Raw genomic sequence first — 57,671 nt, forward strand, 5'->3', positions numbered from 1 at the left:
CGACCCAGCCGCGGCCACGGAATGGCGCCCGGCATCGCTCGCGGCAACCGGCGTGGGAATCGCTGTGACTCAATCGTGAGTCACAGCGATTCCCACGCTGGTCGGGATGTGTCAGGCCGCGACGTAGCCGTTGAACACGTGGACCCCGTCGGCGGCGCCGTCCGCGTTCGCCCGGTTCGTGTTGAAGTACAGCTTGCCGTCGCTGATTCCCACGCCTTCGATCTCGAAGAACGTGTATGCCGAGGACGTGATCCGGAAGGAGAGGTCAGCGGCCGCGGGTGCCGTTCCCGTCGTCGTCGGCGACACGTTCCGATAGACGAGCACGATGCTGCGGTTTTCCTTGGTCAGCGGGTAGTAGAGAACCTTCTTGGGTGCGTCGTAGAAGAAACCCTGGTTGGTGAAGGTCCCCAGGTCCGGCACCACCGCGCCGTTGACGAGAGCGCCGTCGACCTGGAGGGTGAACGCGTTCGTCAGCTCGATGGTCCCGGAGGAGGCGCGCAGCGGGAGGCTGCCGTTGTAGATCGTCCGGCCGCTCTTGAACATGAACCCGATGGTGGTGCTGGTGACCGAGGCCCGGTTGATCCCGGACGGTGCCACCGGGGCCCCGTTGAGACGCAGCTGGTACGACCCGGCGTGGTAGTAGGTGGTGCCGTCGTAGCGGAGCCTCACCAGCTGCGGGCCGTTCGCCTTCATCGTCACGATGAACATGTGGTGCTGCGCGTCGATGTCGACGATCGTCATGTCGTTGCCGTGCCCGAGCCAGGGGTTGGTCGTCCCGCCGTTCGTGCCGTTCGTCATCAGCACGCGCGCACCGGTGGTCTTGTGGATGCGGTAGATGACGGAGGTGTCGTCGTAATTGGTGCGGTTCTTGATCGAGTAGAGGTAGGTGGATCCGGCTGCGAAGCCCTGGGCACCTGTGCAGCAGCTCGTGTTGGGCGTGCTGGCGATGGTGGTGTACGTGTTGTAGTAGGCAGCCTGAGCTGGGCTTCCAGACAGGACCAGTGAACCGAGAACCAGTGTGACCAGGACTGTCAGTCGTTTACCGAACTGCATGTCGTCCTCCCCGAATCTCGACGACCCGAGGCCGGATGCCTCGGAGATCATCGAGTGCAGGCTATTCCGTCAGTTCCTGACCACCAGTTTCGGGTTGGCCGTCAGGTAGGCGTCGGCCCGGCCGGCGCGCAACTCGGTGATGAACTTCCGGCCGACCGAGGTGAGCTGTTCGCCCCGGTAACCGCTGCCCCGGCCGACTCCGCTGCCGGGGAGCGCCACCAGGGTCATCGCCTCGGGGCGGAGCCGGCTCAGCGCGAATCCGAAGTCGACGATGTCGGAGCCGCTGCCGCTGGTGAAGGTCAGCGCGTCGCCGAGCGCGCGGACGACCTGGCGTACCCGTTCGGGACTCCGGGCCAGGTCCTGGCTGAGGATCTTCGTCAGCATCGCCTTGATGAGCTGCTGCTGGTGCCGCTGCCGGGTGTACGCGCCACCGGTGGTGTAGCGCTGCCGGGCATAGTCCAGCGCCTGCCAGCCGGTCAGCGTACGGCGGCCCTTCTCGTAGACCATCTGCGGCCCGACGTAACCGCCGCCGCGCAGCGCGCGATGCGTGCCGTCCGGTTCCCGGTGCTGCGAGACCACCCGCTGGTCCACATAGAGGTCCACTCCGCCGAGGGCGTCGACCAGCTCGTCGAAGCCGCCGAAGGTGAGTACCGCACCCGCGTCGAAGCGTTTGATCCCGGTGTACGCGCTCACCGTCGCGGAGAGCAGTTGGAAGCCCTGCGCGGTGCTCGGGCGCTTGTTCTTGCCGGGTACCCGACTGCCGTAGCTCATCGCGTGGGTCAGCTTGGTGCGGTCGCCGGGGAAGTTCGCCTTGGGAAAGCGCGGGATGTCGACCACCAGGTCGCGGGGGAGCGCGAACAGGTACGCCCGGTCGAGTTCCTTCGTGACGTGCAGGACCAGTACCGCGTCGGCGTGCGGCTCCCAGTCCGGCTTGCTGACCCGGGTGTCGACGCCGACCAGCAGCAGGTTGAGCGGTCCGGTGATGTCGGCACCGGGCTCCGGGGTCGGGCTCGGTGTGGGTGACGGCGCGACCGGGGTCGGTGCCGGAGAAGTGGGCCGGGCCTGCGGGGCCGGATCGGAGCCGCTGCCCCAGAAGCGGTTGGCCGCGTAGGCCGTACCGGCCAGCAGCACCGCGACCGCGACGATCGCGCCGAGCCAGACGGTCCGGCGGCGTCTCGGCCGGCCGCCGTCGCCGGGCGCCGGCCCGTCGTCGTTTCCGGGTACGCCGGTAGCGCTTCCCCCGTGATCTGCCACGCGTCCACTTCCCCTCGGCCGTGCGGTCTGCCAGGACCGGCCGTAACCCATAAGACGCCTCGTCGGCCCGCCGACGTTGCACCGCAGGAGCGCGGCAGCAGGAAATGATGGCGCAGATCCCGCCTGGTGCGATAGCTACCGCTCGGTAATGATGCTCAACATGGGGCAATCCGCCGGCACCGAGCCCACCGACAGCACCGAACCACCCGTCAACCCCGCCCCCGCCTCCGCACCCGACGTCGACGTCGGCGTCGTCGTCATCGGTTCGGGCTTCGGCGGTAGTGTGGCGGCGCTGCGCCTGGTCGAGAAGGGTTACTCGGTCCTCGTCCTGGAGGCCGGGCGGCGGTTCGCCGACCACGAGTTGCCGGAGACCTCCTGGCGGATCCGCCGTTTCCTCTGGGCGCCCGCGCTGCGTTGCTACGGCATCCAACGGATCACCCTGCTCCGCTCCGCCGGTCGTGCCGTCTCCGGCGAACGCGGCGGCGGTACGGCGCCGGCGAAGGTGCTGGTGCTCTCCGGTGCCGGCGTCGGCGGCGGCTCCCTGGTCTACGCGAACACGCTCTACGAGCCGCTGCCCGCGTTCTACGCGGATCCACAGTGGCGGGAGATCACCGACTGGCAGGGTGAACTCGCCCCCCACTACGACCAGGCGAAACGGATGCTCGGCGTCACGACGTACCCGAGGGAGACGGCGGCGGACCGGGCCATGCGCGCGGTGGCCGACCGGATGGGGGTCGGGCACACCTTCCACACCACCCCGGTCGGGGTCTACCTGGGCCGGCCGGGGGAGCGGGTCACCGACCCCTACTTCGGCGGGGTCGGGCCGGAGCGGACCGGCTGCCTGCACTGCGGCGCCTGCATGACCGGCTGCCGGCACGGCGCGAAGAACAGCCTGGTCAAGAACTACCTCTGGCTGGCCGAGCGGCTCGGTGCCGAAGTCCGGCCGCTGACCACGGTGACCTCGGTCCGGCCGGCGCCGTCGGGCACCGGCTACGAGATCGAGACGGTACGCACCGGAGCCTGGCCACTGCGGCACCGCCAACGGATCCGGGCCGGTCAGGTGGTCTTCGCGGCCGGCGCGTTGCAGACCCAGCGGCTGCTGCACCGGATGCGCGCCACCGGGGCACTGCCGCACCTCTCGCCCCGGCTCGGCGCGCTGACCCGGACCAACTCGGAGGCGATCCTCGGCGCCACGGTGCCGGTACGGGCCGCCCGCCGCGCCGGCCTGGACTTCACCGACGGGGTGGCGATCACCAGCTCCTTCCATCCGGACCCGGCGACGCACGTCGAGCCGGTCCGGTACGGCCACGGTGCCAACCTGATGGGGCTGCTCCAGTCGGCACTGGTCGACGGCGGTCCGCGCCGCGTCCGGCGCTGGCTCGGCATCCTGGCCCGGCGCCCCCTGACCTACCTGCCGCTGCTCTCGGTCCGGGACTGGTCCCGGCGCACCGTGATCGCGCTGGTCATGCAGTCGCTGGACAACTCGCTGACCGTGTACTGGCGCCGTGGCCGGCTCGGGCGGCACCGGCTGGCGACCGCGCCCGGCCACGGCGCCGGCAACCCGACCTGGATCCCGGCCGGCAACCGGGCCGTCCGGCTGCTCGCCGAACAGCTCGGCGGCATCCCCGGCGGGTCGGTCACCGAGCCGTTCGACATGCCGGTCACCGCGCACCTGCTCGGCGGGGCGGTGATCGGGGCCACCGCCGCCGAGGGAGTGGTCGACGCGTACCACCGGGTCTTCGGGCACCCGGGACTGCACGTGGTGGACGGGGCGGCGGTCTCGGCGAACCTCGGGGTGAACCCGTCGCTGACCATCGCCGCCCAGGCGGAACGGGCGATCTCGCTCTGGCCCAACCGGGGCGCCCCGGACCCCCGCCCGCCGCTCGGTGCGGCGTACGCCAGGGTCCCGCCGGTACCGCCGCGCCGCCCGGCGGTACCGCCCGACGCCCCGGCCGCGCTCCGCTGGGTGTAAGGAAGGGCCCCTTCTTATCGCTTTCTGTATAGAAAGGGCCCCCTCCTAACGCCTGCTCGTCGGCGGGGCGCTGTGCGGCGGCGGTGGGTTCCCGGGTACCGGCCGAGGCTGGGTAGGCTTCGTACACATGAACACGCCGCGCCCGGTCCTCGTGGTGGACTTCGGAGCCCAGTACGCCCAGCTCATCGCCCGCCGCGTCCGGGAGGCCCGGGTCTACTCGGAGATCGTCCCGCACTCGATGCCGGTCTCGGAGATGCTGGCCAGGGATCCGGCCGCGATCATCCTCTCCGGCGGCCCGGCCAGCGTCTACGCGCCGGGCGCCCCGCAGGTCGACCCGAAGCTCTTCGACAGCGGCGTGCCGGTCTTCGGCATCTGCTACGGCTTCCAGGCGATGGCCCGGGCCCTCGGCGGCACGGTGGCGCACACCGGCGGCCGGGAGTACGGCGGCACCGCCCTGCGGGCCCGGTCCGACGCGACCGCCCTGCTCCGGGACCTTCCGGCCGAGCTGTCCGTCTGGATGAGCCACGGTGACTGTGTGACGGAGGCGCCCGACGGGTTCACCGTGACCGCCGAGTCGCCCGGTGCGCCGGTGGCGGCCTTCGAGGATCTCGTCGGTCGCCGGGTCGGTACCCAGTTCCACCCGGAGGTCGGGCACACCGAGCACGGCCAGCGGATGCTGGAGCGCTTCCTCTACGACGTGGCGGGGATCGAGCCGACCTGGACCCCGGAGAACATCATCTCCGACCAGATCGCCGAGATCCGCGCCCGGGTCGGCGACAAGGAGGTCATCTGCGGCCTCTCCGGCGGGGTCGACTCGGCGGTCGCCGCCGCGCTGGTTCACCAGGCCGTCGGCGACCAGCTCACCTGCGTCTTCGTCGACCACGGACTGCTGCGGGCCGGCGAGGCCGAGCAGGTGGAGTCCGACTACGTCGCGGCGACCGGGATCAAGCTCAAGGTGGTCGACGCGGCCGACCGGTTCCTCGACGCGCTGGCCGGGGTGACCGACCCGGAGCAGAAGCGCAAGATCATCGGTCGGGAGTTCATCCGGGTCTTCGAGGCGGCGGCCCGGGAGGTGGCCGCCAGCGGGGACGTCGAGTTCCTGGTGCAGGGCACCCTCTACCCCGACGTGGTCGAGTCCGGCGGCGGCACCGGCACGGCCAACATCAAGTCGCATCACAACGTCGGCGGCCTGCCGGAGGATCTGAAGTTCTCGCTGGTGGAGCCGCTGCGCACGCTCTTCAAGGACGAGGTACGCCAGCTCGGCCTGGCGCTGGGGCTGCCCGAGGCGATGGTCTGGCGGCACCCGTTCCCCGGCCCCGGCCTGGCGATCCGGATCATCGGGGCGGTGGACCGGCAGCGGCTCGACCTGCTCCGGGCGGCCGATCTGATCGCCCGGGAGGAACTCACCGCCGCCGGTCTCGACCGGGACGTCTGGCAGTTCCCGGTGGTGCTGCTCGCCGACGTACGCAGCGTGGGGGTGCAGGGTGACGGACGCAGTTACGGGCACCCGGTGGTGCTCCGGCCGGTGTCGAGTTCCGACGCCATGACGGCGGACTGGTCCCGCCTGCCGTACGACGTGATCGCCCGGATCTCCACCCGGATCACCAACGAGGTCGCCGAGGTCAACCGGGTGGTGCTCGACGTGACGAGCAAGCCGCCGGGCACCATCGAGTGGGAGTGACCCCGGTCCGCGCCGGTTAGCGCGGGTCCGGCGGCGTACCGCCGAACGCCTCCGTCGGCCCGTCCGCGCCGCCCGAACCAGCCGTACCCTGCCCGGCCGGTGCCGACGGCTCGACCGGCTGGGTCTGCTGGACCGCGGGCGCCGGTGCGGCGGCCGGAGCACCGGTCGGTGCGGCCGGAGCCGGCGGGGTGGCCGGCGGACCGGCCGGAGGGGTCGGGGTGGCCGGCCGCGTGCCGGGCGCCCAGCTCGGTGGCCAGACCGGGCCGGTGCCGGGCGGGTGCGGCCAGGCGGGAGCGTTGGCCGGCTCCTCCGGCATCAGGAACCAGAGCACCGGGTAGGCCAGCAGGCCGAGCCCGCCGGTGAAGACCGCGACGGCGGCGAAGACCACCCTGACCAGGGTGGGGTCGACGTTGAAGTAGCGGCCGAGTCCGCTGGCCACACCGGCGATCATCCGGTCGGTGGTCGGTCGACGGAGCTGCTTGTACGGGGGCTGGCTGAGCGGTATCTGCGTCATGGTTCCACGGTCCGCCCCGACGGCCGGCGCGTCCTCGGTGACCGCCCGGATAGTGACCCTGACCCTCCCCTGACCGGTGCCACCAGCATCCCGACAGTGGGGTCAACTGTCAGGAATCCGACTCTTTTCGTGGTCGGGTCGGACGATCAAGGGAGAATTTGGTCCTGTGACCCCCGCGCTGGAACCGATCCGCAAGATCGCCGCATACGCGATTTGCACCGATTCAACCGATCGGGTGCTTCTGGTCCGGGCCTCCTCCCGGTCCGGAACGCCCGGTGTCTGGTCGCTGCCCGGCGGTGCCGTCGACCACGGTGAGGACCCGAACCACACCGTGGTACGCGAGACCGCCGCCGAGACCGGCCTCTCCGTCTCCGTCGTCGGGCTGCGGGACGTCCTCGCCGACATGAGATCGCTGCCGCACCGGGGTGTCACGATCCACACCGACCGCCTGCTCTACCAGGTCTCGGTGCGCGGCGGCACGCTCTGTGACCGGATCGGCCAGCCGACCGACCTCGCCCGCTGGCACAGCCTGGCGGAGGCGGAGAAACTGCTGCTGCGGCCCTTCACCGCGCGTGCCCTCGGCCTGCCCAGCGGGCCGATCGACCTGCGGCCGGAGGAGGCGCCGGAGTTCCCCTCCTTCCACGCCGTACCCGGGCCGGACGGGCTGCACCGGGCCCAGCGCTTCGCGGCGTACGCGGTCGCCACCGACCCGGACGGCCGGGTGCTGCTGACCCGGGTCGCGGACGGCTATCCCGGGGCGGGCTGTTGGCACCTGCCCGGCGGTGGCACCGACTACGGCGAGCAGCCCGGCGCCGCCCTGATCCGGGAACTCGTCGAGGAGACCGGGCAGCGCGGCCGGCTGGTCGAGCTGATCGGGGTGGCGAGCCACCGGGACGCCGCCTCGCTCGGGCCCGAGGGCTACCCGATCGACTGGCACGGGGTACGCGCCTTCTACCGGGTGGTCGTCGACTCGCCCGCCCCGCCGACCGTCGGTGACGTCGGCGGCTCCACCTCAGAGGCCCGCTGGTTCGGCCGGGAGGAGCTGGAGGCGCTGCCGGTGGACCGGCTGACCGAGGTGACCGCCGAGGCCGTCCAGGCGGCCCGGCTGGGCTGACCGGCCGACGAACGGGCGGGGTGGTCGAGCCGGGCGTGATCAACCTGGCGCCCCTGGTGCCCGACCCGGCTGTCGAACCCGCGCCCGACTCCGTTTCCCGACCCACCGGTGCCGGCCGCCGGCCCGGACCGGCATGATCGGTGCGGGCGCGGGGGAAGGGGCGGCGTGGTGCGACGGCGACGGCGGATCGGGGCGTACGGGCTGTGTCGGGACGGCGAGCGCGTGCTGCTCGTCCGGGCCTCCGCGGCCTTGCCCTTCCCCGGTGTCTGGCAGGTGCCCGGGGGCGGCGTCGAGCACGGGGAGCATCCGAGGGCGGCGGTGCACCGCGAGTTCGTCGAGGAGACCGGGCTGACCGTCGCGGTGACCGGGCTGCGGGTGGTGCTCGCCGACGTGATCCGGCTGGCCGAGGCGGACGGGCTGGTGGCCGAGCACACCGACCGGATCGTCTACGACGTCGTGCCGACCGGCGGCGAGCTGCGCGCCGAGGCGGAGGGCGGCACCGACGAGGTCGCCTGGATCGCCCGGGACGACCTGGCCGGGCTGGCCCTGATGCCGTTCACCGCCGAGCTGCTCGGCCGTGCGGCGGACCCGCTGCCCGAGCCCGTCGGGGCCGCGCCGGAGCCGGCCGCGTCCGCGCCGGGCGGGGCCGCACGCCCGGAACCGTTCGACCGGTTCCAGCGCTTCGCGGCGTACGGGCTGGCCACCGATCCCGCCGGCCGGATCCTGCTGACCCGGATCGCGACCGGGTTCCCCGGCGCGGGCCGCTGGCACCTGCCCGGCGGGGGTACCGACCACGGCGAGCAGCCGGCCAGCGCGCTACTGCGGGAACTGGTCGAGGAGACCGGGCAGCTCGGCCGGGTGACCGGGCTGCTGCACGTGTCGCACCGGCACAACACCGCCGAGTTCGGCCCCGAGGGGCGCCCGCTGGACTGGCACGGGGTCCGGGTGATCTACCGGGTCGAGGTCGACGCGCCCACCGAGGCGAGGGTCACCGAGGCGGCGGGAGGCTCGACCGAGACGGCCCGCTGGTTCTCCCGGGACGAGGTGGCGCAGCTGCCGCGTACCGAGGTGGTGGACGCGGCACTGTCGCTGGGGTAGCCCGCATCCGGACGCTGGTCACCGGCCTTTCGGGTGGCCGGCGGGGCGGGCCGGGAACGCGGAAATCTCTCCCGAAACGATGACTGTGACTGGTTCGGCTAGAGTTGCAGGCGGCCCGACAGTGTGTGCCACCCCCGGGGGTAGCGCCCCGGATGGGAGGTCTGAGTGCTTTGGGTGTTTTGGGATAAATACCCCTCAGACAGCTATCGCCAATCCATCCGGTCTGTGCGATGGTGTAGGCCGCAATTGGTTGCCGGCCAAGGAGTCCCGGCGCCCGATGGCGCTTGGGCGGGTGCCGCCACGGTGGCGGACAAGTTGATCCGGTGATGGAGGAAACGTGCCGAGAGCCCCATGGCGTCGGCGTCGTACGTCGGACAGCCCGCGCCCGGCAGGGCGTCGCTGGGCGGGGCGGCTGCGCCGCAGCGGTACGTTCGCCCGGCAGGTGTTGCTGGTCCGGGTGGGACGCCGGGATCACGACCTGGGCGACGCCAGCCCCGGTGTCCTCGTGCGGCCCGACCGCTTCTACCCCGAGGACTCCACCCGGCTCGACCCGTACGACGTCGGCCCGCTGACCGCCGCCGAGATCGAGGCGGTCGTGCCGGTGAGTCCGGCCGTCGGCCCGGCCGACCCGGTCGACGCAACCGGACCGGGGATGGCGATCCCGCTGCTGCCCGGCGAGCGGAGCATGCTGCGCCGGATCAAGTTCGCCGTGGTCAACGCCTGCACCCTGGCCAGCCTGACCCTCGGGCTGCTCGCCATCTTCCAGGCGATGCAGGGCGACGTGCGGGTGGCGGCGTACTGCCTGATCGCCTGCGTGGCGTTCGACGGCCTCGACGGGGCGCTGGCCCGCAAGATGGGCGTGGCCAGCCCGTTCGGTGCCCAGATGGACTCGCTGGCCGACATGTGCTCGTTCGGCCTGGCCGCCCCGGTGGTGGTCTACGCCTCGCTGGTGGGCTCGGTCTCGACCGCCGCCGCAGCGGTGGCCTGCGCACTCGTCGCGGCCTGCGCGGCGATCCGGCTCGCCCGGTTCAACGTCTCGCCCAAGGACGGGCGGTTCTTCTGCGGCGTGCCGACCACGATGGCCGCGGCGGTGCTCGCCCTGGCGGTGCTGATCGGGCTTCCGGTCTCCGGCGAGGTGCAGGTGGCCGGGGTGGGGCTGCTCGCCTTCGCCATGGTCTCCAGCTTCCCGTACGCCAAGCTGGCCCGCCTGATCAAGCTGCCGCCGTGGCTCTGGCTGGCCCCGGTGATCGGCGCCCTGGTCGACATCCGGCTCACCTTCGCGATCCTGGTGGTCGGTTACCTGGTCAGCGGTCCGCTGCTCTGGTGGCGCCAGCGCCGCACCGCCTGACGGTCACGGCGGCGGGGCGTCATCCGCTCCCGCCCGCCGCGCCGGATCCGCCCGGGAAGGCCCGGAATTATCCGCGCACTACGGTCGTGGGGGGGGGGGGGGCGGGGGGGGGGGGGCCCCCCCGGGGGGGGCCCCCCCGCCCCCCCCGCCCGGGGCCGTATCCCGCCTGGCATCGGGGGCGACCCCCCCAAACGGGGGGTCCGCCCCCCCACGACTTTCCGCGTGACATGCGGCCGGTCCGTCCCGGGGCCGGGTGGGGCGGCGGCCCTACCGGAGGTCAGCGCCAGCGGGCGATCACGGAGGATCCGCCGACAACCCGTTCGCCCGGGCCGACCACCGGTTCGGCCGCGTCGGCCGGCAGGTAGACGTCGGTGCGTGAACCGAACCGGATCAGGCCGAACCGTTCGCCGCGGGCCAGCAGTGCGCCGATCGGTGCCCGCTGCACGATCCGCCGGGCGATCAGGCCGGTCCGCTGGGCCACCACCACCGTGCCGTGCTCGGTGTCGAGCACCGTGTACGCGGCCACGTTGTGCTCCGCGTCCGGTTTCATCGCCGCCGCGAAGCCACCGTCGGCGACGAAGTAGTCGACCACCTTGCCGGCCACCGGTGAGCGGTTGACGTGTACGTCGAGTACGGAGAGGAAGACCGCGATCCGGAGGAACTCGCCGTCCCCGAAGCGCTCGTCCCGGAGCCGCTGTACGGAGAGCACCTGGCCGTCGGCGGCGGCGACCACGGCGGACTCGTCGTCCGGGATGTCCCGCTCCGGGTCCCGGAAGAACGCGGCCACCGGGCCGGCGGCGAGCGCGGGCAGCAGCCAGAGCCGGGACTTCGGCCGGGTGACCCGGGTGAGCGCGGCCAGCCCGAGCGCGATGCCGGCCGCCGCGACCCCGTTGGAGTCGATGTGCATCCCACGGGTCAGCGGAATGCTCGACGTACGGTGCGCCGGCGCCAACCGGGTCGCCACCGATACCTCGGCCGGGGTGAACCGGAGCCGGTGCGCCCGGACCGGAGGCTGGTTGACCAGGACGAGGTCGCTGCCGACGCCGAACAGCGCGCTCTGCCGTTCGAGTTCGCCGACCGCGCCCGGTGCCCGGCCGGGCAGGGCGGGCACCAGCACGCTGAGTACGCCGCCGTCGGTCAGATATTTCGTGAGTCCGTCCAGTGCGCTCCGGGTCTCCTCGGCGCTGCCGGTCAGCGGCTCCGCGGCGATCACCACGTCCGCCGCGTCCGCGTCGGCAAGCGAGTCGGCGACCCGGACCCGTTGCGCGGTCCACTGCCCGAGGGCGGCGACGTGCTCCCGGAGCTGTTCGGCGCCGAGCGCGTCCGCCGGCACCACGGTGAGTACGTCGCCGGGGAGCAGCGCGTCGACCGCCGCCGCCAGTACGGACGAGTCGGTGGTGACCCCGACCAGCAGGGTGGTCTTCGGGCCGTGGTGCCGGGCCATCTCGGTGGTGAGGACGCGGGCGGCGCGCTCGCCGACGCGGACCGGGCGGCCTGGGCCGGTGGCGCGTACGGCGGGGGACTGGGTCATCTCGGGCGGGCTCCTCGCGAGTTCAGGACGGGCGGCTGCCGATAGCGGCGCAGGCTACGCGGTGCGGCGGTTTCCCGGCCGCTGGCACGTGACCGGCCGGCGGAGGCGCGAACCTCCGCCGGCCAGTTTAGGCACGGCCTGACCGAGTCGCACTGATCGTGCCGGCCGCTCGTCGCGTCACGCGGGTCGTTCGTCGGGCCGGTCCGCCGCCGTTCCGGGCGGGTCGGCCGGCGTCGGAAGTACCTCGGTGTCGCGGTCGGAGGGGTCGCCGCCGGATCGGGGAGGGGATCCGGTCTTCGGCTCGGGGAACAGTTCGGCGGTGGGGTGCTCGGACGGTTCTCCGGCCGGCCGGTCGAACTCCGCCGTCCGATCGGCCGGCCCGGCCGTGACCCGATCGTCCCGGTCGAACTGGTGGGTCGGGTCCGGGTCCAACTGGTGGGTCGGGACCGGGTCGAGCCGGTCGGCCGGGTTCGACTCGAAGCGGTCCCCCGGGTCGCGGTCGAAGAGCGTCCCGAGGGGCGCGTCGGTCGGTCCGGGGTCGGCGACGTCGGTCGGCGTGGCCGGGGGACCGGGCTCGGGTGCGGCCGGTGTCGCCGACGGCTGCCGCCCGGACCGGTTGGCCCGGAGCGCGCCGATCAGGCCCAGCGCGCCGACCCCGATCAGGCCGGCGGCCACCAGCCAGCCGATGGCCGGGAGTGTGACGTGGGTGAGCTGCGCGAACAGCCACCAGGCGGTAACGCCGAGAAAGATCACGGCGAACGTCAGCGACACCCCGTCGGTACGGTGCGCCTTCATCGAGTCACCTCCGCGGTGGCGGCGTCGACCGAGAGGTTGAGCAGCAGCTTCCCGCCGCCGGGTCCGTCCTCACCGAGGTCGGTCACCTCCCGTTGGCTGCCGTCGAAGTTGCTGTACCTGCGGTCCAGGACCAGGGCGTCGCCCGCGTTCACGTCGAGCCGTACGGTCACGTCGACGGTGGGCGGCAGGATCACCTTCACCTCGCCGAGGTCGACGTCCACGCTCACCCGGGCGTCCCGGTTCGTGAAGTCGATCCGGGTCAGGTCGAGCGTGGCGTTGCCCAGCCGGGTCTCGTAGCGGTCGGCCATGACCTCGTAGCTGGCCGGGGCCCAGAGCACGTCATCCTCGGCCCGCAGCCGGGTGTAGGACTCGGCGACCGTGGAGATGCCGAGGGCGCTCGCCGCGACCAGTCCGAGGGCGATCAACCAGCGGGCCCGGCCGAACCAGGCCCCGACCAGCAGCCCGAGGGCGATGGTCAGCAGGACGGCGGCGAAGTAGGTGGACGGCATGACCCGGATCGCGTCGGTCAGGTCCAGGATCGCGACCACGCCGATCGCCACGAAGATCATCGAGAAGGTGGCGGCACCCAGCGCGGACCGCTCACGTGGCCGCTTCGGTTGCTTGACCTTCGGCGGTGGCGGCGGCGGTGGGGTCGGAGCCGGCCGTGCGGCGTACGGGCCGTGCGGCGCGAACGGTGCCCGGTAACCCCCCGGTACGGGCGGTACGGGCGGTACGCCCGGGTGCGGCCCGGTCGGTACGGCCCCCGGTGGCGGGGTCGTCGGCCAGGCCGGAGCCGGCGGGGCCGGGGCGGCCATCGCGGGCCCGCCGGAGTAGCCGGGAGCGGCGGTCGGCTGCGGTGCCGGCGGGTACCAGGCAGGCTGGCCGGGTGCGGCCTGCGGCGGCACCGGCTGGCCGGGACCGGGCGGCGGATAGCCGGCTGGCGGCGGTGGAGCCGCACCCGGTTGCCAGTACGGTCCGGTGCGGTTCCGGTCGCGGTTGAGCAGCAGCGCGCCCCCGATCAGGACGGCCGCGCCGAGCAGTACCGCCCGGTAGGTGTCGGTCACGATGAAGCCGAACATCACCGCGGCGACGATGCCGAGCACCAGCACGGTGACCGGGGACATGCTCGACCGGCCCCGGCCCAGCATCGACTCGACCGGCGAGGCGGTGTCGCCCTCGGACGGGATGATCAGCCAGGCGGCGAGGTACACCAGCAGGCCGATCCCGCCGAAGAAGCCGAGCACGGCGAGGAGGACCCGCCAGAGGATCGGGTCGCTGTTGGTGGCCCGGCCGATCGCGGCGCAGACCCCGGCCAGGTAGCGGCCCTCGCTCGGCCGGACCAGGCCGTACCGGTAGGTGAACCCGAACTCCGGCGGCGGCCCACCGGCCCCGGGGGGCGGTGGGCCGGGTGGCGGGGTCGCGCCGGGTGGCGGAGGCCAGCCCGTACCCGGTGGCGGTGCCGGCTCGGTGCGTTCCGGGCCGGCGGTGGCCGGGTCGGGGGGGCCGGAGGCCTCCGGGGCCGGGGCAGGGCTGTCCGCTCGGTCGGGGTCGCCCACCGGACCGGGCGTTCCACGGGCGGCGGCAGCGTCGTCGGTCATGTTCCGATCCTCCGCCGTCGCAGGTGCGGCCGGCCTCAGGCGACAACCCTGAGCCCACCCTGAGATATCCGGTACGTGAAGTCCGGGGAGTCCCCATGGCTGCTGGGCCGGTGGACGTGTGACGATCGGAGCGTCGGTGGAACGGGACGTGCCGCGGCAGGTCCGCCGCAGGTCACCCCGCCGCCCGAGACGACGAGGAGTCCGAAGATCCGCGCCACGACCGAGCCGCCCCGCCTCTACCGGGCCCGCGACCACCGGATGGTCGCCGGCGTGGCTGCCGGGATCGCCCTGCACCTGGGCATCCGGGCGGTGTGGGTACGCGTGGCGTTCCTCCTGTTGCTCGGATTCAGTGGGCTCGGCCTGCTGCTCTACGCGGCGTTCTGGGCGGTGGTGCCGCCGCTGCCCGGTGGTACCCCGCCCCGGCGCAACGTCTTCCAACTGCTGCCGTTCGTGGCGATCGGCCTCGCCGTGATCCTGATCGAGGTCCTCGCCTTCAAGTCCGACGGGGTGGCCGGCACGGCCGGCTGGCTGGTCTCGATCATCGCGGTCGGCGCCGGGGTGATCTGGCACCAGTCCGCGCCGGAGCGCCGCTGGCAGTGGGACCAGTCGCTGCCGGTGCCGTGGCTGGGGGCGGTGGTGGCGGAGAGCGACCGGCGGGCCTTCGTGCTGCGGTTCATCGGCGGCGGGGTGCTGGTCGCGGTCGGCCTGATCGGTGTGGTCGCGGTCTACCGCCCGCAGGGCAACTTCGACGCGGTGATCAACGGGGTGATCTTCGCTCTGGTCGCGCTCGCCGGGGTGGGCGTGGTGGCCGCCCCGGTGCTCTGGCGGACGTACAACCAGCTGCGGGCCGAGCGGGAGGGGCGGATCCGGGAGCAGGAGCGGGCCGAGCTGGCCGCGATGATCCACGACCAGGTACTGCACACCCTCGCCCTGATCCAGCGCAACGCGGCCGACGTCAAGACGGTGCAGCGGCTGGCCCGGGGGCAGGAGCGCTCGTTGCGGAGCTGGCTCTACAAGCCGACCGGTTCGCCGAACGAGCGGTTCGCGGCGGCGCTGGAGCAGGCCGCCGCCGAGGTGGAGGACACCTTCGCGATCACCGTGGAGGCGGTGGTGGTCGGCGACCGGGAGACCGACGAGCGGGTCGGGGCGCTGGTGGCGGCGGCCCGGGAGGCGTTGGTCAACGCCGCCCGGCACGCGAAGGTGCAGACCGTCTCGCTCTATGCCGAGGTCGAGCCGGAGCAGGTGAGTGTCTTCGTCCGCGATCGCGGTGCGGGATTCGACCCGACTACCGTTGAGGACCACCGGCACGGCGTACGCGGCTCGATCATCGGGCGGATGAGGCGGCACGGCGGGCGGGCGGAGATCCGCAGTACGCCGGGGGACGGCACCGAGGTGAGACTCTTCCTCCCGACACCCCGGGAGGGCGCGGCACCAGGGAAGGAAAGGTAACGATCATGGTTGAGCCGACGGAGCCGGCGCGGGAGGAAACCCCGCAGCCGCGACCGCTGCGGGTCTTCCTCGTCGACGATCACGCGATGTTCCGGGCCGGCGTCCGCGCCGAGTTGGGAGCGCACGTCGAGGTGGTCGGCGAGGCCAGCACGGTGGCCGAGGCGATCAGCCGGATCGCCGCCACCGAACCGGACGTGGTGCTGCTCGACGTGCACATGCCCGACGGAGGCGGTCGCGCGGTGCTGGAGGCGGTCCGGCGTACCCGCCCGGAGGTGCGGTTCCTGGCGCTCAGCGTCTCCGACGCCGCCGAGGACGTGATCGGGCTGATCCGGGCCGGTGCCCGGGGGTACGTCACCAAGACCATCTCGCCGGACGAGCTGACCGCCGCGATCCGCCGGGTCGCCGACGGTGACGCGGTGTTCAGCCCCCGGCTGGCCGGGTTCGTGCTGGACTCCTTCGCCTCCCGGCCGGACGCGCCGGTCGCCGATCCCGAGCTGGACCAGCTCACCAACCGCGAGCGCGAGGTGCTCCGGCTGCTGGCCCGGGGCTACGCGTACAAGGAGATCGCCAAGGAGTTGTTCATCTCCATCAAGACGGTGGAGACGCACGTCTCGAACGTGCTGCGCAAGCTCCAGATGTCCAACCGCTACGAGCTGTCCCGCTGGGCGGCCGACCGCCGTCTGGTCTGAGCCGCGCCGTCCGTCGGCAGCGGCGGGCGGGTCGGCGGTACGGCATCGGCGGATCCACCGGTACGGCATCGGCCGAGCGGTGGGTGTCCGAGCGGTGACGATCAGATACCCTAAATCGATGGCTATCACTAGCTTGCTGACTGTCGGACCCCCGGTGCGCAGTCCCGTATCGTCCAAACGGACGAGCACGGTAGGTATGCGCTTGACATCGGAGAGCGCCCGGGGTGACGCGGGAAAGGTCACAACGAGCGGTACGGACGGCCGTCGGAGCGTCCCACATCGGTGACGTTCTGCCTGCTCATCGCCGTGTTCGGAGGGGTGGTCGGGCGGTCCGACAGGCGCCTGAAACATTGCCGGCAACTAACGGGTTGATAACGGCACCTTTCCGCGCTAGGCAGCTCAGTGTCACAGTGTCAGTCACCTCACAGTCCCTCGTGAGCGCCCTGAGGAGGCTTCACTCATGCGCGGGCAATTCCCGTTAAAGATGGCGGTCGGAGCGACCGCCATAATGTTGTTGGCGGCAGGCTGCGGCGGCGGCGGCGACGAGAGCTCGGCGGCGGACGCCGTGGTCTCGATCGGCATCGGCGAGCCGCAGCACCTGATCCCCTCCAACACCACCGAGTCCAACGGTGCCGAGGTGCTGGCCGCCCTCTTCTCCCCGTTGGTGGACTTCGACGCCGAGAACAAGCCGTACACGGTCGCGGCCGAGTCGGTCGAGTCGACCGACAACAAGGTTTGGACGATCAAGCTCAAGGACGGCTACACCTTCCACAACGGTGAGAAGGTCGGCGCCGACAACTACATCAACGCCTGGAACCACGCGGCGTACGGCCCGAACGGCAACGGCGGCTCGTACTTCTTCGAGCGCATCGAGGGCTACAAGGACCTGCAGTCCGAGGACCCGGACGGCGACGGCCCGAAGAAGGCTCCGGACCCGAAGGCGAAGACCCTCACCGGTCTGAAGAAGGTCGACGACCTGACCTTCACCGTGACGCTGAGCGAGCCCTTCTCCGGCTGGCGCTCGGTCATGGGCTACACCGTCTTCTACCCGCTGCCGAACGCCGCGTTCGCCTCCGAGGGCGTGCTCAAGGAGGACTACGAGCAGGCCCCGATCGGCAACGGCCCCTTCAAGATGAAGGGCACCTGGCAGCACGACTCGAAGATCGAGGTCGAGCGCTACGACGCCTACCCGGGCGACAAGGCAAAGGTGGGTGGCGTCACCTACAAGATCTACCAGGAGCAGACCGCCCAGTACGCCGACCTGATGGGTGGCGCCCTGGACGTGGTGACCCAGATTCCGATCGAGAACCTGGGCACCGCCCCGGCCGACCTCGGTGACCGCTTCAAGACCGGTCCGAACTCGGTCTTCCAGTTCGTCGGCTTCCCGACCTTCCTCCCGCAGTACTCGAAGGTCGAGGTCCGCAAGGCGATCTCGATGGCGATCAACCGCAAGGAGATCACCGACAACGTCTTCCGTGGTTCGCAGACCCCGGCGACGTCGTTCGTCTCCCCGGCGGTGGCCGGCTACCGCGAGAACAGCTGCGGCGAGCCCTGCACCTACGACCCGGCCAAGGCCAAGGCGGCGTACGACGCCGCGGGCGGCCCGAAGCAGATCAAGATCACCTACAACGCCGACGGTGGTCACAAGGCGTGGGTGGACGCCACCTGCAACCAGCTCAAGACCAACCTGGGCGTCGACTGCATCGGCGTCGGCGAGCCGAAGTTCGCCGACCTGCTCACCAAGGTCGAGGCCAAGGAAGACGTCGGCATGATCCGGCTCGGCTGGATCATGGACTACCCGCTGATGGAGAACTACCTCGGCCCGCTGTACGGGACCGGCGGTTCGTCGAACTACTACGGCTACAGCAACACGGAGTTCGACGCCCTGGTCAAGCAGGGCTCGGCCGCGCCGACCCAGGACGAGGCGATCAAGATCTGGCAGCAGGCCGAGGACATCCTCGCCCGCGACATGCCGGTGATTCCGCTGCGGCTCGGCCAGAACGTCTACGGCCACTCGGAGCGGGTCAAGAACGTCGAGCTCGACAAGTTCCAGAAGGTCGAGCTCCTCAAGATCGAGGCCACGAGCTGACCTGACTGCTCAGCGACGGACGGTCCGGTCCAGCCCGGCCCAGCTCGGGTCGGATCGGACCGTCCGTACGAGCCTCACCGGCCCCGGTGACCGGGACCGGTGAGGCTGCGGTCGTACCGTGCGCATCACGGTCTGCTGCCCGGCAGGCAGTCACCGATGCTCGTCTCTAAGGACTTGAGATATGTTCCGCTACTTCGTGCGGCGCGTGCTGCAAGGGGTCCTGACGTTTTTCGGGGCCACCTTCATCGTGTACGCCCTGATGTTCGCCAACCAGGACGACCCGCTCCAGGCTCTGGCGGGTGAGCGTCCGCTACCGGAGAACGTCCGGCTGGCGCTCACCGAAAGGTACCATCTGGACGACCCCTTCATCGTCCAATATGGCCACTACATGCGTGGCCTGTTGACCGGTGACTTCGGAGTCTCGCTGACCAACCGGTCGATCAGCGACATGATGCAGCAGGCCTGGCCGGTGACCATCCGGCTGGCGGTCTTGGCGATCATCATCTCGGCGCTGATCGCCGTCACCGCCGGGATCGTCTCCGGGATCCGTCGCGGCGGCGTATTCGACACCACGACGCTGATCATCACCCTGATCCTGCTCTCCCTGCCGATCGTGGTGCTGGCCCCGCTGGCGCAGCTCATCTTCGGGGTGCAGCTCAAGTGGTTCCCGGCGACAGCCGGCGCCGAACCAGGGTTCTATCACCTCATCCTGCCGGCGATCGTGTTGAGCTGTCTGGTGATCGCCACCCAGATCCGGGTGACCCGGGCCTCGGTGGCGGAGAACCTGCGCTCGGACTACGTTCGTACCGCCCGGGCCAAGGGACTGGCGAACCGCCGGGTCATCGGCGTGCACGTGCTGCGCAACTCGCTGATCCCGGTCGTCACGCTGATCGGTGTCGACCTGGGCAACCTGATGGCCGGAGCGATCGTCACCGAGGGTGTCTTCAACATCCCGGGCGTCGGCTTCAACCTGTTCCGCGGGATCCGGACCGAGGACGGCCCACTGGTGGTCGGCTTCGTCAGCATCCTGGTGATCGTCTTCTTGGTCGCCAACCTGGTCGTCGATCTGCTGTACGCGGTACTCGACCCGAGGATCCGCTATGAGTGAGCGAAGTGCGCGAATCAGTCGGCTCAGCGTGAAACCGTCCTCGTGGCGGCGCCGAGCGGAGCGAGGCAGCGGCACGAGTAAGCGAGGCGCCCGATGAGCAACATCGAATCCGCCACCCAGGCGGAGGTACCCAGTTCCGCCGGTGTACCGGTCTCCCCGGACAGCGGCCCGGAGAAGCCGCGGAGTCTGACCGGGGATGCCTGGGAAGACCTGCGACGCAACTGGATCTTCTGGGCCGCCGCCGTCCTGGTGCTGCTGGTCGTGACGATGGCGGCCTTCCCGGGCCTGTTCACCTCGGCCGATCCGGACGCCTGTGCGCTCTCCCGGCAGCACCAGGGGCCGAGTGGCTCGGCCATCTTCGGCTACAACTTCCAGGGGTGCGACGTCTACGCCCGGACGATCTACGGTGCCCGCAACTCGGTGCTGATCGGGCTCTTCGCGACCATCATCGCCGGGGTGATCGGCCTGCTCGTCGGCATGGCAGCCGGCTACTTCGGCGGCTGGATCGACGCCCTGCTCGCCCGGGGCATCGACATCGTGCTGGGCATTCCCACCCTGCTCGCGGCGATCGTGCTGGCCCGGCGGCTCTCCGCCGACCCGCAGGACTCGGGCTTCGTCGCGGTGATCTTCACCCTCGGCGTCCTGACCTGGACGACCGGCGCCCGGATCATGCGGTCGTCGGTGATCTCGGCGAAGAGCCAGGACTACGTGTCGGCGGCCCGGATGCTCGGCGCCGGCTCCGGCCGGCTGATGTTCCGGCACATCCTGCCGAACGCGGCGGCGCCGTTCGTGGTGGTGCTGACCATCCTGCTCGGCATCAACATCTCCACCGAGGCCACCCTGACCTTCCTTGGCGTCGGTCTGCGAGGCGACGAGATCTCCTGGGGCGTCGACATCTCGACGGCGGCCCCGTACGTCCGGGAGACGGCCACCCCGCTGGTCTGGCCGTCGGTCTTCCTGGCGATGACCGTGCTGGCGTTCATCATGCTCGGCGACGCGATCCGCGACGCCTTCGACCCGAGGCTGCGGTGAGCTGACCCATGACCGATATCAAGGCAGAGATCGACGTCCTGCCCGGGTTGGACTCGTCCGCCCGGCTGCTGGAGGTCGACGGCCTGCACGTGGAGTTCCATACCCAGGTCGGGATCGCCAAGGCGATCAACGGGGTAAACCTGCACCTGGATCCCGGCGAGACGCTGGCGATCCTGGGCGAGTCCGGTTGCGGCAAGTCCGTCACCGCCCAGGCGATCATGGGCATCCTCGACTCGCCGCCCGGGTTCGTCACCGGAGGAGCGATCCGCTACCGCGGCATCGACCTGCTGAAGCTGCCCGAGGAGCAGCGCCGCAAGGTACGCGCCAACCACATCGCGATGATCTTCCAGGACGCGCTCTCCGCGTTGAACCCGGTCTTCCCGGTCGGCTGGCAGATCGGCGAGCTGTTCCGGGTGCACCGCGGGATGTCCCGGCAGGACGCCCGGAAGCGGGCGATCGAGCTGCTCGACCTGGTCAAGATCCCGGCAGCCAGGCAGCGGGTCGGCGACTATCCGCACCAGTTCTCCGGCGGCATGCGGCAGCGCGTCATGATCGCGATGGCGCTGGCGCTCGACCCGAAGGTGCTGATCGCCGACGAGCCGACCACCGCGCTGGACGTCACGGTGCAGGCGCAGATCATGAACCTCCTCGCCGAGCTGCGGCGGGAACGGAACATGGGACTGATCCTGATCACCCACGACATGGGGGTGGTCGCCGACGTGGCCGACCGGATCTCGGTGATGTACGCCGGGAAGGTGGTCGAGGAGGCGCCGGTGCTGGACATCTACGCCCGACCGGCGCACCCGTACACCAAGGCCCTGCTGGAGTCGATCCCCCGGCTGGACCTCAAGGGGCAGCAGCTCAACGTGATCAAGGGCCTGCCGCCCAACCTGACCCGGATCCCGGCCGGCTGCCCGTTCCACCCACGGTGCGGGTACGCCCGCGACGTGTGCCGGGCCGACCCGCCCCCGCCGCAGTACGAGGTGGATCCGGTCCGGACGGCGCGGTGCCATTTCTGGACGGAGGTGGTCGGCGATGAGCCAGCCGTCAGGTAACGAGGTAGTGCTGGAGACCCGTGGGCTGGTCAAGCACTTTCCGATCACCCGGGGCATCGTCCTGCAGAAGAAGGTCGGTGCGGTACGCGCGGTCGACGGCGTCGACCTGCACCTGCGCCGGGGCGAGACCCTCGGCGTGGTGGGCGAGTCCGGCTGCGGCAAGTCGACGCTGGCCAAGCTGCTGGTCGGGCTGGAGAAGCCGACCGACGGCGCGATCAACGTCCGGGGTCAGGACATGACCCGGCTGCATGGCGGCGAGATGCGCAGGGCCCGGCGCAACATCCAGATGGTGTTGCAGGACCCGTACACCTCGCTGAACCCGCGGATGACGGTCGGCGACATCATCGGCGAGCCGTTCGACATCCACCCGGAGGTCGCCCCGGCGGCCGAGCGGAAGCAGCGGGTCCGGGAGTTGCTGGATCTGGTCGGGTTGAACCCGGAGCACATCAACCGCTATCCGCACCAGTTCTCGGGTGGGCAGCGGCAGCGGATCGGGATCGCCCGGGCGCTCGCCCTCAAGCCGGAGATCATCGTCTGCGAGTCTGCGACGAGCCGGTCTCGGCGCTGGACGTCTCGATCCAGGCCCAGGTGATCAACCTGCTGGAGCGGTTGCAGGACGAGCTGGGGCTCTCGTACATCTTCATCGCGCACGACCTGTCGGTGGTGCGGCACATCGCCGACCGGGTCGCGGTGATGTACCTGGGCAAGATCGTGGAGATCGGTACCGAGGACGAGATCTACGAGCGGCCGACCCATCCGTACACCCAGGCGCTGCTCTCGGCGGTGCCGGTGCCGGACCCGACCCTGCGCGGCCAGCGGGACCAGATCGTCCTGGAGGGTGACGTGCCGTCGCCGGCCAACCCGCCCTCGGGCTGCCGGTTCCGGACCCGGTGCTGGAAGGCGCAGGAGATCTGCGCCACCGCCGCTGGTGGAGCGGGAGCACTCGGCGCACCCGAGCGCATGCCACTTCGCCGAGGAGCGGGACGTGGTACACGCGGTCGAGTAGACCCGTCAGACGCGGTGGTGGACCTGACCCGGCCCACCACCGGTGCGAGAAGAACGCCTCCTCACTGCCCGGGGCGCGGGCCGCCATCCATGCGGCCGGCGTCCCGGGCTCGCGTCCGCACCACGGCCGCCCGTTGGCCCGGCGCCGCGCCGGTCACCGCGAACCCGCCCGGGGTACGGCTCAGAGCGGGCCTCGACCGGCCCGGAGCAGCAGCAGGGCGAGCTGGGTACCGTCGGCGCCGAGCGCCTCCCGGAACCGGTCCAGGATCTCGCGCTCCCGGGAGAGGACGAGCCGGGTGCCGCCGGAGGCCATCCGGGTCCGGCCGACCTGCTGGGAGAGCGCGGCGCGTTCCTGCCAGAGGGCGATCAGCTCACCGTCGATCTCGTCGATCCGCTCCCGCAGCCCGAGGATGTGCTGCGCGGCCTCCGGCGCGTTCGTCCCGGTCTCGGGCTCGGCGCCGTCAGCCGGAATCTCTGCCACCTCTGCTGCCACCTCTGTCGCCATGGGGTCCTCCTCGCCAGCTAGGTCCCCGGTGCCTGGATCCCGACGCGAAAAGCCCCGGGCTCCAGGAGCCCGGGGCTTTTCGTAGGTCATGTTCAGGCGCGACCCACGGCTGCCGGACTCCCGGAGCCGTAGTAAAAGTAAGCCTGCGCCCGACGGATCACGGGTTTGAGTATGCCCAGCCAGCGGTGTCTTGGCAAGCACATCGGCGAGGCCCGCGGGGGAGCTGTGGGAACCGTCCGGCCGGAGCGGTACCCGGGCGGCGGAGCCGGGTACGGGCCCGGCGGAGGCGTAGGTTGTCTCCCCGGCGGCATAGACTCGCGGGGCGATGCATGCTCTCTTCGAACCTCCGCCGCCCTCCGTCCCTCCGGCCCCGGACGCGCCCCGGCGCCGGCCGTCCGGCCCCGACCCGCAGGCCCTGCTGGCCGGGCTGAACGGGCCGCAGCGGGACGCGGTGACCCACTCCGGGGCGCCGCTGCTGATCGTGGCCGGCGCCGGCTCGGGCAAGACCCGGGTGCTGACCCACCGGATCGCCTACCTGCTCGCCGCCCGGGACGTGCATCCGGGGCAGATCATCGCGATCACCTTCACCAACAAGGCGGCCGGGGAGATGAAGGACCGGGTCGCCGCGCTGGTCGGGCCGAGAGCCCGGCTGATGTGGGTGTCGACGTTCCACTCCGCCTGCGTACGCATCCTGCGGGCCGAGCACGAGCACGCCGGGCTGAAGTCGACGTTCTCGATCTACGACGCCGACGACTCGCGCCGGCTGATGCAGATGGTCACCCGGGAGCTGGACCTCGACCCGAAGCGCTATCCGGCCCGGGGGCTGACCACCCAGGTCTCCAACCTGAAGAACGAACTGGTCGACCCGGAGACGTTCGCCGCCCGGGCGAAGGGGCCGAACGAGCGGGCGCTGGCCGAGGCGTACACCCTCTACCAGCGGCGGCTGACCGAGGCGCACGCGCTCGACTTCGACGATCTGATCATGACGACGGTGCACCTGCTCCAGTCGCACCCGCACGTCGCCGAGAGCTACCGTCGCCGGTTCCGGCACGTACTCGTCGACGAATACCAGGACACCAACCACGCGCAGTACACCCTGGTCAAGGAGCTGGTCGGCGGTACGCCCGGGGTCGAGGCGGCCGAACTCTGCGTGGTCGGCGACGCCGACCAGTCGATCTACGCGTTCCGGGGCGCGACGATCCGGAACATCCTGGAGTTCGAGCGGGACTTCACCGACGCCCGGACGATCCTGCTGGAGCAGAACTACCGCTCCACCCAGACGATCCTCAACGCCGCCAACGCGGTGATCGAGCGGAACAGCTCGCGCAAGCCGAAGCGGCTGTGGAGCGAGGAGGGGGCGGGGGAGCAGATCGTCGGCTACGTCGCCGACACCGAGCACGCCGAGGCGGACTGGGTGGGCCGGGAGATCGACCGGCTCTGCGACTCCGACGCGGCCCGGCCGGGCGACGTGGCGGTCTTCTACCGCACCAACGCGCAGTCCCGGGTCTTCGAAGAGGTCTTCATCCGGGTCGGGCTGCCCTACAAGGTGGTCGGCGGGGTCCGGTTCTACGAGCGCAAGGAGGTCCGGGACGCCCTGGCCTACCTGCGCGCCGTGGTCAACGACGACGACACGGTGAGCATCAGGCGGGTCCTGAACACTCCCCGCCGGGGCATCGGCGACCGGGCCGAGGCCTGCGTGGAGGCGCTGGCCACCCGGGACCGGATCTCGTTCGGCGCCGCGCTGCGCCGGGCCGCCGAGGCGCCCGGCATCTCCACCCGGGCGGTGAACGCGATCGCCGAGTTCGTCAGCCTGCTCGACGGGTTGCGGGAGCTGGCCGAGACCGCCCTGCCGGAGGAGGTGCTGGAGGCGGTCCTGACCCGCTCCGGCTACCTCGGCGAGCTGGAGGAGAGCATCGACCCGCAGGACGCCGGCCGGGTGGAGAACCTCCAGGAGCTGGTCAGCGTCGCCCGGGAGTACACCGAACGGGTCGAGGCGCTGGCCGACGAGGGCGGTCCCGGTGCCACCCTGGCCGGCTTCCTGGAGCAGGTCGCGCTGGTCGCCGACGCCGACCAGGTGCCGTCGGACGACCCCGACCACCAGGGCGTGGTCACCCTGATGACCCTGCACACCGCCAAGGGGCTGGAGTTCCCGGTGGTCTTCCTGACCGGCCTGGAGGACGGCGTCTTTCCGCACCTGCGGGCGCTCGGCGACAACCGGGAGCTGGAGGAGGAGCGCCGGCTGGCATACGTCGGGATCACCCGGGCCCGCAAGCGGCTCTACCTCTCCCGGGCGGTCACCCGGTCGGCCTGGGGGCAGCCGTCCTACAACCCGCCGTCCCGGTTCGTCGACGAGCTGCCGGGCGACCTGGTCCGCTGGGAGCGCACCGGGGCCGCCTACACCTCGTGGTCGGGGACCGGCGGCGGCGTGGGCGGCCGGGCCGGCTCCGAGGAGCGCTCCGGCGCCTACCGGGGCGGCGGCTTCTCCGGGGGTACGCCGAAGGCCGCCCAGCTAGCCTCGCGGCTCGGCATCGACGGCAGTCGGCTCAGCACGGCGAGCGAGTTGAAGCAGCCGCCAAAGGTCGCCGCCGGGGACCGGGTCAACCACCAGCGCTACGGCCTCGGCCGGGTGCTGGCGGTCGAGGGGCACGGTTCGGGCGCCCGAGCGCAGATCGACTTCGGCGACCAGACGCTCTGGCTGGTGCTCCGGCACGCCCCGATCGACAAGCTCTGACCGCCCGTACCGCTCGACCGCTGACCCGGTTCAGCAGCCCAGGTCGACTCCACGGGCCCGCATCCAGGGCGCCGGGTCGACCTGGTTCCACAGCCCGTTGTGCACCTCGAAGTGCAGGTGCGGCCCGGTGGCGTCACCGGTGGCACCCTCGTACCCGATCACCTGGCCGGGCTTGACCCGGTCCCCGACGCTCACCACGGTCCGGCTCTGGTGGGCGTAGTGGGTGAGCCAGCCGTCGCCGTGGTCGACGACCACCGAGATGCCGTACCCGGCGAAGGCCCAGCCGGCGTCGACCACCGTGCCGGCTCCGGCGGCCCGGATCGGGGTGTCGGCCGGCATCGCCAGGTCGATGCCGGCGTGCATCGTCCCCCAGCGCATCCCGTAGCAGGAGGTGACGCCGGCCCCCGGCATCGGGTCGACCCAGGCGGCCGCCTTCCGGGCGGGCGGGCTGGCCGCCTTCGCGGCCGCGCTGCTCCGGCTCGGCCTGGGGGTCGGCGGACGGGTGGTCGCGGTGGCGCCCGGGGTCGGCGTCGCGGTCGCGCTCGGGGTCGGCGACGTCGTCGGGGCGGCGTCCTCCCGGGCGGACCGGTCGGCGCGCTGCGCGGCGGCGGCCCGGGCCGACTCCTCCTCGGCCACCGACAGCCGGTCGGTCGGCCGGTCGTCGCCCAGGGCCACCGTGGTCACCGCGCCGGCCACGCCGAGGCCGAGCAGTGCGACCAGCCCGGGCACGAGGTACCGGCTCCGGCCGCCGGCCCGGTGCCGGGCGACACCTGATCGTCCGGTACGCCGGGGCGCGGTGGGCTCGCTGGTCCGGTCGTCGGTCGTCTCGGGCTGGGTCGGGTCGGTCTCCGGCACGACGGGTCCCTTTCTGAAGCGGAGTGGACCCGGAAATGGTGGTCGGCGCGGTGGCGCCAGCTTCGCCCCGGGTGGCCGACCCTGGCCGAGCGACGGACGGCAGCACCGGAGTTATGCCGGAATTCCACCCGATCGACCCCTCTGGCCGGGGCTTCGTGGGTGTCGTCGGTCACATCGGCCGGTGTGGCGCAGGAAACTTCGCCGGAGCACAGCCGAAAGAAAACCGCCCAACCGGTCTCGGTCGGGCGGTAAGGCGGCGTGACGGGGTGTCAGGAGGCGGCTACGTCGGCGTACAGATCGTCGACTTGTAGCTGGATGTCCACTCCCCGGTCCCGGAGGTAGGGGATGGGGTCGGTGGGCTTGCCTTTGACATGCAGCTCGAGATGCAGGTGCGAGCCGTAGGAGTGGCCGGTGTTGCCGACCAGGCCGAGCTGGTCGCCGGCCTTGACCTCCTGCCCCTCGCTGACCAGCAGCTTCGAGGAGTGTCCGTAGATCGACTCGGTGCCGTCGGTGTGCTCGACGATCACGCAGTAGCCGTACCCGCCGAACCAGCCGGCCTTGGTCACCGTGCCCGCGTGCACCGCGTGGTACGGCGTCCCCTCGGCGGCGGCCAGGTCGATGCCGGCGTGCAGCTTGTTCCACTTCATGCCGTACGGCGAGGTGAAGCTGTACTTGTCGAGCGGAAGCCGCCAGACGTCGGGCGCGGCGGCGAGGGTGGAGGCGAGCCCGTCTCCCCGGTCGTCCCGGGACGGCCGCTGGGCGTCGGCGGCCCGCGCACTCAGGTCCTCGCTGGTGGCGGCGGCCTTCTCCAGGTCCGCCAGCGCGGACGGGCTGACCGCCTTGGCGTCGGGCAGGGCTCCCGCGCCGAGCGCGACGACGCCGGCTCCGACGAACGCGGTGGTGACGACAGCGGCGTAGCGGCTGCGCGGGGGTGTGGGGACGCGGCGTCGCCCTCGATAGCGATCGGGCTCAGACGACAGGCGCTGGCGCACGCACACCCTCCGTTGTCGGGTCAGTGTTGCGACCGTGACCGATGTTCGACGATCGAGGTGAACTCCGGTTGACCGCGTTGTCGCCGGGTCATAGACCTGATGACAACCGTGGGCCACGGTAGCCAACCCCTAGGCGCGCCACAAGTCGCAGCGCCAGATTGCCGGTTCACTGTGCGGTTGTGCGTCATGGAATGCCATATCTCGTAACCTTTTGCGACCAGCCTCGTTAGTAACTCTCGGTTACTTGTGGTGCAGCGTTGTGTCATCGATCCGACCGCTGCGGAAGCCTGCCCGGTGGACTCCCCAGGGGTGTGGCCGGACGTCCGCCCCGCCGCTCGTGGGCTCGTCGTCCCCGGGGGAGTTCCCGGTCGGTCGGCAACCGGGTTACCGTTCGTTAAGGTAACTCTGACCGGTGTCCTGGAGAGGTGTTGCGCTGATGAGTTCTCGGATCCGGGTGGTCGTTGCCAAGCCCGGCCTGGACGGGCACGACCGGGGTGCGAAGGTGGTCGCCCGGGCCCTGCGGGATGCCGGCATGGAGGTCATCTACACCGGTCTGCACCAGACGCCCGAACAGATCGTCGAGACGGCGATCCAGGAGGACGCCGACGCGATCGGCCTCTCGGTGCTCTCCGGCGCGCACATGACGCTCTTCCGCCGGGTGCTGGAACTGCTCGCCGAACGCGACGTGACGGACCTCGTCGTCTTCGGTGGCGGGATCATCCCGGACGCGGACATCCCGGAGCTGGAGCGGCTCGGCGTCGCGAAGATCTTCACCCCGGGCGCCACGACCGGCTCGATCGTGGACTGGGTCCGGAACAACGTCGGGCAACCGGTCGTCGGCTGACGCCGCCGGTCCGACGAGTAGTACGGACGGGCGCCGAGTAGTACGGACGAGGCGCCGGCCCGGAGATGGGGGAGAGGCCGGACGCACCCCTCACACGTCCGGCCTCTCTATGCGCGATGCCCCGCCGCCACCCCTCGACCGACAGGGCATCGGCCGTCTCCGTCATCGCGCTCCCCCAGCGCTCCGACATCAGACTCAACGACGTCCCTTACGCCGGGTTACGCCGCCCGGGAAATCTTTTCCCCGCCTTCCCAGGTCGGCGGCCGCACCGACCGGCCGGCCTGCTGTGCGTTACCGCACACCGAGCACCCACGTGGATGCCGGGCGTGCTCGCCTCGCTAGGCTGCGGCCGATGGCCTGTTCGTGCGTACAGCAGGCCCAACTCATTCACACGCTGGCGGCGGTGCGACGGCGCGCCGCGGAGACGGGACGGGACGCGCAATCGTGGACCTGTACGAATACCAGGGGCGTGAGCTGTTCGAGCGGCACGGGTTGCCCGTGCTGGCCGGCGGTGTCGCGACGACCCCCCAGGAGGCCCGCGCGATCGCCGAGCGCCTCGGCGGCCGGGTGGTCGTCAAGGCTCAGGTGAAGGTCGGCGGCCGGGGCAAGGCGGGCGGCGTCAAGCTGGCCGAGGGGCCGGACGAGGCGGTGGCCCGGTCCACCGACATCCTCGGCATGGACATCAAGGGCCACACGGTCAACAAGGTCATGATCACCGTGACCGCGGACATCGCCGAGGAGTACTACTTCTCCTACCTGCTCGACCGCGCCAACCGCACCTTCCTCTGCATCGCCAGCGTGGCCGGCGGGATGGACATCGAGCAGGTGGCCGCCGAGACGCCGGAGCGGGTCGCCAAGGTGGCGATCGACGCCAACGCCGGGGTCGACGAGGCCAAGGCGCGGGAGATCGTGGAGGCCGCCGGCTTCCCGGCCGAGCTGACCGACCAGATCGTGCCGATCGCCGTACGCCTGTGGCAGGCGTTCGTGGCCGAGGACGCCACCCTGGTCGAGGTGAACCCGCTGGCCCGGACGACCGACGGCACGGTGCTCTGCCTCGACGCGAAGGTCTCGCTCGACGAGAACGCCGGCTTCCGGCACCCCGACCACGAGGCGCTGGTCGACCAGGCCGCGGTCGACCCGCTGGAGCAGCGGGCCAAGGAGAAGGACCTCAACTACGTCAAGCTGGACGGCGAGGTCGGCATCATCGGCAACGGCGCCGGCCTGGTCATGTCCACCCTCGACGTGGTGGCGTACGCGGGCGAGTCGCACGGCGGCGTCAAGCCGGCGAACTTCCTCGACATCGGCGGCGGCGCCAGCGCCGCGGTGATGGCGAACGGGCTGGAGATCGTCCTCTCCGACCCGTCGGTACGCAGCGTCTTCGTCAACGTCTTCGGCGGGATCACCGCCTGCGACGAGGTCGCCAACGGCATCATCCAGGCGCTGGCCCTGCTCGCCGAGCGGGGCGAGACGGTCGACAAGCCCCTCGTGGTACGCCTCGACGGCAACAACGCGGAGGCCGGGCGGGCCATCCTCGACGGCGCCGCGAACCCGCTGGTGCAGCGGGTGGACACTATGGATGGCGCGGCCCAGCGGGCCGCCGAGCTCGCGGCTGCGGGGGTGTGAGATGGCAATCTGGCTGACCAAGGAGTCCAAGGTCGTCGTACAGGGGATGACCGGCTCCGAGGGGATGAAGCACACCAGGCGGATGCTGGCCGCCGGTACCAACGTGGTCGGCGGGGTCAACCCGCGCAAGGCCGGTCAGAAGGTCGCCTTCGACAACGTCGAGCTGCCGGTCTTCGCCAACGTCGCCGAGGCGATGGCGGCCACCGGTGCCGACGTCACCGTCATCTTCGTACCGCCGCAGTTCACCCGGGGCGCCGTGGTCGAGGCGATCGACGCCGGCATCCCGCTCGCCGTGGTGATCACCGAGGGCGTACCGGTGCACGACACCGCCGCGTTCTGGGCGTACAACGTGGCGCAGGGGGAGCGGACCCGGATCATCGGGCCGAACTGCCCCGGTATCGCCTCGCCGGGTGCCTCCAACGCCGGCATCATCCCGGCCGACATCACCGGTGCGGGCCGGATCGGCCTGGTCAGCAAGAGCGGCACCCTGACCTACCAGATGATGTACGAGCTGCGCGACATCGGCTTCTCCACCTGCGTCGGCATCGGTGGTGACCCGATCATCGGCACCACCCACATCGACGCGCTCGCGGCGTTCCAGGCCGACCCGGAGACCGACGCGATCGTGATGATCGGCGAGATCGGCGGTGACGCCGAGGAGCGGGCGGCCGAGTTCATCAAGGCCAACGTCACCAAGCCGGTGGTCGGCTACATCGCCGGCTTCACCGCGCCGCCCGGCAAGACCATGGGACACGCCGGGGCCATCATCTCCGGTTCGGCCGGTACCGCCGACGCGAAGAAGGCCGCCCTGGAGGCGGTCGGGGTCAAGGTCGGCAAGACGCCGAGCGAGACCGCGCGGCTGATGCGGGAGCTGATGTCCGGCGGCTGAGCCGTCGACGCGTTCTCCCCGGGGTGGTCGGCCTGTGCCGACCACCCCGGTTCCGTACCGGCGCGACCGGGGCTTCGGGCGTGGACAAAGCGGATATCGCGCTGGCCTCGCTCATCCGTACGGTGGTGTCGCGAACCGGCCGACCCGCCGCCGTGCCAGAGTAGGCGCTGATGCCACCACCCACCGTTCCCGACCGGCCGGAGCTGCCGGAGACCACGCCGGCCGAGCCGCGCGAGTCGGCCGCTGCCGTGAAACCGGCCGGCCGCACCGGGTCGGCGGACGGCCGGGAGCCACGCCGCAGCCGGCCGGCCGGGGAGTCACCGGCCGGGCCGCGCCGGGTGCCCCGGCCGAGGCCGGCCGGGACGACCCGGCGCGGCCGGGCTCCGCTGGCGGTCGCGGCGGCGGTCGCCGCCGGCTGGGCCGCGCTGGTCGGCTACCTGCCGGTCGCCGTGGTGCTCGGGGTGGCCCGGTTCGCCGAGGGCAGCGGCGAGGTCGTCGGCGCCGCCCGGCTGGGCCTGGCCGGATGGCTGCTCGGGCACGGCGTGCCACTACAGACCGACGCCGGGGCGTTCGGCCTGCCGCCACTCGCCCTCGCCATGCTGGCCGCCTGGCGGCTGAACCGGGCCGGGGTGCACGTCAGCCGGGCGGTCCGGGTCCGGGAACGGCCGAGCGCGGGTCGGGCCCTCGCCGTCGCGGTGGCGGTCGGCATCGGGTACGGCGTCATCGGCGGGCTCGCCGCGCTGCTGCTCGGTGGTGCCGGGCCGACCGCCGACCCCGTACGCGCCGTGCTGACGCTGACCGGCTTCGGCACCCTCGCCGCGTTCTTCGGTGCGGCCCGGGCCAGCGGGGTGCTGGTGGCGGTGGCCCGGCGTACTCCGCTGGTGCTCCGGGACGGGCTGCGTACCGGGGTGGTCGCCGCCATGCTGCTGCTCGGGGCCGGTGCCGGGGTGGCCGGACTGGCGGTCGCCACCGGCGGGGGCGAGGCCGGCGACATGATCGGGGCCTACCGCACCGGTGTGCTGGGCCAGGCGGGCATTACCCTGGTCAGTCTCGGCTACGCGCCGAACGCCGCGGTCTGGGCGGCCAGCTATCTCCTCGGGCCGGGCTTCGCGGTCGGCACCGACACGGTGATCCGGACCTCCGAGGTCACCATCGGGGCGCTGCCGGCCGTACCCCTGCTGGCCGGACTGCCGCAGGGCCCGCTCGGCGGGGTCGGCGGCGTCGTACTGGCCGTACCGGTGCTGGCCGGTATGGCCGCGGGCTGGTTGCTCGCCCGCCGCCGGATGCGTTCGGCGGCCGAACGGAACGTGGCGCCGCCCGGCTGGGCCGCGCTGCTGGGCGCGGCGGCGGTCGGCGGCCCGGTCGCCGGGGTGGTACTCGGGGTGGCGGCGCTGCTCTCCGGCGGCCCGCTCGGCGGCGGCCGGCTCGCCGAGGTGGGGCCGGCGCACTGGCAGGTGGCCGCCGGGGCGACCGTCGTCGTGCTGGTCGGTACCCTGATCGGCGCCGCCGCGACCCGGGCTCTCGCCCGGGGCTGAGCCGCCGGCCGGTCCGGCCCGGAAACGCGCTCGGGGCGCCCCGGAAATTCCAGGACGCCCCGGTGCGGCTGTCACGACTCGCGGGCTGTCACCTTCCAGGGCGGCCGTACGCCGCCCGGTCGGTAGTCACGGCGTGTAGCTGAAACCGTTGACGTTCAGCACGACCGCGAGGATCACGTTGACCACCCCGAGGAGCAGGCCGACGGCACCGCAGATGAGGCCGGCCAGCGCCTGACCCCCGTTGCTCGCCTCACCCCGGCTGGCCTTGCCCCGGCCGAGGAAGCCGAGCACGACACCGGCGATGCCGGCGATGATGCCCAGCGCGGCACAGCACGCCGCCGGAATGGAGATGATGCCGACGATCATCGCGATCAGGCCGAGGGTGTTGTTCTGCCCGCCGCCCGGTGCGTATCCGCCGGTCTGGTAACCGGGTGCCGCACCGTAGGGCTGGCCCGGCATCGGCTGCTGACCGTACGGGTCCTGGTACGGCTGCTGCGCGTCCTGGTACTGCGGCTGGCCGTACGGCTGTCCCGAGGTCGGTTGCCCGTACGGTTGCCCCGAGGTCGGTTGCCCGTACGGCTGGCCGGAGGTCGGCTGCGGTGGCTGCGCGTACGGATCCTGGTGCTGCGGCGCGTTCGGATCCGACGGCTGCTGCCCGTACGGGTCCTGACCTGGGTAGCCGGGCTGCATGACAAGACTCCTTCGACAGGTCTCTCAGACTAGATGTTCGACGCCGAGTTGGCGCTGACGATGAAACTGATGACGCAGCAGACCAGCGAGACCGCCCAGAGGCAGATGCCGATGATCAGGGCCAGCTTCGACCACTTGCGGGACTCGGCGGCGGCGGCCTGGGCCGCCGGGTAGTTGCCCTGCTGGAGCAGGGGGTTCACCTTCGAGGCGTTCATGATGGCCGGGATGGCCAGCGGCCAGAACAGGAAGATCGCGACGATGGACATCGTCATGTTGTTGTTGATCTCTTGCGGCGGGTGTGAGGGGTAACCGGGTTGCATGTGGGTTGGGCTCCTTGGCCTGCACTCAGCGCATGTATGAAATTACCGAGGGGTATCTCCTGGGGCAGGTCACTGCCCCGAGCGTCCGGCAGCGTACCTAATCAGCGCCACTTTGGTGGCCCGCTCGCCGCCCGACATGCCGATCGTGATCGACACCGCCCTCTCCGGTGACGCCGCACGGGTCGCGCCGCCGGGAAGTCGGCCTGACCTGCCCGGTAGGGTGCTGGGGTGACTGAGCCCGTGTCGGCAGCCCGCGTCGTCGTCCTCGTCTCCGGCTCCGGGAGCAACCTTCAGGCCCTCCTCGACGCCTGCGCGGACCCGGCGTACGGCGTCCGGGTGGTCGCCGTCGGCGCGGACCGGGACAGCATCGCCGGGCTCGACCGGGCCGCCGCTGCCGGGGTACCCACCTTCGTCGACTCGGTCCGGGCGTACCCGACCCGGGAGGAGTGGGACCGGGCGCTCACCGCGCACGTCGCCGATTACCAGCCCGACCTGGTCGTCTCGGCCGGCTTCCTGAAGCTGGTCGGCCCGCACTTCCTGGCGGCCTTCGGCGACCGGTACGTCAACACGCACAACTCGCTGCTGCCCGCCTTTCCCGGCATGCACGGGCCGCGCGACGCCCTCGGCTACGGAGTCAAGCTCGCCGGGGCCACCCTTTTCTTCGTCGACGCCGGTGTGGACACCGGGCCGATCATCGCCCAGGTCGCCGTGCCGGTGCTCGACGACGACGACGAGGAGACCCTCACCGAGCGGATCAAGGTGGCCGAGCGACGGCAGCTCGTCACGCAGGTCGGCCGGCTGCTCCGGGAGGGTTGGACGATCACTGGAAGGAAGGTCACGATCGGAGTGAGCGACACGAGTTCCGGCGCGGACGGCCGGCGGCCGATCAGGCGCGCGCTGCTCAGCGTCTACGACAAGACCGGGCTGGTCGAGCTGGCCCGGGCGCTGCACGACGCCGGAGTCGAGATCGTCTCCACCGGCAGCACGGCGGCGACCATCGAGGGGGCCGGGATGCCGGTCACCCCGGTCGAGACGCTGACCGGGTTTCCCGAGGTCCTCGACGGCCGGGTCAAGACGCTGCACCCGAAGGTGCACGCCGGGCTCCTGGCCGACCTGCGGCTGGAGCGGCACGCGGCGCAGCTCGGCGAGCTGGGCATCGCCCCGTTCGACCTGCTGGTGTCGAACCTCTACCCGTTCACCGAGACGGTGGCGTCCGGCGCGGACTTCGACGCCTGCGTCGAGCAGATCGACATCGGCGGGCCGGCGATGGTCCGGGCGGCGGCCAAGAACCACGCCTCGGTCGCGGTGGTGACGTCGGTGTCGGCGTACCCGTCGGTGCTGGCCGCCCTGGCCGACGGCGGTTTCAGCGCCGGGCAGCGCCAGCAGCTCGCGGCCCGCGCCTTCGCCGACATCGCCGAGTACGACGTGGCGGTGGCGAACTGGTTCGCGGTGCGGACCGGGCCGGCCGAGCAGGAGTGGCCGGCCTTCGCCGGTCAGGTGCTGACCGCGCCCACCCCGCTGCGGTACGGCGAGAACCCGCACCAGGCGGCGGTGCTCTACGTCGACCCGGCGTCCCCGCCCGGGCTGGCCCAGGCCGAGCAGTTGCACGGCAAGGAGATGTCCTACAACAACTACGTCGACGCGGACGCCGCCTGGCGGGCGGTGAACGACTTCGCCGACCGGCCGGCGGTGGCGATCATCAAGCACGCCAACCCGTGCGGCATCGCGATCGGCGCCGACGTGGCCGAGGCGCACCGCCGGGCGCACGCCTGCGACCCGGTCTCCGCGTTCGGCGGGGTGATCGCGGTCAACCGGCCGGTCTCGGTCGAGATGGCGCGGCAGATCGCCGAGGTCTTCACCGAGGTACTGGTGGCACCCGACTTCGAGCCGGGTGCGGTGGACGTACTCTCCGGCAAGAAGAACATCCGGCTGCTGCGCGCGCCCGCCTGGGCGCCGTACCCGGCGGAGTGGCGCCCGGTCAGCGGCGGCGCGCTGGTGCAGATGGCCGACCGGGTGGACGCGCCCGGCGACGATCCGGCCGGCTGGCGGCTGGTCACCGGCGAGCCGGCCGACGAGTCGACCCTCGCCGATCTCGCCTTCGCCTGGCGGGCCGTCCGGGCGGTGAAGAGCAACGCGATCCTGCTCGCCGCCGACGGTGCGACCGTCGGGGTGGGGATGGGCCAGGTCAACCGGGTCGACTCGGCCCACCTGGCGGTCTCCCGGGCCGGTGCCGAGCGGGCCCGGGGCGCGGTCGCCGCCTCGGACGCGTTCTTCCCGTTCCCGGACGGGCTCCAGGTGCTGATCGACGCCGGGGTCCGGGCGGTCGTCCAGCCCGGCGGCTCGCTGCGTGACGAGGAGGTCGTGGCGGCGGCGACGGCGGCCGGGATCACCATGTACCTCACCGGCACCCGGCACTTCTTCCACTGACCGAACCCCACCCACCGGACCGCGAACCGGTGTGGAGGTTCCGGCGGCCGGCGGTGCCCCCTCGGCACCCCGGCCGGCCGGAACCCCGCACCGGTCAGCCGACCCGCAGCACCGCGCTGCCGGTCGCGCCGCCGGACCGGCTGGCCCGTACGGTCCAGCAGCCGGCGGTGGGGAAGTTCCAGCCGGTACCCCACTCGTCGCCCGGCCTGGTCCAGGTGCTTCCGCCGTGCCCGGTGGGTCCCCAGACCGGTTCGATGGTGGTCCCGTCCGGGCCGGTGGCCCGGATGCTGAAGCTGCCGTCGCCGGTCATCCGCCAGACGATCTTCTCGTCCAGGCCGCTGCGCAGACTCGGCCCGCCGCGCGGAAAGAGCAGCCCCCAGAAGGAGTTCCCGGCGTCCGCGACGCCCTGCACCTCGGGTAGCCCGTCGGCCGATCGGGTCTCGGCCGCGCAGGTGCCGGCCGGCTCGGCGGCGGCTCCGGTCGCGGTCACCGGCCCCGCGCCGCTCTCCGGCGACGAGGACGCCCCGGCGACCGGGCTCGGGGCCGGACCGGCGGTGTCGGGGTGCTCCTCGGCACAGCCGAGCAGCGGCACGGTCGAGGCCAGCAGGGCCAGCGTCACGAGCAGTCTTCGCACCATGTAGACGAGAGCCCGGGAACCATTGTGTGGTTCCCGGGCTCTGCACCCCCGCCGTACGTGCGGTCCTGCCGCGCGTACGACGTCCATCCCCACCGGTACGGTCCTGCCGCCCGGTCGGTCCTGCACCTCCCGCCCCCCGGCCCTCGCCCGCACAGGCGATCCGCCGGTCGGGGTCAGGAGACGACGTGCTGCTTGAGTTCGGCGAAGTGGCAGGCGCTCGGGTGCGGCTCGACGGCCCGGAGCACGAGCTGCGGCTCCTGGGTGGCGCAGATCTCCTGCGCCTTCCAGCACCGGGTCCGGAACCGGCAGCCCGAGGGCGGGTTGGCCGGCGACGGCACGTCACCGTCGAGCCGGATGACCTCGCGGTGCGCCCGGGCCTTCGGGTCCGGCACCGGCACCGCCGAGAGCAGCGCCTGGGTGTACGGATGGGTCGGCCGCTCGTAGATCTCGTCCTCGGTACCGATCTCCACGATCTTGCCCAGGTACATCACCGCGACCCGGTCGGCGATGTGCCGCACCACCGACAGGTCGTGCGCGATGAAGATGTACGAGAGCCCCAGTTCGTCCTGGAGGCTCTCCAGGAGGTTGATCACCTGGGCCTGGATCGAGACGTCCAGCGCCGAGACCGGCTCGTCGCAGACGATGATCTCCGGCTTGAGGGCGAGCGCCCGGGCGATCCCGATCCGCTGCCGCTGCCCACCCGAGAACTGGTGCGGATAGCGGTTGATGTGCTCCGGGTTCAACCCGACCAGATCCAGCAGTTCCTGCACCCGCTGCTGGCGGGAGCCGCGCGGCGCCGCGTCCGGGTGGATGTCGAACGGCTCGCCGATGATGTCGCCGACCGTCATCCGCGGGTTCAGCGAGGTGTACGGGTCCTGCATGACCATCTGCACGTTCCGGCGCATCCGGCGCAGTTCCCCGCCGGAGAGCTTGAACATGTCCCGGCCCTCCAGCATCGCCCGGCCCGAGGTCGGCGTCTCCAGCCGCATCAGCAGCTTGGCCAGGGTCGACTTGCCGCAGCCGGACTCGCCGACGATGCCGAGGGTCTCGCCCCGGTTCAGCTCGAAGCTGACCCCGTCGACCGCCTTGACGGCGCCGATCTGCCGCTTGAAGACGATGCCCTGGCTGATCGGGAAGTGCTTGACGACGTTCTCGACCCGCAGCACGGTCTCGCCGCGCGGCTTGGCCGCGGTGGTCTGCTGGTCAGAGCGTGCCATCGAGGACCTCCTGGGCGAAGTGGCAGGCGCTGGTCCGGCCGTTGCCGAGCGACCGGCTCGCCGGCACGACGTCGACGCACTCCTGCCGGGCGTACGGGCAGCGCGGGTGGAACGGGCATCCACTGGGGATCCGCATCAGGTTCGGCGGCAGGCCCTTGATGGTGGTCAACCGCTGGCCCTTGAGGTCGAGCCGGGGAATCGACTCCAGCAACCCCTTGGTGTACGGGTGTGCCGGTGCCTCGTACAGCGAGTGCACGTCGGCGTGCTCGACGATCCGGCCGGCGTACATCACGGCGATCCGGTCGGCGACGTCGGCGACGACCCCGAGGTCGTGGGTGATCAGGATCATCGCCATGTTCAGGTCCCGGCGCAGTTCGCCGAGCAGGTCCATGATCTGCGCCTGCACCGTCACGTCCAGCGCCGTGGTCGGCTCGTCGGCGATCAGCACCGCCGGGTCCAGCGCCAGCGACATCGCGATCATGACGCGTTGGCGCATCCCGCCGGAGAACTGGTGCGGGTAGTCGCCGATCCGCTGCTTCGCGGCCGGGATCTTGACCAGTTCCATCAGCTCGATCGCCCGGCGCTTGGCCTGGGCCCGGGACAGTCCCTCGCGCAGCCGCAGCATCTCGCCGATCTGCCAGCCGACCGGGAAGACCGGGTTCAGCGCGGAGAGCGCGTCCTGGAAGATCATCGAGATCTGCTTGCCGCGTACCTTCCGGCGCTCCTCCTCGGGAAGCTTCAGCAGGTCGGTACCTCGGTAGAGGATCTGGCCGGACGGGATGACCGCCGGCGGCATGTCCAGGATGCCCATGATCGCCTGCGCGGTCACCGACTTGCCGGAGCCCGACTCGCCGAGTACCGCCAGGGTCTCCCCGGCGTCCAGGTGGTACGAGACGCCGTTGATCACCTTGGCCACGCCGTCCCGGGTGCGGAACTCGACGAAGAGGTCCCGTACCTCCAGCAGGTGCCCGCCGTCCCCACCGGCCGGTCGCCGGTCGCCGAGTCCGCTTCGTTCGTTCAGGTAAACCGTCATGTGGTCACCGCAGCTTCGGGTCGAAGGCGTCGCGGATCGCGTCGCCGAGCATGATGAAGGCCAGTACGGTCAGCGCCAGGAAGGTCGAGGGCACCACCAGCGGGACCGCCGACTCCCGCATGTGGGTCCGCCCGGCGTCGATGTCGATGCCCCAGGAGATGGTCGGGGCCTTCAGGCCGATGCCGAGGAAGGAGAGCGTCGCCTCGGCGGCGATGAACGAGCCGAGCGCGATGGTCAGCACGACGATCACCGGGGCCAGCGAGTTGGGCAGGATGTGCCGCCACATGGTCCGGCCGTTGCCGGCGCCGAGCATCCGGGCCGCCGCCACGTAGTCCTGCTGCTTGGCGCTGATCACCGAGGAGCGGATCACCCGGGCGGCCGTGGTCCAGCCGAGGATCGCGAGTACGAAGATCACCGCGACGATCCGGACGTTCGGGCTGTCGCTGCTGATCCGCTTGAGCATCACGATCGCGGCGAGCAGCAGCGGGATCCCGAGGACCACGTCGATCACCCGGGAGAGCGCCGCGTCGACCCACCGGCCGAAATAGCCGGCGAGCATGCCGACGGTGATCGCGATCAGACCGGTGACCAGTGCGGAGAAGGCGCCGACCAGCAGCGACGCCCGGGCGCCGAAGACGGCACGGGCGTAGACGTCGCAGCCCTGGAAGTCGTACCCGAACGGGGCGCCGCCGCCGGGGCCGGCGTGCTGCCGGGCCAGCGTGCACTCGTGCGGGTCGTTCGCGGTGAACAGGCCGGGGACGGCCGCCATCGCGGTGACCGTCAGGACCAGTACCAGCGAGATCCAGAAGATCGGGTTGCGGCGCAGGTCGCGCCAGGCGTCGCCGGCCAGGCTGCGCGGCCGGGCGGCCGGGTCGGTCCCGGCCTTGCCGCCGGCCGTCCCGGCCGCGGCGACAGTCTCAAGCTCACTCATGCCTGTTGATCCCTCACTCGTACCGGATGCGGGGGTCGAGGACGGCGTAGAGGACGTCCACCACGAGGTTCGACACCAGATAGACCACGACCAGCACGCTGACCAGGCCGACCACCAGCGGGCCGTCCTCGGTCTTGATGCCGCGGAAGAGGTTGAACCCGACGCCCGGGATGTTGAAGACCCCCTCGGTGATGATCGCGCCGCTCATCAGGTTGCCGAGTTCGACGCCGAGGAAGGTGATCACCGGGATCAGCGAGTTCCGGAGTACGTGCACGCTGACGATGCGGCGGACCGGCAGCCCCTTGGCCCTCGCGGTCCGTACGTAGTCGGAGCGCAGGTTCTCGGCGACCGAGGTACGGGTCAGCCGCAGCGCGGTGGCCAGGGACAGGGAGCCGAGCACGATGCCGGGCAGCAGCAGGGCGTAGAGGCTGGGCTGGGCGCCGGCGGTCGGCGGGAAGAGCGGCAGCTTGACGCCGAGGAAGTACTGGGCGAGCGGCGCCAGCACGATGGTCGGGATGCCCAGCACCAGCAGGGTCAGCGCCAGGGTGGCGTTGTCGAAGATGCTGCCCCGGCGGAGGCCGGCGATGACCCCGGAGGTGACGCCGACGACGATCGCCACCAGCAGCCCGATGACCGCGAGCTTCACGGTGACCGGCCAGGCCTGGGCCAGCATGTCGCCGATCTCCCGGCCGGTGAGCGAGTCACCGAGGTCGCCCCGGAGCAGGTTGCCGACGTAGTCGAAGTAGCGGTAGAAGAAGCCGCCGACGCCGGTCTGGTCGAGGTGGAACTTCTCGGTCAGGTACGCCCGCTGCGCCTCGCTGACCGGGCGCTCACCGGCGAGTGCCTGGATGGGGTCACCCTGTCCGGCGAACATCAGCGCGTAGACGATCAGAGTGGTCCCGAAGAAGGCCAGGACCATCTGAAGCAGGCGCCGCACGATGTAGCGGAACATGCTGCTTACTCTCCGTGGGGATGGCTGGGGCGCGGTGTGCGGGAAACGGTCCGGGCCACCCGAGGAGTTACCGGGTGGCCCGGACCGGCCGTGCGGTCAGCTCAGCTGACGACCTCGATCTTGGTCATGTCGACGACCTGGAAGAGGTCGACCTCGACGTTCTTGACCCGGGTCGAGTGCGCGTAGACGTTCTGGCCGAACCGGAGCGGGATCACCGGCATCTCGGCGGCCAGGATGTCCTCGGCCTGCTGGTACTTCTTGACCGCCTCGTCCGCGGTCGCGGCGGTCGTGCCCTCCTGCACCAGGCGGTCGAACTCCGGGTTGCTGTACCCGTAGTAGTTCGACGAGCCGTTGGTGGTGTACAGCGGGCCGAGGTAGTTCTCCATGGACGGGTAGTCCATCAGCCAGCCCAGCCGGATCAGGCCGACCGGCTGCTTGTTCTCGACCTTGGTCAGCAGGTCCGAGAACTTCGGCTCGGCGGTACCCACGCACTCCACGCCCAGGTTGGCCTTGAGCTGGTTGCAGGTCGCGTCGACCCAGTCCTTGTGCCCGCCGTCACCGTTGTAGGTGATCTTCAGCTGGCTCGGTCCACCCGCGGCCTGGTAGAGCTCCTTGGCCTTGGCCGGGTTGAACTCGCAGGCCTCGCCGCAGGTGTCGTCGCGGTAGCCGGCGACCACCGGGGAGACGAACGAGCGCGCCGAGATCTGCGACTCCTTGAAGATGGACTTGCTGATCTCGTCCCGGTCGATCGCCATGGAGATCGCCTTGCGGACCTCCGGCTTGCTGAACTCCTTCTCGAACGTGGGGAACGCCACGAACTGGAAGGCGGAGGCCGGGCTCTGCTTGAACCGGTCACCCAGGTCGGTGGCCGCGGTGCTCAGGCTCTCGGTCGGGACGGTCACGTCCACGTCGAGGTTGTCCGAGAGCACGTCCGCGTACGCGGCGGTGAGCTGCTGGTAGATCCGGAACTCGGCACCGGCGATCTTCGGCTTCTCACCCGGGTACGCGTCGTAGCGCTCGACCTCGACCTTGGCGTCGTGCTGCCAGGTGCCCTTCATCTTGAAGGGGCCGTTGCCGACCGGGGCGTCCTCGAAGCCGTCCTTGATCACGCCGGGTGCCGAGAAGGCGGCCGCCGGCAGCGGGTAGAACGCGGTGTAGCCGAGCACGGTCTTGAACTCGGTGTACGGCTTGGCCAGCGTCACCGTGAAGGTCAGGTCGTCGACCTTCTTCAGCCCGCTCATCGTGGTGGCCTTCGGCTCCGGCGCCTTCTGCGGGCCGTCGCCGTCCGGGTCCTCGGACTGGAGGTCCTCGTAGCCGGCGATCTTCTCGAAGAAGTAGCTGTTGCCCTGCCCGTTCGGCGCGTAGGCGCCGTAGTTCCAGGCGTTGATGTAGCTGTCCGCGGTCACCTTCTCGCCGTTGTGGAAGGTGTAGCCGTCCTTCAGCTTGATCGTCCAGGTCACGTTGTCGGTCGAGTTCACGGACTCGGCGGCGACCTCGAACGGCTTGTTCTGCTCGTCGTAGTCGACCAGCGGGGTGAACAGGGCGGAGAGCACCTGGTTACCGCTTGACTCGTTGGTGTTGGTCGGAATCAGGTGCTGCGGTTCCGCGATCTGGATCGAAACCGTCGCATTCGGGTCGCTCTCCCCCGAGTCGCCGCCACTGCCACAGGCCGCGAGGCCGAGGGTCGCGGCGAGGGGGAGGGCGGTCCAGGCAGCGAGCCTACGAACCTGCATTGAGCCTCCTCGTCTCCTTACGCTGAGCAGCCGTCCCCACACAGAGGTAACGCTGTGCAACGCTCGGCAAAGGTAGGTCGGAGCAGGACCCCTGGCCAAACTGGATGATTACGAGTCAGTAACACAGTCCCCCGGCGGGACTTGCACATATACCGGCTGAGCTGCTATCGGGAGTCGACTTGGCCGATCCCGCAGATTCGGTCATCCGGAACTTATACGACCGAACGGTACTGGCCGCCCGAGGTGAGCCGGACAACGCCGGCCCGGAGATTAATCCGTATTCGCCCTGATCGGGCCTTCCATATTGTGGACAACTCCACAAGATCTCACCGAGCGTGACTAAGAACACGACTACGTATAGTTAGCATCCGGTGCCGGTCACCCGGCCGACCGGGCCTTGGCCGAGTGGCCGATCCCGGTACCGACCAGCCGGGTGCCGGGCCGGCCGGCCGTACCGCGTGAGACGATCTGGCTGTGACGGCCACCCTTCTCGACGGCAAAGCGACCGCGGCACACATCAAGGACGAACTCCGCGACCGGGTGAAGGCGCTGGCCGACCGGGGCGTCGTGCCAGGGCTGGGCACCGTACTGGTCGGCGAGGACCCCGGCTCCCAGGCGTACGTCAACGGCAAGCACCGGGACTGCGCCGAGGTCGGCATCGCCTCGATCCGCCGCGAGCTGTCGGCCGACGCCACCCAGGAACAGGTCGACGCCACGGTCGCCGAACTCAACGCCGACCCGGCCTGCCACGGCTACATCGTGCAGCTCCCGCTCCCGGCGCAGCTCGACACCCAGCGGGTGCTGGAGATGATCGACCCGGACAAGGACGCCGACGGGCTGCACCCGGTGAACCTCGGCCGGCTGGTGCTCGGCTATCCCGGGCCGCTGCCCTGCACCCCGCGCGGCATCGTCGAGCTGCTGCGCCGGCACGACGTGCCGCTGCGCGGCGCCGAGGTGGCGGTGGTCGGCCGGGGCAACACCGTCGGTCGGCCGCTCGGGTTGCTGCTGACCCGGCGCAGCGAGAACGCCACCGTGACGCTCTGCCACACCGGCACCCTCGACCTGGCCGCGCACACCCGGGCCGCCGACATCGTGATCGTCGCGGCCGGCGTGCCGGGCCTGCTCACCGCCGACATGGTCCGGCCGGGTGCGGTGGTGGTCGACGTCGGGATCACCCGGGTGATCGGCGCGGACGGCAAGGGCCGCTACACCGGGGACGTCGGTCCGGACGTCGCCGAGGTGGCCGGCAAGCTGGTGCCGATGCCGGGTGGAGTCGGCCCGATGACCCGGGCGATGCTGCTGGCCAACGTGGTGGAGCGGGCCGAGACCGAGCTGGAGTCCGCCGACCGGGGCTGAGGTCGGCACCCGGTCCCGCCCGTCCGGCGACTGTGAGCGACGGCAGGCAATTCCGCCCCTGGCCAAAACCGAACACTCCTGACTGATACCGTCCGGAAATAACCAGACGGGTATCAGGGAGTGGGACGACCATGGGCAAAAAGGTCACCGTAGTCGGTGCCGGCTTCTACGGCTCGACGACCGCGCAGCGCCTCGCGGAGTACGACGTCTTCGACACTGTCGTGATCACCGACATCATCGAGGGCAAGCCCGAGGGCATCGCGCTGGACCTCAACCAGTCGCGCCCGGTCGAGGGCTTCGAGACCAAGGTCGTCGGCGTGACGACCGGCAAGGGCGGCGAGGGCTACGAGCAGATCGAGGGCTCCGACGTCGTCGTGATCACCGCCGGGCTGCCCCGCAAGCCGGGCATGAGCCGGATGGACCTGCTGGAGACCAACGCCCGGATCGTCCGCCAGGTCGCCGAGAACGTCGCCAAGTACGCCCCGAACGCCGTGGTCATCGTCGTCTCCAACCCGCTGGACGAGATGACCGCGCTGGCCCAGATCGCCACCCAGTTCCCCAGGAACCGGGTGCTCGGCCAGGCCGGCATGCTCGACACCGCCCGGTTCACCAACTTCGTCGCCGAGGCGCTCGGCGTGAAGGTCGGCTCGGTGCGGACCCTCACCCTCGGCTCGCACGGTGACACGATGGTGCCGGTGCCGTCCCGCAGCACCGTCGACGGCAAGCCGCTGCGCGACGTGATGCCGGCGGAGCAGATCGAGGAGCTGGTGGTACGCACCCGCAACGGTGGTGCCGAGGTGGTCGCGCTGCTCAAGACCGGTTCGGCGTACTACGCGCCGTCGGCCGCCGCCGCCCGGATGGCCCGGGCCGTGGCGACCGACTCCGGCGAGGTCATGCCGGTCTGCGCCTGGGTCGACGGCGAGTTCGGCATCTCCGGGGTCTACCTCGGCGTCGAGGCGGAGATCGGCCGGGAGGGCGTACGCCGGATCGTGGAGACGCCGCTGGACGCCGACGAGATCGAGAGCCTGAAGGCCGCCGCCGAGGCGGTCCGGGCCAAGCAGGCCGACGTCGCCAACATGTGATCCGGGTGTAAGGAAGGGCCCCTTCTTATCGGTTTTTGTATAAGAAGGGGCCCTTCCTTACACCCGTCAGCGCAGCGGGAACGAGTCCTGGTGCTCGGTCACCGGATAGACCGGCCCGGCGGCCGCCCGGCGCAGCGCGTTGGCGCTCTCGGCCGGTGCCTCCTGGCTGAGCACCGAGATGCCCGGCTCACCGGCGAGCACGAGGAACTCGGCGGCGGTCCGCACCGTGGCGGTGGGTGCCCAGACGGTGTCGACCAGCCGCAACGAGCTGAGCATCCGTTCCGGGGTCACGTCGCAGACCAGGTAGCCGCGCTGGTTGTCGATGTACTTCCAGTGCGGGCTCTCCGCCATGATCGGGTCGTACGTGCGGTGGAAGGCGGCGGTGTCCGGGTTGCCGCCCGAGGTGATCGACGTACCGGTGATCTCGGCGCCGACCACCGGCGAGGCCGGGTCGTCGAAGTCCGGCTTCAGGTCGCAGACCCAGGTGCAGTGCCGGTCCCCGGTCAGCACGACCGGATTGTCCACCTGGCCGGAGCCGAAGAACTCCAGCAGCCGGCGGCGCTGTGCCCGGTACCCGTCCCAGTTGTCCAGGTCGAACGTCTGCGCCGGTCCGGCCTGGCGGTCGTTCGAGGCCCACATCACCTGGTTGGCCAGCAGGTTCCACCGGCTGCCGGACGAGCGCAGCCCGTGCACCAGCCAGCGTTCCTGCTCCGGCCCGGTCATCGACAGCTCCGGGTTCTGCGCGTCGGCGAGGGTGGCCGGCTGGTCGCTGCGGTACTGCCGGGTGTCCAGCACGTGCACGCTGGCCAGGTCGCCGAAGCGGAGCCGGCGGTAGAGCCGCAGGTCCAGGCCGCGGGGCAGGGCCGACCGGCGCAGCGGCATGTGCTCGTAGTACGCCTGGAAGGCGGCTCTGCGGCGGGCCCGGAACGCCTCCGGGGTCTGCTGGGCCGGATCCTGCGGGATCTCGTCGGCCCAGTTGTTGTCCAGTTCATGGTCGTCGAAGGTGACCACCCAGGGAAACGCCGCGTGCGCCCGCTGGAGGTCAAGGTCGGTCTTGTACTGCGCGTGCTGGTTGCGGTAGTCGGTCAGCGAGTACGGCTCGTCGGTGCCCTGGTGCACCCGGTACGCCGCCGGGTTCGGCCGGTTCTCGTAGATGTAGTCGCCGAGGAACGCGACGAAGGCGAGGTCCTCGTCGGCCAGGTGCTGGTGCGCGGTGTACGCCCCGGCCTGGTAGTCCTGGCAGCTCGCGAACGCGAACCGCAGCCGCCGGGGCCGGGCGTGCGCCGCCGGTGCGGCCCGGGTGCGGCCCACCGGGGAGATCTCCCGACCGGCCCGGAACCGGTAGTGGTATTCGGTGTCGGCGCGCAGCCCGGAGACCTCGACGTGCACCGAGTGGGCCAGGTCGGCCACGGCGAGCGCGGTACCCCGGCGACGGATCCGGCGGAACCGCTCGTCCTCGGCGACCTCCCAGTGCACCGGAACCGGCCGGTCCGGCATGCCGCCGCCGAGCAGCGGCTGCGGGGCGAGGCGGGTCCAGAGCACCACGCCGTCCGGCAGCGGATCACCGGAGGCGACACCGAGGGTGAAGAGGCCGGTCGGTAGCGGCCCGCCGGCGCTGGACGGTACGTGCGCGGCCACGCCTGCGGAGTTGAGCAGCATCGGTCCGACCACGAGGCCGGCGGTCGCGGCACCGGCCGCCGAGACGAAGCGTCGGCGGTTGAACGGGTACGCAGGAGTCATGCCCTCGATGCTGCGGAGCTGGGGCGAAGCACGCCACCGGTAACAACCGACCTTAAGCAGTACTACAGCGGAACGAAGGGTGTACTCAGGTGCGGGGTGCCGAGCGTGGCGGCCGGCCGGGTGGCCAGCTCGGTGAGGAGCCGCTCCCGCGAGGCGCGGGCGGTGACCGGGTCGCCCTCGTGGGCGTACGGCAGCTCGGGCGCGACCAGCTGCACCGCGTGCACCAGCAGGTCGCCGGTGAGCAGCAGTGCCTGGTCGGCATGCTCGACCAGCACCGACTGGTGCCCGGGGGTGTGGCCGGGGGTGGCGACGATCCGGATCCCGGGGGCGAGCCGGAGGTCGCCGTCGAGCGCGTCGAGCTGGCCGGCGGCGGTGAGCGGGTCGAGCAGGTAGCCGGTCACCCCGGCGGGGTCGTGCCGGCGGAACGCCGCGATCTCGGCCTGTTGCAGCAGGTAGCGGGCGTTGCCGAAGTACGGGGCACCGGCCCCGCCGGTGACCGCCCAGCCGACGTGGTCGGTGTGCAGGTGGGTGAGTACCACGGTGTCGACCTGTTCCGGCGCGATGCCGGCGGCGGCGAGTTCGGCCGGCAGCCGGCCGGGCACCGGGGCCCAGCTCCGGGCGGGGGCGTCGGCGGGGCCGATGCCGGCGTCGACCAGGATCACCCGGCCGGCTGCGGGGCCGTCGTCGAAGCGGAGCGCGAAGCAGCGGAACGGCAGCCGCCACTGCCCGTCGGCGGTCACCGCGCCCGGGTCGCGTTCGTCGGCCAGCCGCCACTGTGCGGCGGTGGCGGTCGGGAACGCCTCGGTGCGGGGCTGGAAGAACAGCCCTTCGGCGTCCGGCAGCGCGACGACGGTGACCGGGCCCACGGAACGGCTGAGCATGGCAGGCAGTGTACGGGCCCCCGACACTCTCCAGTACGCTCGTACTGCTAGAGCAGATGTCCCGGAGAGGAGCGTCGCCCGATGGCGAAGATCAAGGTTACGAATCCGGTGGTAGAACTCGACGGCGACGAGATGACCCGGATCATCTGGAAGCAGATCCGCGATCAGCTGATCCTGCCGTACCTCGACGTCGACCTGCACTACTACGACCTGTCGATCCAGTACCGCGACGAGACCGACGACCAGGTGACGGTCGACGCGGCGAACGCGATCAAGCAGCACGGCGTGGGCGTGAAGTGCGCCACCATCACCCCGGACGAGGCCCGGGTGGAGGAGTTCGGCCTCAAGAAGATGTGGCGCTCGCCGAACGGCACCATCCGGAACATCCTCGGCGGCGTGGTCTTCCGCGAGCCGATCATCATGTCCAACGTGCCCCGGCTGGTGCCGGGCTGGACCAAGCCGATCATCATCGGCCGGCACGCGCACGGCGACCAGTACAAGGCGACCGACTTCGTGGTGCCGGGGCCGGGCACGGTCACCATCACCTACACCCCGACCGACGGCGGTGCCCCGGTCGAGATGGAGGTGGCGAACTTCCCCGGTGGCGGCGTCACGATGGGGATGTACAACTTCGACGACTCGATCCGGGACTTCGCCCGGGCCTCGTTCCGGTACGGACTGGACCGTGGCTACCCGGTCTACCTCTCCACCAAGAACACCATCCTCAAGGCGTACGACGGCCGGTTCAAGGACATCTTCGCCGAGGTCTTCGAGGCGGAGTTCAAGTCGGACTTCGACGCCGCCGGGATCACCTACGAGCACCGGCTGATCGACGACATGGTCGCCGCCGCGCTGAAGTGGGAGGGCGGCTTCGTCTGGGCCTGCAAGAACTACGACGGTGACGTGCAGTCCGACACCGTCGCGCAGGGCTTCGGCTCGCTGGGCCTGATGACCTCGGTGCTGATGACCCCGGACGGCCGTACGGTCGAGGCCGAGGCGGCGCACGGCACGGTCACCCGGCACTACCGGCAGTGGCAGAAGGGCGAGAAGACCTCGACCAACCCGATCGCGTCGATCTTCGCCTGGACCCGGGGCCTCGCGCACCGGGGCAAGCTGGACGGCACCCCCGAGGTGAGCCGGTTCGCCGAGGCGCTGGAGCGGGTCTGCGTGGAGACCGTCGAGGGTGGTCAGATGACCAAGGACCTGGCGCTGCTGATCTCCCGGGACGCCCCGTGGCTGACCACCGACGAGTTCATGGCCGCGCTCGACCAGAACCTGGCGAAGAAGCTCGGCGCCTGACGTTCTCGCGGCCTGCGGATGTTGACGACTCGTCAGCCATTCCGACGACGAGTCGTCAACATCTGCCGGGCCGCTGGATCGGTGACGTCGGAGATCGGTCGATTTGTGCCGTTACCGTGTGCGGGGTGCCCTCGTTGGACAGGGTGGACGTGATGCCAGTCGCGTCCAGGAAGACCGGCCCGGTCGAGGCCACCGCGAGAGGTCCGTACCGGATGGAGCGGTCTTCCCGGCTGTTGCGCACAGCCGGCCGTCCCTTCCCTGCGGGGGGCCCTGTCCCGGGCCCCCCGCGCCCTCGTCTCCGGCCCGTCGAGCCCGCTGCCGTTCACTCCTCGATCGGGCCGAGCGTCACCCGCCCGTCCTCGGCCACCTGCCAGCCCGGGTTGTGCGCGACCTCCCAGAGCAGCTCGTTCGGATCCGAGAAGTGGCCGTGGTATCCGCCGAAGGCGGCGTTCCGGCCGGACTTGACGATCGTCGCCCCGGCAGCGGCCGCCTGCGCCAGCACCCGGTCGACCTCCGCCGGGCTCTCCACGTTGTGCGACAGGGTGAAGCCGGTGGGTGCGGGCAACAGCGGCGTACCGGCACCGAGGTCGGCGGCGAACGCCTCCGCCTCGAAGAGCCCGAGCACCACCCCCGGCGCCACCTGGAAGAAGAGGATCTCGTCGGGTACGTCCAGGGTCGGCGTCCAGCCCAGCCCTTCGACGTAGAAGTCGCGGGCCCGGTCGAGATCCCGGGTGGCGACGGTGACGAAGTGCACGCGTTGTTCCATGACCAGTCATTGTCCAGACCGACGCGACCGGTGGTGCCGGTTTGCCGAGCCCGGCGCCAGGGTGCGGCGGTCAGGCCAGCTTCCGGAACTCGGCCAGACCACCGTCGGAGAGGAAGTCGGCGGTCTGGGTCATCACGATCGCGATCAGGTCCCGGTGCGGGTCGGTGAACCAGGAGGTGCCGTAGCCGCCGCTCCAGCCGTAGCCGCCGGAAACCGCAGACGCCTCGTCCGGGGTGACGGCGACGGCGACGCAGTAGCCCCAGCCGTAGCCGTCGAGCACCGGGCCGCCACTGGCGATCTGCTCCGGCGTCAGATGATTGGTGGTGATCAGCTCGACCGACTCCTCCGACAGCAGCCGCCGTCCCTGGTGCACCCCTCGGCGCAGCAGCAGGCGGGCGAAGGCCAGATAGTCGGGCGCGGTCGAGACCAACCCGTTCGCGCCGGCCGGAAAGACCGGCGGCACCGCCCACTCGGCCGGACCGGAGACGTCCCGCTCGGCCAGCACACCGGTCGCCGGGTCTCGCGCGTAGAGCCCGGCCAACCGGTCGGCGTGCGCGGCGGGCACGGTGAAACCGGTGTCGACCATTCCCAGCGGCACGAATATCCGGTCCCGGAGCAACTCCGGCAGCGGCCGGCCGGCGGCCCGGGCGACCAGCACGCCGAGCACGTCGGCGGCGGAATCGTACTGCCACCGCTCACCCGGCTGGTGCATCAGCGGCAGGGTGCCGAAGCGCCGGAGCCACTCCGCCGGCTCGTGCGGGGAGCGCGGATCGGGCGGCCCGATCGCCAGCCCAAGCTCGTCGGTGGCGGTGACGATCGGGTACGCCGGCTGGAAGGTCGGCTCGAAGAGCAGACCGTGCCCCATCCGGAAGGTCAGCAGGTCCTCGACGGTGGTCGGGCGCGCGGCCGGCACGGTGTCGTCGAGCGGACCGTCGAGCCGGCGGAGCACGCCGCGCCCGGCCAGCTCGGGCAGCAGCCGGTCGACCGTCTCGTCCAGCGCCAGCCGGCCCTCCTCGACCAGCATCATGGTGGCGACCGCGAGCACCGGCTTGGTCATCGAGGTGATCCGGAAGATGGCGTCGGCGCGCATCGGAGCGGTGCCGCCGGCCGTCAGCGTCCCGATCGGGTCGATCCGCACGTCGTCGCCCCGGGCCAGCACCGTCACCAGGCCGGGCAGGGCGCCCCGGCCGACCCGGGCCGCCATCGCGGAGTGCAGCCGGTCCGCCCCGTCCGAGTCGGTCATGGCGGCAGCCTACGGTCCGGCACCGACAGAACCGGTCGGTGCGCGGGATCAGCCGGCGTCCCGGAGCAGTTGGGCGGCCCGCTCCGGCGCGATGTCGTTGATGAAGACCCCCATCGCCGACTCCGAGCCGGCCAGGTATTTCAGCTTGTCCGCCGCCCGCCGGATGCTGAAGACCTGGAGGTGCAGGTGCGCCAGGGCCGGATCGGCGTGCACCGGCGCCTGGTGCCAGGCCGAGATGTACGGCAGCGGCCGGTCGAAGAGCCGGTCGAGCCGGCGCAGCAGGTCCAGGTAGAGCGGGCCGAAGGCGTCCCGCTCGGCGTCGTCCAGCGCCGGGATGTCCGGTACCGGGCGGTGCGGCGCGACGTGCACCTCGAACGGCCAGCGGGCCGCGGCCGGCACGTACGCCGTCCAGTGCTCGTTGGCCAGTACCACCCGATCCCCGGCGGCCCGCTCGGCGGCGAGTACGTCGGCGTAGAGGTTGCGTCCGCCGGTGCGTTCCGCGTGCCGCTCGGCGGCGGCCAGCAGCGCCCGGCTGCGCGGCGGCAGGAACGGGTACGCGTAGATCTGCCCGTGCGGGTGGTGCAGGGTCACCCCGATCTCCACCCCCCGGTTCTCGAAGCAGAAGACCTGCTCCACCCCGGGCAGCCCGGAGAGTGCGGCGGTACGGTCGGCGAGCGCCTCCAGCACGGTACGCACCCGGCTCGGCGGCAGGCTGGCGAACGACGCGGAGTGGTCGGCGGTGAAGCAGACCACCTCGCACCGCCCCGTCCCCGGCCGCACCGCCGTGTACGGGGTGATCTGGCCGGGCGGGTCGCCGGGCCGGTCGCTGAAGGACGGGAAGCGGTTCTCGAAGACCACCACGTCGTAGTCGTACGCCGGGATCTCGCTGGACCGTTCCGGAGTGGACGGACACAGTGGGCACTGGTCGCTCGGCGGCAGGAAGATCCGGCCCTGCCGGTGCGCGGCGACCGCGACCCACTCGTCGACCAGCGGGTCGTAGCGGAGCTGCGAGGCGGGCGGCGGGAGCGGCAGGTCCCGCCGGTCCGGCCCCTCCCGGACCGCGTCCGGGTGCTCGTCGAAATAGATCAGCTCGCGCCCGTCGGCCAGTTTGACCGCCATCCGCCTCACGGTGTCACCTCACAGAGCAGTAGTTCGGCCACCTGCGCCCGGAGGATCTCCCGGGCCGGTTCGGGCAGGCCGGTGTCGGAGACCACGGTGTGCGCCTCGGCCAGCTCGGCGAAGGACGAGATCCCCACCGTCGCCCACTTGGTGGAGTCGGCCAGCACCACCAGCCGGTCGGCCGAGGCCAGCAGCGCCCGGTTCGTCTCCGCCTCCAGCAGGTTCGGGGTGCTGAACCCGGCCCGCTCGCTCATCCCGTGCACTCCGAGGAAGACCAGGTCCAGGTGGAGCGAGCGGATCGTGGCCACCGCCACCGGCCCGACCAGCGCGTCGGACGGGGTGCGTACCCCGCCGGTGAGTACCACCGTCTGGTCCGGGCGGCCGGAGCGGTGCAGGATCTCGGCGACCGGGATCGAGTTGGTGACCACGGTCAGCGCCGGTACCCCGGCCAGCCGGCGGGCGAGTTCGGCGGTGGTCGTACCCGCGGAGAGCGCGACCGCCATCCCGGGGGTGACCAGCCGGGCGGCCTCGGCCGCGATGGCGGCCTTCTCGGGCCGCTGCCGCACCGACTTGACCGCGAAGCCCGGCTCGTCGGTCGAACCGGGCCGGGCGGTGGTCGCCCCGCCGTGCACCTTGGCCAGCAGGCCGCGTTCGGCCAGCACCTCCAGGTCGCGCCGGATGGTCATGTCGGAGACGCCGAACTCGCCGGCCAGCTCGGTGACCCGGACCCCGCCGGCGGTGCGGACCCGGTCGAGGATCGCCTCCTGGCGCTGCTGGGCCAGCATCAGGGCGCCCCGGTCGGTTCCGGCTCCGGCCGCTGCGCCAGCACCGCGACGCCGTGCGGCTCGACCGTGGTGCGCCCGGCCCACCGGACACCGGTCAGCAGGTCGGTTCCGGCCGCGTCGACCTCCGCCGGCCGGCCGGAGCGGTTGAGCAGGAAGAGGTACGACCGGCCGTCCGGGTGTCGCCGCCGGATCTGCTCCACCCCGGGTACGGCCGGTGCGACCGGCGCGACGCCGGCCTGCTCCGCGATCCGGGCCAGCAGCCGGCCCAGTGCGGTCTGCTCCAGCCGGGTACCGAGATACCAGGCCGCCCCGCCCTCCCCGGCCGAGGGATCCGCAACATGCGTGGCCCCCCGCCGGGTGACGGCCGGGCCGCCCGCGACCGGCCCGTTGTCGTACCTGACCAGCACCTCGGCGTCCGCCGCGACCAGCGCCTCGGTCCAGACCCCGGCCGAGGTGCCGTCGTCGAGCCGGACGGTACCGGCGGCGGGGAGTGGGAAGAACTCCTCGACCCGGATGCCGAGCAGCTCGGCGAAGCCGCCCGGCAGCGGGGCCGGGCGGACCCGGTCGCACTCGTCGACCAGCCCGCTGTACGGGCCGACCACCAGCGTCCCGCCGGAGCGGACGTACCCGGTCAGGTTGCCGATCGCGGCGTCGTCCACCAGGTAGAGCGCGGGGGCCAGCACCAGCTTGTAGCCGGTCAGGTCGGCGCCGGGCGCGGCCAGGTCGGCGGTGATTCCGGCCCGCCAGAGCGCGCTGTGCCAGCGGCGGATCTCGTCGAAGGCGACCATGTCGGTGCTCGGCTGGTTGGCCGCCTCCTGGGCCCAGACGGAGGAGTAGTCCAGCAGTACCGCGACCTCCGCCTCGGTGCGGGAGCCCTCGATCTCGGCCAGCGCCCGCAGGTGGCGGCCGAGCTGGACCACCTCGCGCCAGATCTTCGAGTCGGTGCCGGCGTGCGGCAGCATCGCCGAGTGCCACTTCTCCGAGCCGGCCCGGCTGGCCCGCCACTGGAAGAAGAGCGCCCCCTCCGAGCCCCGGGCCACGTGCGCCAGCGCGTCCCGGACAAGCTGCCCGGCCGGCTTGGCCAGGTTGCGCGGCTGCCAGTTGACCGCGCTGGTGGAGTGCTCCATCAGCAGCCACGGGCCGCCGGCCAGCGACCGGCTCAGGTCGGCGGCGAAGGCGATCTGGGCCGGTGGTTCGAGCGGGTGCTCACCGAGCAGGTAGTGGTCGTTGGAGAGCAGCCGGTCCGGGCCGGTCAGCTCCCGGCCCCAGGCCCAGTAGTCCAGGTTGACGCAGCTCGCCGTCATCAGGTTGGTGGTGATCGGGATTCCGGGGGAGAGCCGGTGCAGCGCGTCGCGTTCGGCGGTGAAGCAGGCCAGGTGCTCGTCCGAGCTGAACCGCTTGAAGTCCAGCACCTGCGTCGGGTTGGACGAGGTCGGGGTGGCCCGGGGCGGCTGCACCTGCGCCCAGTCGGTGTAGGTCTGCGACCAGAACGCCGTACCCCAGGCCGTGTTGAGGCCGTCGAGGTCGCCGTACCGGGCCTGGAGCCAGCCGCGGAACGCCTCGGCCGAGGTGTCGCAGTAGCAGTGCGCGTTGTGGCAGGCGTACTCGTTGTGCACGTGCCAGACGGCCAGCGCCGGGTGGTCCGCGTAGCGCCGGGCGAGCTGCTCGGTCAGCGCCACCGCGGCCCGCCGGTACACCGGTGAACTGGCGCAGATCGCCTGCCGGCTGCCGTACGTCAACCGCCGCCCGTCCGCGTCCACCGGCAGCGTCTCGGGGTGGGCGTGGGAGAACCAGGGCGGTGGCGAGGCGGTGGCGGTGGCGAGGCAGACCCGGATCCCTCCGGCGTGCAGCATGTCCATGATCCGGTCCAGCCGGTCGAAGTCGTACCGCCCGGGAGCCGGTTCGAGCCAGGCCCAGGCGAAGACGCCGACGGTGACCAGGTTGACCCCGGCCTCGCGCATCAGGGCCACGTCCTGCGGCCAGACCTCCTCGGGCCACTGCTCCGGGTTGTAGTCCCCGCCGTAGCTCAGGCCCTCGACGCCTCGCACCAGACCGCCCACACCGCCTCCAACGCGCTCGCACGAAATCCAACAGATACGCACACTAGCGCCTGCGGGCGGTGCGGACGGCTCAGGGAGTGTTAGGCGGGGGCCCTTCCTATGCAAAATGCGATAACAAGGGGCCCTTCCTTACAGTTGTTGCAGGCGGGACTCGACCCAGCCGGTCTCGGTCAGGTGCGTGAGCAGCAGGTGTACGCACTCGTCCACCGTCAGGTCCGTGGTGTCGAGTACCAGCTCGGCGTCGGTCGGCTCCTCGTACGGGTCGTCGACGCCGGTCATCCCGGTGAGCTGGCCGGCCCGGGCGCGGGCGTACAGGCCCTTGCGGTCGCGCCGCTCGCAGACCGCCAGCGGGGTGGCGACGTGCACCAGCACGAAACCGGCACCGGCCGAGCGGGCCATCTCCCGGGCGATAGACCGGGCCCGGTGGTAGGGCGCGATCGGGCAGCAGATGGCGAGACCCCGGTGCCGGGCGACCTCGGCGGCGACCCAGCCGATCCGGCGTACGTTCAGATCCCGGTCCGCCCGGCTGAAACCCAACCCGGCGGAGAGTTCCCGGCGGACCACGTCGCCGTCGAGCAGGGTGATCGTGCGGTCCCCGCTCTCCCGCAGCGCGTCGGCCAACCCCCGGGCGATGGTCGACTTGCCCGAGCCGGAGAGCCCGGTGAAGAAGACCACCAGACCCCGGTGCCGGCGGGGCGGCCGGGCCCGGGTCAGCTCCTTGGCGACCGCCGGCGGGGTGTGCCACTCCGGCAGCGGGAAGCCCCGGTCGAGCAGGTCCTCGATCTCCTCCTGCCCGAGCGGCAGCCGCCGGTTGCGCGGCGGGATGTCGTCCCGCCACCGCCACTGCCCGTCCCGGTTGTCGTAGGCCAGCTCGCGGGGGACCAGCATCCGCAGCCCGCCGCCGGTGAGCATCTCGGTGGTGGAGAGGACGTGCGTCACCCCGTAGGCCCGGGCCACCCGGGCCCGCAGCAGGGCGTCCCAGATGTCGTCGCCGCGCCGGGCGATCGGCACCGCGACGATGGTGGCCGGCGGCATCCGGTCCCGGGCCCCGAAGATGCTCCGGACCAGCACCTCCGGCGGCAACCCGTCCGAGCTGGTGTTGGCGACCGGGATCAGGATGAGCAGGTGGGCGGCGAGGGTCCGGACCGCGTGCGCGATCTGCGCGAGCTGCGGCCGGTGCAGCGGCCGGTCGGCGATCACCCCGAGCACCCGGCCCGGCGGCAGCAACTCCCGCACCTCGGCCGGGGCGCGGCGGAGCCGCTGGAACGGGCCGTGCCCGCCGTCGCCGATCCGGCGTACCGGGCCGCCGACGCCGAACCAGCCCTGGGTGGTGGGCCAGAGGTCGGCGACCTCCAGCAGCGCGGTCGGCGCCCCCTCCGGGTCGGTGAGGACCAGGCCGCGCTCGACCGGATTGTTCAGGTCGATTCCGCTGACCAGGTCGGCCGGGACCTGGAGGGTCACCGGCACCGGCCAGGCGGAGCCGTCGGCGAGCCGGCCGCGCCGGGCCACCGAGGCCAGGTCGGCCCGGCCCATGAAGCCGGTGAGCGGGGCGTACGCTCCGGAGAGCAGCAACTCCAGGTCGGCCAGCTCATAGGGGCGCGGCGTGTACGCCGGAGCGTCACGCAGCAACTCATCGGGCAGCACCCACCCGTTGCTCATCGCACCCCCAACTACCCGGCCGGCCGGCACACAGTTTCGCAGCCGGCCGTCGATCGGTCGAGACCGCCACTCCCGTTTGGACGCCCGGATCGGTGGCGTCCGCGTTCGTTCGGTGGCCATCAGGAGGTTACCCAACCGGACGCGGGGATTACGAAAGTCTTGCCCGGCCCCTAGGGGAGGCGGCCGCCACCGCCCGGGCGATTCAGGGGTACTTCCAGGGTGGTTTCCTGACCTCCGGTACGTGCCACCGGCCCTACCCTGGCAGCGTGACACTGATCGCGACCCAGTCGCTGACCAAGACGTACGGCAATCGGGTGACCGCGTTGTCCGACCTGACGGTCACCGTCGAGCCGGGCATCGTCGGTCTGGTCGGAGCCAACGGAGCGGGCAAGTCGACCTTCATCAAGATCATGCTCGGTCTGCTGGAGCCGACCGGCGGACAGGCCCGGGTGCTCGGCCTCGATCCGACCGTGGACGGCCACCAGGTCCGGGCCCGGGTCGGCTACATGCCCGAGCACGACTGCCTGCCGCCGGACCTGTCGGCCGCGGAGTTCGTCACGCACATGGGACGGATGAGCGGGCTGCCCAAGACGACGGCCCGGGAGCGGGCCTCCGAGACGCTGCGGCACGTCGGCCTCTACGAGGAGCGCTACCGCCAGGTCGGCGGCTACTCCACCGGCATGAAACAGCGGGTCAAGCTGGCCCAGGCGCTGGTGCACGACCCGGACCTGCTGCTGCTCGACGAGCCGACCAACGGGCTGGACCCGGCCGGCCGGGACGCCATGCTCGCCCTGATCGAGCGGATCGGCACCGAGTTCGGCATCTCCGTGCTGGTCTGCTCGCACCTGCTCGGCGAGGTCGAGCGGATCTGCGACGCACTCGTCGCGATCGAGGGCGGCAAGCTGCTCCGGTCGGCGCAACTGGCCGACATGACCGCGGTGACCGAGGTGCTCTCGGTGGAGGTGAGCGAGGGCACCGAGGATCTGGCCGCCCGGCTCGCCGCCGCCGGGCTGCCGGTCCGGCAGGACGGCCGGCTGCTGCTCGTACCGCTGCTCGACCCCGGTGCGGTGGCGGCCGGCGCGCAGGCGCGGGACTCGGCCCTCGACAGGACGTACGACCTCATCCTGACCGCGGTCGCCGAACTGGACCTGCCGCTGCACCGGCTCGACCAGCGGCGGCACCGGGTCGTCGAACTCTTCGCCACCGATCCGGCCCGGGTTGCCGAGCCGATCGCCACCGGCACCGCCCTGGAGGGCGCCTGATGACCACGCTCGACACCCCGCGGACCGACCGTCCGGCCGGGGTCATCCACGATATCGGCTACCAGCGGTACGACGGTCCCCGGCTCGGCCGGCGGCACCTGGTCGGCGCGCTCTACCTGC

General features: G+C 71.6%; 46 protein-coding genes and 2 pseudogenes (1 of these 48 running past the window's edge). 23 read left to right on the forward strand and 25 right to left on the reverse strand.

Annotated features, from left to right (window positions below; all coding sequences use genetic code 11):
• Nucleotides 1-111: 111 nt before the first annotated feature.
• Nucleotides 112-1,104 (reverse strand): hypothetical protein, encoded by a 993-nt coding sequence (locus V1634_RS03355; protein ID WP_331206249.1) that lies wholly within the window; start codon nucleotides 1,102-1,104, stop codon nucleotides 112-114.
• Nucleotides 1,105-1,122: 18 nt separating this feature from the next.
• A complete protein-coding gene (locus V1634_RS03360; protein ID WP_407951713.1) occupies nucleotides 1,123-2,199 on the reverse strand; it encodes an LCP family protein in 1,077 nt (358 codons plus the stop codon).
• Nucleotides 2,200-2,467: 268 nt separating this feature from the next.
• On the opposite strand from V1634_RS03360, the gene V1634_RS03365 reads away from it, so the two are divergent.
• Both V1634_RS03365 and guaA read left to right on the forward strand, forming a co-directional pair.
• Nucleotides 2,468-4,279 carry a GMC family oxidoreductase gene (locus tag V1634_RS03365; RefSeq protein WP_331206251.1) on the forward strand — a complete coding sequence of 604 codons (1,812 nt, stop codon included), beginning with the start codon at nucleotides 2,468-2,470 and terminating at the stop codon, nucleotides 4,277-4,279.
• 127 nt (nucleotides 4,280-4,406) lie between these two features.
• A complete protein-coding gene (gene guaA, locus V1634_RS03370) occupies nucleotides 4,407-5,960 on the forward strand; it encodes a glutamine-hydrolyzing GMP synthase (protein WP_331206252.1) in 1,554 nt (517 codons plus the stop codon).
• Between the two features lie 199 nt (nucleotides 5,961-6,159).
• Here the strand turns inward: guaA and V1634_RS03375 are convergent.
• Nucleotides 6,160-6,474: pseudogene (locus V1634_RS03375) on the reverse strand (PspC domain-containing protein); the annotation flags it as partial.
• Nucleotides 6,475-6,640: 166 nt separating this feature from the next.
• Here V1634_RS03375 and V1634_RS03380 point away from each other — a divergent pair.
• The 3 genes from V1634_RS03380 to V1634_RS03390 all read left to right on the forward strand — a co-directional run bounded on the left by V1634_RS03380 (nucleotide 6,641) and on the right by V1634_RS03390 (nucleotide 10,034).
• On the forward strand, nucleotides 6,641-7,588 hold the full coding sequence (locus V1634_RS03380) for an NUDIX domain-containing protein (RefSeq protein WP_107260741.1): 948 nt from the start codon (nucleotides 6,641-6,643) through the stop codon (nucleotides 7,586-7,588).
• A gap of 168 nt (nucleotides 7,589-7,756) precedes the next feature.
• Entirely contained in the window at nucleotides 7,757-8,686 is a 930-nt protein-coding gene (locus V1634_RS03385) for an NUDIX hydrolase (RefSeq protein ID WP_331206253.1), read from the forward strand.
• A 412-nt stretch (nucleotides 8,687-9,098) separates the two neighbouring features.
• Nucleotides 9,099-10,034: a CDP-alcohol phosphatidyltransferase family protein gene (locus V1634_RS03390; RefSeq protein WP_331206504.1), complete on the forward strand. Its 936-nt coding sequence runs from the start codon at nucleotides 9,099-9,101 to the stop codon at nucleotides 10,032-10,034.
• A gap of 277 nt (nucleotides 10,035-10,311) precedes the next feature.
• Here V1634_RS03390 and V1634_RS03395 read toward each other — a convergent pair whose 3' ends face one another.
• The 3 genes from V1634_RS03395 to V1634_RS03405 all read right to left on the reverse strand — a co-directional run bounded on the left by V1634_RS03395 (nucleotide 10,312) and on the right by V1634_RS03405 (nucleotide 13,958).
• Nucleotides 10,312-11,565: a phosphatidylserine decarboxylase gene (locus V1634_RS03395; protein WP_331206254.1), complete on the reverse strand. Its 1,254-nt coding sequence runs from the start codon at nucleotides 11,563-11,565 to the stop codon at nucleotides 10,312-10,314.
• A 177-nt stretch (nucleotides 11,566-11,742) separates the two neighbouring features.
• On the reverse strand, nucleotides 11,743-12,360 hold the full coding sequence (locus tag V1634_RS03400) for a phage holin family protein (RefSeq protein ID WP_331206255.1): 618 nt from the start codon (nucleotides 12,358-12,360) through the stop codon (nucleotides 11,743-11,745).
• Nucleotides 12,357-13,958 (reverse strand): PspC domain-containing protein, encoded by a 1,602-nt coding sequence (locus V1634_RS03405; RefSeq protein WP_331206256.1) that lies wholly within the window; start codon nucleotides 13,956-13,958, stop codon nucleotides 12,357-12,359. Before V1634_RS03405 ends, V1634_RS03400 begins: the two co-directional genes overlap by 4 nt.
• Before the next feature lie 207 nt (nucleotides 13,959-14,165).
• On the opposite strand from V1634_RS03405, the gene V1634_RS03410 reads away from it, so the two are divergent.
• From V1634_RS03410 to V1634_RS03440, 7 genes and pseudogenes are all read left to right on the forward strand, one after another.
• A complete protein-coding gene (locus V1634_RS03410; protein WP_331206505.1) occupies nucleotides 14,166-15,407 on the forward strand; it encodes a PspC domain-containing protein in 1,242 nt (413 codons plus the stop codon).
• A gap of 5 nt (nucleotides 15,408-15,412) precedes the next feature.
• The gene (locus V1634_RS03415) at nucleotides 15,413-16,096 is read left to right on the forward strand and encodes a response regulator transcription factor (RefSeq protein ID WP_331206257.1); all 684 of its coding nucleotides are present in this window, start codon (nucleotides 15,413-15,415) and stop codon (nucleotides 16,094-16,096) included.
• A 460-nt stretch (nucleotides 16,097-16,556) separates the two neighbouring features.
• Nucleotides 16,557-18,185 carry a peptide ABC transporter substrate-binding protein gene (locus V1634_RS03420; protein WP_407951708.1) on the forward strand — a complete coding sequence of 543 codons (1,629 nt, stop codon included), beginning with the start codon at nucleotides 16,557-16,559 and terminating at the stop codon, nucleotides 18,183-18,185.
• A 181-nt stretch (nucleotides 18,186-18,366) separates the two neighbouring features.
• Entirely contained in the window at nucleotides 18,367-19,293 is a 927-nt protein-coding gene (locus tag V1634_RS03425) for an ABC transporter permease (RefSeq protein ID WP_331206259.1), read from the forward strand.
• Between the two features lie 93 nt (nucleotides 19,294-19,386).
• Nucleotides 19,387-20,325, forward strand: a complete 939-nt coding sequence (locus V1634_RS03430; RefSeq protein WP_331206260.1) for an ABC transporter permease — start codon at nucleotides 19,387-19,389, stop codon at nucleotides 20,323-20,325.
• An 8-nt stretch (nucleotides 20,326-20,333) separates the two neighbouring features.
• Nucleotides 20,334-21,380 (forward strand): ABC transporter ATP-binding protein, encoded by a 1,047-nt coding sequence (locus tag V1634_RS03435; RefSeq protein ID WP_331206261.1) that lies wholly within the window; start codon nucleotides 20,334-20,336, stop codon nucleotides 21,378-21,380.
• A pseudogene (locus tag V1634_RS03440) lies at nucleotides 21,361-22,386 on the forward strand (ABC transporter ATP-binding protein). The gene V1634_RS03435 and the pseudogene V1634_RS03440 overlap by 20 nt, the downstream one beginning before the upstream one ends.
• 180 nt (nucleotides 22,387-22,566) lie before the next feature.
• Here the strand turns inward: V1634_RS03440 and V1634_RS03445 are convergent.
• Nucleotides 22,567-22,890 carry a chorismate mutase gene (locus V1634_RS03445; protein WP_331206262.1) on the reverse strand — a complete coding sequence of 108 codons (324 nt, stop codon included), beginning with the start codon at nucleotides 22,888-22,890 and terminating at the stop codon, nucleotides 22,567-22,569.
• 325 nt (nucleotides 22,891-23,215) lie between these two features.
• Between V1634_RS03445 and pcrA the strand changes: the two genes are divergently transcribed.
• Entirely contained in the window at nucleotides 23,216-25,621 is a 2,406-nt protein-coding gene (gene pcrA, locus V1634_RS03450) for a DNA helicase PcrA (RefSeq protein ID WP_331206263.1), read from the forward strand.
• 30 nt (nucleotides 25,622-25,651) lie between these two features.
• Here the strand turns inward: pcrA and V1634_RS03455 are convergent, their stop codons facing one another.
• Together V1634_RS03455 and V1634_RS03460 are read right to left on the reverse strand one after the other, a co-directional pair.
• Nucleotides 25,652-26,476, reverse strand: a complete 825-nt coding sequence (locus V1634_RS03455) for a M23 family metallopeptidase (protein ID WP_331206264.1) — start codon at nucleotides 26,474-26,476, stop codon at nucleotides 25,652-25,654.
• 269 nt (nucleotides 26,477-26,745) lie between these two features.
• A complete protein-coding gene (locus tag V1634_RS03460) occupies nucleotides 26,746-27,468 on the reverse strand; it encodes a M23 family metallopeptidase (protein WP_331206265.1) in 723 nt (240 codons plus the stop codon).
• Between the two features lie 436 nt (nucleotides 27,469-27,904).
• Between V1634_RS03460 and V1634_RS03465 the strand changes: the two genes are divergently transcribed.
• The 4 genes from V1634_RS03465 to V1634_RS03480 all read left to right on the forward strand — a co-directional run bounded on the left by V1634_RS03465 (nucleotide 27,905) and on the right by V1634_RS03480 (nucleotide 32,359).
• Nucleotides 27,905-28,312: a cobalamin B12-binding domain-containing protein gene (locus V1634_RS03465; RefSeq protein ID WP_331206266.1), complete on the forward strand. Its 408-nt coding sequence runs from the start codon at nucleotides 27,905-27,907 to the stop codon at nucleotides 28,310-28,312.
• A gap of 444 nt (nucleotides 28,313-28,756) precedes the next feature.
• On the forward strand, nucleotides 28,757-29,935 hold the full coding sequence (gene sucC / locus V1634_RS03470) for an ADP-forming succinate--CoA ligase subunit beta (RefSeq protein WP_331206267.1): 1,179 nt from the start codon (nucleotides 28,757-28,759) through the stop codon (nucleotides 29,933-29,935).
• A gap of 1 nt (nucleotide 29,936) precedes the next feature.
• Nucleotides 29,937-30,824: a succinate--CoA ligase subunit alpha gene (sucD, locus tag V1634_RS03475; RefSeq protein ID WP_107270140.1), complete on the forward strand. Its 888-nt coding sequence runs from the start codon at nucleotides 29,937-29,939 to the stop codon at nucleotides 30,822-30,824.
• A 203-nt stretch (nucleotides 30,825-31,027) separates the two neighbouring features.
• Complete coding sequence (locus V1634_RS03480; RefSeq protein ID WP_407951714.1) at nucleotides 31,028-32,359, forward strand: cell division protein PerM; 1,332 nt, start codon at nucleotides 31,028-31,030, stop codon at nucleotides 32,357-32,359.
• Between the two features lie 126 nt (nucleotides 32,360-32,485).
• On the opposite strand, the gene V1634_RS03485 is transcribed toward V1634_RS03480, so the two are convergent.
• Together V1634_RS03485 and V1634_RS03490 are read right to left on the reverse strand one after the other, a co-directional pair.
• Nucleotides 32,486-33,049, reverse strand: coding sequence for a DUF4190 domain-containing protein (locus tag V1634_RS03485; RefSeq protein ID WP_107260711.1), 564 nt, complete (start codon nucleotides 33,047-33,049; stop codon nucleotides 32,486-32,488).
• 29 nt (nucleotides 33,050-33,078) lie between these two features.
• Nucleotides 33,079-33,321, reverse strand: a complete 243-nt coding sequence (locus V1634_RS03490) for a CD225/dispanin family protein (RefSeq protein ID WP_331206269.1) — start codon at nucleotides 33,319-33,321, stop codon at nucleotides 33,079-33,081.
• 276 nt (nucleotides 33,322-33,597) lie between these two features.
• On the opposite strand from V1634_RS03490, the gene purH reads away from it, so the two are divergent.
• Nucleotides 33,598-35,796, forward strand: coding sequence for a bifunctional phosphoribosylaminoimidazolecarboxamide formyltransferase/IMP cyclohydrolase (gene purH / locus V1634_RS03495; RefSeq protein WP_331206270.1), 2,199 nt, complete (start codon nucleotides 33,598-33,600; stop codon nucleotides 35,794-35,796).
• A gap of 94 nt (nucleotides 35,797-35,890) precedes the next feature.
• Here the strand turns inward: purH and V1634_RS03500 are convergent, their stop codons facing one another.
• The 6 genes from V1634_RS03500 to V1634_RS03525 form a co-directional block, all read right to left on the reverse strand.
• The gene (locus tag V1634_RS03500) at nucleotides 35,891-36,430 is read right to left on the reverse strand and encodes a hypothetical protein (protein ID WP_331206271.1); all 540 of its coding nucleotides are present in this window, start codon (nucleotides 36,428-36,430) and stop codon (nucleotides 35,891-35,893) included.
• A gap of 176 nt (nucleotides 36,431-36,606) precedes the next feature.
• Nucleotides 36,607-37,650, reverse strand: a complete 1,044-nt coding sequence (locus V1634_RS03505) for an ABC transporter ATP-binding protein (RefSeq protein WP_331206272.1) — start codon at nucleotides 37,648-37,650, stop codon at nucleotides 36,607-36,609.
• Nucleotides 37,637-38,683: an ABC transporter ATP-binding protein gene (locus tag V1634_RS03510; protein ID WP_331206273.1), complete on the reverse strand. Its 1,047-nt coding sequence runs from the start codon at nucleotides 38,681-38,683 to the stop codon at nucleotides 37,637-37,639. The genes V1634_RS03505 and V1634_RS03510 overlap by 14 nt, the downstream gene beginning before the upstream one ends.
• Before the next feature lie 4 nt (nucleotides 38,684-38,687).
• Nucleotides 38,688-39,614 (reverse strand): ABC transporter permease, encoded by a 927-nt coding sequence (locus V1634_RS03515; protein WP_331206274.1) that lies wholly within the window; start codon nucleotides 39,612-39,614, stop codon nucleotides 38,688-38,690.
• 13 nt (nucleotides 39,615-39,627) lie between these two features.
• Nucleotides 39,628-40,566, reverse strand: coding sequence for an ABC transporter permease (locus V1634_RS03520; protein ID WP_331206275.1), 939 nt, complete (start codon nucleotides 40,564-40,566; stop codon nucleotides 39,628-39,630).
• Between the two features lie 101 nt (nucleotides 40,567-40,667).
• Nucleotides 40,668-42,299: a peptide ABC transporter substrate-binding protein gene (locus V1634_RS03525; protein WP_331206276.1), complete on the reverse strand. Its 1,632-nt coding sequence runs from the start codon at nucleotides 42,297-42,299 to the stop codon at nucleotides 40,668-40,670.
• A 474-nt stretch (nucleotides 42,300-42,773) separates the two neighbouring features.
• Here V1634_RS03525 and V1634_RS03530 point away from each other — a divergent pair, with 474 nt between their 5' ends.
• Complete coding sequence (locus V1634_RS03530) at nucleotides 42,774-43,655, forward strand: bifunctional methylenetetrahydrofolate dehydrogenase/methenyltetrahydrofolate cyclohydrolase (RefSeq protein ID WP_331206277.1); 882 nt, start codon at nucleotides 42,774-42,776, stop codon at nucleotides 43,653-43,655.
• 131 nt (nucleotides 43,656-43,786) lie between these two features.
• On the forward strand, nucleotides 43,787-44,737 hold the full coding sequence (gene mdh / locus V1634_RS03535; RefSeq protein ID WP_107260693.1) for a malate dehydrogenase: 951 nt from the start codon (nucleotides 43,787-43,789) through the stop codon (nucleotides 44,735-44,737).
• A 66-nt stretch (nucleotides 44,738-44,803) separates the two neighbouring features.
• Here mdh and V1634_RS03540 read toward each other — a convergent pair whose 3' ends face one another.
• Nucleotides 44,804-46,477 carry an alkaline phosphatase D family protein gene (locus V1634_RS03540; RefSeq protein WP_331206278.1) on the reverse strand — a complete coding sequence of 558 codons (1,674 nt, stop codon included), beginning with the start codon at nucleotides 46,475-46,477 and terminating at the stop codon, nucleotides 44,804-44,806.
• Nucleotides 46,478-46,539: 62 nt separating this feature from the next.
• Nucleotides 46,540-47,358, reverse strand: a complete 819-nt coding sequence (locus V1634_RS03545; protein WP_331206279.1) for an MBL fold metallo-hydrolase — start codon at nucleotides 47,356-47,358, stop codon at nucleotides 46,540-46,542.
• 81 nt (nucleotides 47,359-47,439) lie between these two features.
• On the opposite strand from V1634_RS03545, the gene V1634_RS03550 reads away from it, so the two are divergent.
• A complete protein-coding gene (locus V1634_RS03550; protein ID WP_331206280.1) occupies nucleotides 47,440-48,657 on the forward strand; it encodes an NADP-dependent isocitrate dehydrogenase in 1,218 nt (405 codons plus the stop codon).
• 322 nt (nucleotides 48,658-48,979) lie between these two features.
• Here V1634_RS03550 and V1634_RS03555 read toward each other — a convergent pair whose 3' ends face one another.
• The 6 genes from V1634_RS03555 to cysC form a co-directional block, all read right to left on the reverse strand.
• Nucleotides 48,980-49,423, reverse strand: coding sequence for a VOC family protein (locus V1634_RS03555; protein ID WP_331206281.1), 444 nt, complete (start codon nucleotides 49,421-49,423; stop codon nucleotides 48,980-48,982).
• A gap of 70 nt (nucleotides 49,424-49,493) precedes the next feature.
• Complete coding sequence (locus V1634_RS03560; protein WP_331206282.1) at nucleotides 49,494-50,666, reverse strand: serine hydrolase domain-containing protein; 1,173 nt, start codon at nucleotides 50,664-50,666, stop codon at nucleotides 49,494-49,496.
• 48 nt (nucleotides 50,667-50,714) lie between these two features.
• Entirely contained in the window at nucleotides 50,715-51,785 is a 1,071-nt protein-coding gene (gene galT / locus V1634_RS03565; RefSeq protein WP_407951709.1) for a galactose-1-phosphate uridylyltransferase, read from the reverse strand.
• A gap of 5 nt (nucleotides 51,786-51,790) precedes the next feature.
• Nucleotides 51,791-52,570, reverse strand: a complete 780-nt coding sequence (locus tag V1634_RS03570; protein WP_331206284.1) for a DeoR/GlpR family DNA-binding transcription regulator — start codon at nucleotides 52,568-52,570, stop codon at nucleotides 51,791-51,793.
• The gene (locus V1634_RS03575; RefSeq protein ID WP_331206285.1) at nucleotides 52,570-54,630 is read right to left on the reverse strand and encodes a beta-galactosidase; all 2,061 of its coding nucleotides are present in this window, start codon (nucleotides 54,628-54,630) and stop codon (nucleotides 52,570-52,572) included. The genes V1634_RS03570 and V1634_RS03575 overlap by 1 nt, the downstream gene beginning before the upstream one ends.
• Nucleotides 54,631-54,759: 129 nt before the next feature.
• Nucleotides 54,760-56,289, reverse strand: coding sequence for an adenylyl-sulfate kinase (cysC, locus tag V1634_RS03580; protein WP_331206286.1), 1,530 nt, complete (start codon nucleotides 56,287-56,289; stop codon nucleotides 54,760-54,762).
• Between the two features lie 266 nt (nucleotides 56,290-56,555).
• Between cysC and V1634_RS03585 the strand changes: the two genes are divergently transcribed.
• Nucleotides 56,556-57,551 (forward strand): ABC transporter ATP-binding protein, encoded by a 996-nt coding sequence (locus tag V1634_RS03585; RefSeq protein ID WP_331206287.1) that lies wholly within the window; start codon nucleotides 56,556-56,558, stop codon nucleotides 57,549-57,551.
• A protein-coding gene (locus tag V1634_RS03590) for an ABC transporter permease subunit (RefSeq protein ID WP_331206288.1) crosses the window boundary here: on the forward strand, nucleotides 57,551-57,671 show its start. Its footprint extends 764 nt past the window's final position; the window shows 121 of its 885 coding nt (coding positions 1-121); its start codon is at nucleotides 57,551-57,553; the stop codon falls past the right edge of the window. Before V1634_RS03585 ends, V1634_RS03590 begins: the two co-directional genes overlap by 1 nt.

The organism is Plantactinospora veratri (assembly GCF_036421995.1).
Classification (GTDB): domain Bacteria; phylum Actinomycetota; class Actinomycetes; order Mycobacteriales; family Micromonosporaceae; genus Plantactinospora; species Plantactinospora veratri.

Coding starts and splice junctions, on each gene's coding strand:
- V1634_RS03355 (WP_331206249.1), bottom strand. CDS start 1,104: ATGATCTCCGAGGCATCCGGCCTCGGGTCGTCGAGATTCGGGGAGGAC.
- V1634_RS03365 (WP_331206251.1), top strand. CDS start 2,468: ATGGGGCAATCCGCCGGCACCGAGCCCACCGACAGCACCGAACCACCC.
- guaA (WP_331206252.1), top strand. CDS start 4,407: ATGAACACGCCGCGCCCGGTCCTCGTGGTGGACTTCGGAGCCCAGTAC.
- V1634_RS03395 (WP_331206254.1), bottom strand. CDS start 11,565: ATGACCCAGTCCCCCGCCGTACGCGCCACCGGCCCAGGCCGCCCGGTC.
- V1634_RS03400 (WP_331206255.1), bottom strand. CDS start 12,360: ATGAAGGCGCACCGTACCGACGGGGTGTCGCTGACGTTCGCCGTGATC.
- V1634_RS03405 (WP_331206256.1), bottom strand. CDS start 13,958: ATGACCGACGACGCTGCCGCCGCCCGTGGAACGCCCGGTCCGGTGGGC.
- V1634_RS03415 (WP_331206257.1), top strand. CDS start 15,413: ATGGTTGAGCCGACGGAGCCGGCGCGGGAGGAAACCCCGCAGCCGCGA.
- V1634_RS03420 (WP_407951708.1), top strand. CDS start 16,557: ATGCGCGGGCAATTCCCGTTAAAGATGGCGGTCGGAGCGACCGCCATA.
- V1634_RS03425 (WP_331206259.1), top strand. CDS start 18,367: ATGTTCCGCTACTTCGTGCGGCGCGTGCTGCAAGGGGTCCTGACGTTT.
- V1634_RS03430 (WP_331206260.1), top strand. CDS start 19,387: ATGAGCAACATCGAATCCGCCACCCAGGCGGAGGTACCCAGTTCCGCC.
- V1634_RS03435 (WP_331206261.1), top strand. CDS start 20,334: ATGACCGATATCAAGGCAGAGATCGACGTCCTGCCCGGGTTGGACTCG.
- V1634_RS03445 (WP_331206262.1), bottom strand. CDS start 22,890: ATGGCGACAGAGGTGGCAGCAGAGGTGGCAGAGATTCCGGCTGACGGC.
- pcrA (WP_331206263.1), top strand. CDS start 23,216: ATGCATGCTCTCTTCGAACCTCCGCCGCCCTCCGTCCCTCCGGCCCCG.
- V1634_RS03465 (WP_331206266.1), top strand. CDS start 27,905: ATGAGTTCTCGGATCCGGGTGGTCGTTGCCAAGCCCGGCCTGGACGGG.
- sucD (WP_107270140.1), top strand. CDS start 29,937: ATGGCAATCTGGCTGACCAAGGAGTCCAAGGTCGTCGTACAGGGGATG.
- V1634_RS03485 (WP_107260711.1), bottom strand. CDS start 33,049: ATGCAGCCCGGCTACCCAGGTCAGGACCCGTACGGGCAGCAGCCGTCG.
- V1634_RS03490 (WP_331206269.1), bottom strand. CDS start 33,321: ATGACGATGTCCATCGTCGCGATCTTCCTGTTCTGGCCGCTGGCCATC.
- V1634_RS03505 (WP_331206272.1), bottom strand. CDS start 37,650: ATGGCACGCTCTGACCAGCAGACCACCGCGGCCAAGCCGCGCGGCGAG.
- V1634_RS03510 (WP_331206273.1), bottom strand. CDS start 38,683: ATGACGGTTTACCTGAACGAACGAAGCGGACTCGGCGACCGGCGACCG.
- V1634_RS03515 (WP_331206274.1), bottom strand. CDS start 39,614: ATGAGTGAGCTTGAGACTGTCGCCGCGGCCGGGACGGCCGGCGGCAAG.
- V1634_RS03520 (WP_331206275.1), bottom strand. CDS start 40,566: ATGTTCCGCTACATCGTGCGGCGCCTGCTTCAGATGGTCCTGGCCTTC.
- V1634_RS03525 (WP_331206276.1), bottom strand. CDS start 42,299: ATGCAGGTTCGTAGGCTCGCTGCCTGGACCGCCCTCCCCCTCGCCGCG.
- mdh (WP_107260693.1), top strand. CDS start 43,787: ATGGGCAAAAAGGTCACCGTAGTCGGTGCCGGCTTCTACGGCTCGACG.
- V1634_RS03540 (WP_331206278.1), bottom strand. CDS start 46,477: ATGACTCCTGCGTACCCGTTCAACCGCCGACGCTTCGTCTCGGCGGCC.
- V1634_RS03545 (WP_331206279.1), bottom strand. CDS start 47,358: ATGCTCAGCCGTTCCGTGGGCCCGGTCACCGTCGTCGCGCTGCCGGAC.
- V1634_RS03550 (WP_331206280.1), top strand. CDS start 47,440: ATGGCGAAGATCAAGGTTACGAATCCGGTGGTAGAACTCGACGGCGAC.
- V1634_RS03555 (WP_331206281.1), bottom strand. CDS start 49,423: ATGGAACAACGCGTGCACTTCGTCACCGTCGCCACCCGGGATCTCGAC.
- V1634_RS03560 (WP_331206282.1), bottom strand. CDS start 50,666: ATGACCGACTCGGACGGGGCGGACCGGCTGCACTCCGCGATGGCGGCC.
- galT (WP_407951709.1), bottom strand. CDS start 51,785: ATGGCGGTCAAACTGGCCGACGGGCGCGAGCTGATCTATTTCGACGAG.
- V1634_RS03570 (WP_331206284.1), bottom strand. CDS start 52,570: ATGCTGGCCCAGCAGCGCCAGGAGGCGATCCTCGACCGGGTCCGCACC.
- cysC (WP_331206286.1), bottom strand. CDS start 56,289: ATGAGCAACGGGTGGGTGCTGCCCGATGAGTTGCTGCGTGACGCTCCG.